The organism is Alkalibaculum sporogenes, from assembly GCF_009362815.1.
In the GTDB taxonomy this organism is placed as follows: Bacteria; Bacillota; Clostridia; order Eubacteriales; family Alkalibacteraceae; genus Alkalibaculum_A; species Alkalibaculum_A sporogenes.
Map to the genome: position 1 here is coordinate 173,015 of NZ_WHNX01000001.1, position 54,937 is coordinate 227,951.

Consider the following 54,937-nt stretch of genomic DNA (forward strand, 5'->3'; position numbering starts at 1 on the left):
TTTTCTACCAGTAGAGAGGTATGAAGTTTTATACAATGGATGAAAACATAATCATTAGTTATGTATTATGAATGAAATGTAACAACGATTCACTTGTTATGTAACATAATCCTTGATATTCTATAAGTAACAAAGGCCTTTGTTATATTAGGATTGGAGATATGTTTATGAAAATAAATAAAGTTATACGAAAGTATAGAAAAGAGCAGAATTTAACACAGGAACAGATTGCCAATTATTTAGGTGTGACAGCACCGGCAGTAAATAAATGGGAAAATGGAATATCATATCCAGATATTACTTTATTAGCACCATTAGCAAGGTTTCTAAAAACTGATACAGATACATTACTTTCATTTCATGATGAGCTTACAGATATGGAAATTAATAATATAGTCAGAGAAATATCAACAGAAATAACAACACATGGATATCAAGCATCATTTGAAAAGGTGTCCAATTTAATTAAGGAGTATCCAAATTGTGATAAGTTAATTCTATTTACTGCGCAGATTTTAAATGCATATTTGACTATGCAAGATATGGAGAATCATGAAAGGTACAAAAAGCAGATTATGGCTTGGTTTGAGACTGTAGCATTCGGTACGGAAATAGAATTAGCAGATATGGCTACTGCATCACTATGTCAAAGTTATATAGCAAATGGTGATTATGAGGAATCCCAGAAGCTCCTTGATAATATTCCACCTATGGGGTTTGATAAAAGGATTATGCAGGCAAATCTATACAGTAGTCAGGAAAAGTATGATGAGGCATATGAAATACATGAGAAAATATTATATCAGAATGTAAATGGTATTATCAGTAGCCTGATGCAAATAATTCAGCTAATGTGTAAGCAGAAAGAATACGATAATGCTATGATATATGCCAAAGCATCAAGAGTAGTTGCTGAAAATTTTGATCTGGGTCAATATATTGCAGGTTCTTCTGAACTTATGATAGCACTAGAGATGAAAAATAAAGATGAAAGTTTACGACTATTAGAAGATATGGTTACTGATATAAATAAAATGTATTGCATAAAGAATTCAAAATTATATCAGCATATGAAATTTAAAGAAGAATGTGGATTTAGCGAAATAAAAAATATGATTAATAAGTCACTTGAAAAAGATAAACAACTTGACTTTATTAGGCAAGAACCTGAATTCTTAAGGATTATGAGTAAATTATCGGTGGAGGAATGATTTATTTATTAAGAGAGCTTGATACAATAGAAAGAAGGTAACTAAGGTAAAAGATAATATCAAACAATATCAGAGAAATGAATACAAAAATTTGCAGAAGTATTTAAGTGAAGGAGAATTGTTAATGAATAAACCATTTAATTTGTTTTAATGAGAAAGATTAAACATGCTTTATAGGAACTACTACTATGTCACAAAGAAGATTTTTTAATTAATAGCATAAAGTCTTTAAAAAAACTACCACCTAAGCAATCAACAGCTCATGTGGTAGTTTTTTGAGTTATAGCAGTTTCAAAAATATTAAAAAAATTAAGTGATACGTCTTATTATTATATTTTACCGTAGCAACAAGATATGAGTGGAGGATTTATGGTATTCAGAAGAGATAGATGTGATAAACCCTAAAACTTCATTATTAAAGACTCCTCCTAGATATAAGGCTACATTCATACCTAAATATGAGAAGGCAATTTTTGCAGCCATATTATATGCGCCCCTAGTAGATGAAAGTTGCGCTGGCTTTATGAAGAATTAGGCTTCAAACCTACAGTAGAGAACACAATTGTCAATGAGTATAAGAAAATAGGGAACTATACTATGCGTCGAGTTTAAGCATGTAACTTAATAAGCACTGATGAGTTAAATAACTGTAAGTTTATATACAATATATATAATTTATAGAATATGATTTTATTTGATACATATATAGTATAAATGGTATGGATGTGATATTTATTAGTGCAATTAATAGATAAACAATAACGATATAATTTACCTATTGCATTAGTATTTTCTGTCAATATAAATAAAGAAAGGGTGAGTATTATGGTAGAAACAAAGAAGTATGGTTGGGGTGTAAAAGCGGCGGTTCTCTCAGTTGCAATATTAATGTATACTACAAGTATGTCTACGCCTGCTTTAGGGGAAATTCAAAAAGCATTTCCAGATGTAAGTGCAGTTACAATTCAACAAATTTCATCAATACCTTCGCTAATGTTAGTTTTATTTTCATTTATAGCGGGACAGTTAGCAAGAGTAATTTCTTCAAAAAAAATATTATATATAGCAATGATATTTTTGATAATTGGAGGCATTGCACCTGCAATAGGTGGAGGTATTACAGCAATTTTATTTAGTAGATACATATTTGGAGCAGGTTATGGTTTAGTATTTCCCATGTCATCTGCTGTAGTTCAAGAGTTTTTTAGTGGGTTAGAAAGAGATTCATTAATGGGATATAAGAGCGCGGTTGGTGCTCTATCTGGTGTTTTTTTTCAAATGTTTGGTGGATTTGTAGCAGTTATGAACTGGAGATGGTCATTTTTAGGAATTTTAGTAGTCATTCCAATTTTCATACTTATATTACTTAAATTACCAAATTCAGAAATTAAAAAAGCAGATAAGGATGCTTCAAAAGGTAAATTAACTCCTACAACATATGGAATATGCATTTTTAATGTGTTTTTTAATATACTACAATTTTCATTTATGATAAATATTGCAATGGTATTAACAAATTCAGGTGGGAATGCAGGTCAAGCTGGGACTATTCTTACTACTTTTACTGTCGCTGCAACTATTGCAGGATTATTGTATGGTAGAGTAATCAAAATATTAAGAAGATATACATTATCATTGGCAATAGGTCTTCTTTCAATTGCTTTTTTTGTATTGATTAATGCAGTTAGCTTTACAACATTTATTGTTGGAGGATTTATATTTGGTTTAGGATTTGGATTTTACAATCCAACTATGACAATTAATGTTATGAATAGCGCTCCAGGGGCTTCAACACTTGCGGTATCAACTTATGTCTCGGTACAAGGTATAGGTCAGTACTTCTCTCCAATGATATTGGCAGCTATAACTGGTGCATTGGGATTGACCCTTGGAGTAGGTGCTTGGACTATTGCAGCTTGGGTATTCTCGGTAATCTGTATTGGGTCAGTTGTATTCTTTACTCTTTACAAATCAAAGAATTCTTCGGAGTCAGCATAATAATAGTAATTTTTAAATTAACAAAATCTATAACCTCTTTCAAGCATGAAATAACCCTCTATAGTTAGACATGGTTATTTCATTAGTCAACTTTGTCAAAATGAGTTCGGTATTGAACTGGACTCATTTTCAATTTTGCATTTATACGTTTGGTAGTATTGTTTAATAAAGAATAAAAGGTAGGAAAATCCTTGCCTTGCTCTTTGTGAGAAAATAGTTAAGGTGGATTAGCTGCTCCCACATGAATAAGAATTCAATAAGAGATATTGGCAAAGAATAAATAAAAGCTTAGAACCCAGTCCCCTTCATATACTGTTTTCTAAGCTTTTATTCATCAAGAAGGCTTCCTACTACATCCATCGCACCGACCATAGCATCAAGAATATCTTTAGGTACATTACCTTCGTCTAATGCTTCTTGTACAAGTCCTGGAACAAAAATTCTCGACGAGAGAAATTTTTATACCAGAAATGCTTATCGCTGCAAAGTCAAGGTTAAAGGTGTAGAAGTAATTAAGCCTCATTTAGCAGGTGATGCAGTATCTTCATTAGGTACATGCATTATCAGAAAATTAGCAGGAGATTTACATGATATCGGTAAAATTCTTGTTGCAAAAATGTAACTTCATTGAAAGATAAACCGATATTTCTTTGTTAAAAGTCTTGGTAAGATAGTAAATGTAGAAATAAAACCGTACTTATTACTACATTTACATCAAAGGATACGTATTAATAGGTCTTGTAAATATAGTTTGGGGTAAAAACAACAAATTAATCTCTACTTATATTTATAAAACAACAATGATTTACTATTTATTATTAATAAGTGGTATACTTATAGCATAAGATTTTAAAATAGACTTGATATTACAATAAAAATTGAGAATTCAACTTAGAGCGTAACATTGCATATTTTATCAATTTTCTTTTTCACGGTTATAAAATAAGGATACCTTACATAAGATTTCTGAAAGATACAATTATAGGTATGCCTTGTTTAAAATATAATAATGAGGTGAAAAAATGGAAGAAGTTATGAGTGCTCAAAAAATGAAGGAATATCGTACAAAACTATTTTCAGATGTGTATGCAGGTATTATACCAGACAGGATTCCTATATGGGATGGCCTGACACCAGAATATCTTATCCAATATGCTGGAAAAGATTTAATGACGACACAATATCAATACAACGTGGATTTATTAGTAGAAATATATGAAAAGGGTATGGAAGTATGCAGAGGTGATATGCCGGCTGGTGGATTTGCTAGGAATCCAATTGCAATGATGTTTCAACAGTCGTTGAGTATGGTTATGAGCGAAAATGGATTTATTCAACACCCTGAACGTTCGTTCATGGAAGCAAACGAATATGATGAATTTATTAAAAATCCATATGATTTTTTGCAAGAGAAACTAGAACCTCGTTTAAACAAAGGATTCCAAGGAGAAGTTTTTCGCGCCCGTAACTATGCAAAAACTATTCTTTCCCATATGGATGTAGGTCGAGAGTTTGGTATCGCGGAGGCAACAATAATTGAACGCTACGGTTTATTTAAAAGACCTTTTGGCACTGTTGGTATGCAACTTGTACCTTTTGATTTTATCACAGACTTTTATAGAGGTTTCTCTAAAATACCATTGGATATGAGAAGGCAACCGGAAAAACTATTGGACGCATTAGAGGCTTTAATGCCATATTCAATTTGGATGGGTAAGCCTCAAGTAGTTAGTCCTTTGGGATGTAATATGATTATGACTCATATGGCAGCTTTTCTGAATCAAAAAGATTTTGATAAATTCTACTGGCCTACATTTAATAAGTTATGCCATATTGCTGCGGAGCAAGGTCAAGCAATGCAAATATTCTTAGAAGGTGATTGGACTCGTTTCATAGATAATCTTCAAGAATTACCGCAAGGAACGCAACTTTGGGCTGAATACGGAGACCCACAACAATTCAAAGATAAATTAGGTAAAAAGATGGTCCTTGGTGGATTCTATCCGTTGACATTATTGCGCACAGGAACCAAAGAACAATGTATTGACAAAGCTAAAGAGCTTATGGATATCCTTGCACCAAGTGGAAACTACATCTTTATTTTCGATAAGTCTGCACTAGCGCCAAGCGATATCAACCCAGAAAATTATACTGCTGTATTGGAATACGTCTTAGAGAATGGAAAATATGAAAATGCAGGGGACGTTGTTACCACAGAAAACAAAGAGGATTCCATAAAGAAGTACTCTCATTTATATCCTGAATTTAAGTCAAAATATGTACTTACTTTTGATGAATTTAAGAAGGTATATCCGCCATCAGATCAACGAGTAGAACCACTCATGCGCGCTGCGTATGATAAATACTTCAACATGATAGATAAAGGATTTTTCTTATAATTGAAAGATAGGTAGCCAGCACATTTATGTGCTGGCTATAATACTACTTAAAGGTTGTTTTTACATGGTTTCATAAAATTCATAATATGTATGGTAATTATTACAGGCGATTAAGAAACTGATAGAGTAATATGATAATAGTTACAATTATAGAGGACTTTATGTCGATATTAATGTAATTTAAATGTGTTCAGCTCTGAAGATTTTAAAAGAGAAAAGAATAGCTCATCTAGATTTTTGACGCTTTAGTTAAAACCGGGTGTATAAAAATGAGCAAAATATTTGGCTATGTTTTGATAATCTGAAAATATAAAATGTGTACTAATAAAATATATTGTAATTTAATATTATATATATAATAATGAGCGTATGAATAAGATTTGAGAATACATCCCTAGTTACAGAAAATAGTGTAACAATAAGTGATTAAGTGCGGATGAATTATTACTAGAAGAGGAGGAATTATGAAACCTTTGATTATCTGTTATTCACATTCAGGAAATAACGAGAGGCTAGCATCGAGCATAAAAAACAGTTTAGGCTGTGACATATTAACTATTAATGAAAAAAAGAAAAGGAAAACGATATCCATCCTGATTGATTATATTTTTAGCCGAAGTTCAAAACTGTCATACTATCAAATTGACAAATATAAATCTGAAATATTTATTTTGATTACACCTGTCTGGGGTGGTAGGATTGCTTCTCCTATGAGAGCGTTTGTCGAGAGAGAAAAAAATAACATAAAAAAATACTTAGTAATAACTTTATGCAATGGATTACCAGGGCAAAAAGAGAAAATTAATGAGGAGATGTCGTCCATTATTCAACGGGAGCCCATCAGCGTGATTGAATTATGGATAAACCGTTTATTACCCGAAGAGAAGCGGAACAAAGTAAAACATACCTTTAATTATAAGGTGAGTGAAAATGATTTGAAACAATTTGAAGAAGAGATTAAAGAGTTTATTGGCATTATAAACAACACTTGTGTGTAAATCCTTCAAAATAAGACAAAGAAAATAATATATAAAAGGTTGTAAAAAAATTTGCAGCCTTTTATTATTACGACATTATATATTAATATTATTATCTACGTTCCTATGATCTCGAAAAATGTTATAATAAGGGAGTAAACTATATATTGATAAAAAATTATCTATTTGACGAGGTGTTAAAATGAAGAAATTTATTTATACTACATTACTATTCGTACTTTCATTTGCAGTCATGGGATGTCCAAGCGTAAAAGCTGAGGAAGCTTTAACTATTTCTAGTTGGAACGTGGATGCAAGTATTTTAGAGACTGGAGACTTAACAATCGTTGAAGATATCACTTTTGAATTTAATGACCAATATAATGGGGTTTTCAGAGAAATTATTTTAGAAAAAACTTCAGGAATAGCTGATTTACATGTAAAAGAAATACTACAAAACGAAGATCTTGAGTATTCTGAAGCCAATGATGCGGATAATGGGGATCAAGGCGTGTTCGTTGTTGAAGAGAGTTCAGATGATGTTCTTATTAAGATTTTTTCTCCATCAGAAAATGAAGAAAAAACTTTTCGAATAAGCTACATTGTTAAAAATGTAGCTATTAGATATAATGATATTGGAGAACTATACTACAAATTCTTAGGTAGCGAAAATGAGACCCCAATAGATAATTTTACAGTAAATATTCAACTTCCAAAGAGTATATCAGAAGATAGCAAAATTTTTGCACACGGACCACTGAATGGTGAAATGGGAAAGAAAGCGGTAGATACCTTCTTTTTACGTGTCAATAATGTTAATAGCAATACATTTGTGGAAGCTAGAGTGCTTTTTCCAAGTGAGTATATCTCACTATCCACTAATAGAGCAGATATAAATAATTATGAAAATATACTCGAAGAAGAAGCTGATTTTCAAAAGAAGATAGAAGAAGATTTACAAAAGAAAGAGACCATTGGCAAATTATTAGAACAGACGTCTATTATTGCAGTGATCCTTGGATTTGGGTTATTTGTCATCTTAATCTTCTCATTTAGAAGGCGAAATAAATCAAATGAAACAGAGGAATATAGTAGAATTCCAGAGGACTGCACTCCTGCAATAGCTGCTTCTTTGACAAGCATACCAATTGATTCTAACACAATCATTGCGACCATACTTGACCTTTTTCGAAAAGGATATCTGAGGGTAGATTACGAAAGGGAGTCAAACAGTAAAAAATCTGACGAGAAAGCTGTTATAATTTCCAAAGTTAAAGAAGATATCAATTCTTTATCAAACCACGAAAAGCACTTTATAAAATGGTTGATAGATGATATGGGAAATGAAAAATCTGTGTCGACTCAGGATATGGAAGACTATAGTAAAGAAAATAGTACAGAATTTCTTGAATCATTTAATGAATGGAAGAAAAAAATCAAAGAAGATACCAACGCAAAAGGTTATTATGACAAAACAAAAGGTAAGTACGCAACTGGATTGGTATTATCGTCTACACTGTTTCTAATCCTAGGAATTTTTACCTTGGTATATGGTAGCATCATAGGGGTAGCAGTTATCTTAGTTTCCGTTCTTCTATTTATATATGCAATGACATTGTATTATAGGCGCTCTGACTACGGCTATGAGCAATATGTAAAATGGATTGGATTTAAGAAATACATAAAAGAATTTAGAAACCACTCTTCCATAGATGATTTTAGTAAATATCCTCATGATAATTCAATAATATATGCTTTAGGGTTAGGTGTTGACATGAAAATAGCAAATAAATTTGAATTTAATAGAGATAATGGTACAGATCAAATTCATACAAATAATAGTTGGATTTATTGGTATTTTATCTTAAATAGTGGAAGTGACAATGCGTTTAATAGAAGCATAAATAATTCCTTCGGAGATACAGGTGGAGCCTCAACAGGAGGATTCTCTGGTGGAGGTGGCGGCGGTGCCGGTGGAGGAGGAGCAGGTGGCTTCTAGGAAGTAGCAACCGGAACTAGCAAATACTCATAGGAGGTAATAGTATTGAATAAAATCTGTGAACAATTTGAGACTTTATTTAAAAAAGGAGTTTATTTAGATCATGCAGCAACCTCTTTTCCTAAACCCGATTGTGTTGTTCAGTCTATCAATAATTATATTGTAAATAATGGCGCTAGCTCCTCTAGAGGAGGTTATGGTAGAGCTATAAAAGCAGACTATATGGTTTATGAAACTAGAAAGTGGATAGGAGAACTGTTTAACCATAAAAAGCCGTCGGATATTATTTTCACTTCTGGCGTGACTGAGTCACTTAATGGAATTATGAGGGGAATTTTAAAAGACGGAGATCATGTTATTACGAGCAGCATAGAACATAATGCAGTATGGAGATGTCTGAAAACCTTAGAACGTGATAGAAATATCTCTATTACCACAGTAAAAACGACAAAAGAAGGGATCACAAATCATAAGGATATAGAAGATAACATTCAGAGAAATACAAAATTAATCGTATTTAATCACGCATCTAATGTCATTGGAACCATTCAACCTATACGTGAAATTGGAAAGATCGCAAGAAAATATAGTATTCTTTTTTTATTAGATACTGCCCAAACTGCAGGTATACTACCTATCGATATGGAAGCAGATAATATTGACATTTTAGCATTTACCGGGCACAAAGGGTTACTTGGGCCTAGCGGTACTGGTGGTTTAATCATAAATTGGGATGGAGACATAGAAGAGTGGAAGTCAGGTGGTACTGGTGGAAATTCAGCTGATCCTTTTATGCCTGAAATACTACCCAATAAATTTGAAGCTGGAACCATGAATATGGTGGGTATAGCAGGACTTCATGCCAGCATACGTTATCTACTGGATACTGGGGTAGATAAAATTTGCGCAGTAGAAAAAGAAGTGATTGGCTATACATTAGAGCAGTTGGGAGCCATAAATGGAATTCAAATATTTGGAACTAATAATGTCGATCTAATGGTTGGTGCGATTTCCTTTACTATTGATGGCATAGATTCTGGAAAAGCTGGTTCGTGGCTTGATAAGAGATATCATATTATGGTACGAACAGGGATTCACTGTGCACCAATATTACATAAAATCATGGGAACCGATAAAACCGGTACCATACGCATTGGAATTGGTTATTCAACAACTAAAGAAGAAATTGATTATTTCATATATGCTCTAAAAGAGTTATTAAAAGAACAATTAAACTGACACATTGATCGTTATTTAAGAAATAGTGGAAGGAGAAAAAAGAAAATGTATTTAAATTATATTTCATTACAAGAAATACAGCCTTGTTCAACAGTAGATGCAAAGTTTGGTATCATTGCTGGATTATCAGACGGGATCAAAGATATTATGCCGTATATCAATGGGATTAATCCGACAGCTGTTTACAATCAAAAACAAGGTTGGATATCTTTTCGTATACGCCAAAGAATTATCACACTTTATGATCAAGAATTAAAAGGTGTGTATCTCCTCAGTGAAACAGATGCCTATGAAATACTTGACTATGTCAGAGACATGATTAATGATTTAGATTCTAAAAGAGATGAAATCGTACCTGATTACACGGTGGCAAAAATGCCTTCCTATGTTGATATTTATAAATTATTACCAAAAACCAACTGTAGAAAGTGTGGAGAAGTGACTTGTCTTGCATTTTCTGGTAAATTATTGACTGGAATGACCAAAATGGAAAAATGCACTCCTATTTTTGAAGAATCCTATCAGATAGAACGTTTTGAAATCGACCAGGTAATGGCATTATATGGATACAAAGATTAATAATTTTGAGGTAAAACTATCTTTTGTTTTTTTAAATTCATAATAAATATCTCCTTCTCTGATTTCTATATTATATCAGATACTGAATTTACTATGTTTAAGTTCTCCTATTTTTATTCTAGCATCATAGTCATAGGTTGCCTTAAGTGTTTATGATAATGTAAAATTACACTAGTATAATAATTAAAAAATCCCCTAGAGGAGGGATCGTAAAAACAAATTGTCTGTGCTTACAATGAATAAGCTTTGAAGAAATAGAATAAGAGCTATAATTAGCACCAGAGGAGTTGTAAAAACGGCTCTTGCAAGTGAAAGCAACCCGCTTTAATTACCACAATAATCGCAGTAATAAAGAGCATAACCCATAGATGGATCACCACAGCTAATTATTTATTAACGTTTTTTAACAAAGCAGGAAGTATGGGATAGCCTTCGAGAAGAAAAGCATCCCAATAATCCGCAGAAATATCTTTTATCTTAAAATCCCCGTGTGACAAATTATATTTGTTCAAATTTGGTGTAGAAAGAGAACAAAGAAATACTTATACTATTCGTTCCTGTTTTTTTCAAATACTAAGCTTAGAACTGAAATCCATCCTGTTCCTTGACTTTTTACTGGTATTGCTGTTACAAAACGCCAACCTTCCAATGACTGTGCCTCAATAAGATCTTCAAATCCTTCAAAATAGAAGGAAAGTCCAGTATTTGACTTTAATTACAAAAATTTGTATTGATACATATTAAAACCTCCCAAAAGATAAAATATATTCTAAAACAAACTATGTTTAATATATTATAAGAAAACAGAATTGCCCAGCAAATAGTCAGATTTTTCAGGTATAACATGAAAAACATGAAAAACATGAAAAACATGAAAAAGATGGAATAGAATTTGTATCGTATATATGGGGAAAGCAAGAGTATATTTAATGTTAACGTGTCCATTGTTGTTATTATGTTAAACTTAAAGTATACTTTATATATGTAAAATGTTTACTTATAATTTTCAGCTTTCTTTAAAAACTAAAGGGTAGGAGAATCATAATGTACAATATTTCAATATGTGAAGATGATTTAGTATTTCTAAAAGCTTTGAAAATAACAGTTGAAACTTATCTGAAAAAGTTAAATTCAATATTTATTGTTGATTGCTTTATGGATGGAGAGGCACTTCTTTCAGAAGTAAGTCAAAATAACATGAGGTATGACGTAATATTTTTTGATATCGACTTGCCTGCAGCAAGCGGTATTGAAATTGCAAGAAAAATACGTCAGTTTGATGATTGTTCACTATTTATTTTTATTACTTCCATGAATGATAAGGTTTATCAAATATTTGAGTTAGATACCTTCAATTTTATTCGAAAAGAATATTTCGAAGATGAAATTAAAGAAGTTCTTGATTTATTAATTAAAAAGTTAAACGAAAATAATGAAACTTATGAATTTAAAACAAAAGATGGCGCAATAAGACTCAAGCTACATGACATACTATATTTTGAACGCAACAATAGAAATATTGAAATTCATACAAAGGATAGTGTATATATCACTAATAATATAAATTTAACAGATTTAATTAAACAACTTAAAGATAAAGGTTTTTACGAAATATATAGAGGAATTTTAATTAATCTAAATTATGTAAAATATATTGAAAACAATACTGTTATTTTAACAACAAGTGATAAGCTACCAATATCTAGAAGAAAGTTCATAGAATTTAAAAGAATATTCTTTGAAAATTTGTAAAGGATGGTTGGTGAATGAGTCTATTAAACTATATTATAGAATATGCAATCTGTTTCTCAGAAGTTTTTGTATTTTATTTATTTTTTAAGTATTTATTGAATACTAGACCCAAGTATTCGAAGTTGGCAATAGGTATTTTTCTTGTATTTATACCATTATTGCTATTTATCATTACCTTGTTCCAGCTACCACTGTATCTAAAGATGCCTCTTACCTTCATATTATATTTTGCATTATCCACTGTTTATAGTTATCCAAAGATCAATAAATTATTTTTGATATTACTATTTTATTTAATTATTATTTTAACAGAGGTTTTTTTTATCAGCGTACTTTTCATATTAAATATCCAGCCAAGTGAGGCTATGCATTTAGATGGAAACGCAAGATATATTTCTGTTTTGATTACAAAATCTATAGAATTTTTAGTTTTATTCATAGTTGCTAAAATCTTAAAACCTAATAAGATAATATTACCTCGCAAATATACGATATTAATTTGGGGCATATTTACAATCACAATATCGACAATGATATTTCTTTTGAAACAAGCTTTATATTTTCATAGAAATTCTTATAGTACCAGTTTTTTGTTTATAGTTTGTTTGGTATTCATTATTATTAATATTGTCATTTTTTATTATTACCTAAGTTCAAATCAGTTTTATCTACAAAATAAGGAACAAGAGATTATAAATATCTATTTAAAAGCCAATCAAAAGTATGTGAATGAGGTTGAAAATCAAAGTGAATATCTTCATAAAATCTGGCATGATTTAAATAATCATGTAAAGAATTTGGAATTATTAGTAGATAATCACTCAAGTAGCGATGCATTAAATTACCTGCAATCTATCAAAAATAATATAGATAAAATTCCTAATAAGATTACAACTGGAAATAAAATAGTGGATGTTGTACTGAATAGAAAAAATGCAGATATTATCATAAATGATATTAAATTTAATGTTAAGGCAGCGATTGCACCTCAATTAAATATAGAAGAAACAGATCTAAGTGCTATCTTATTTAACTCTATTGATAATGCAATAGAAGCAAGCTTACACCTAAAAAATAAAGAAGATCGCCTCATAGAGATTGAGTTGTATCACAAAAAACAGTATGTGTATTATCAAATACGAAATAATGTAAATGCTTTATCTTCTAAGAATCAAAGAGGGTTCTATAATAAGAAAAAATATATCCCTACCGGTTATGGTTTAGTCATACTTCAAGATATTACAGATAAATACAATGGAAATTTGGAATATGGTGTTCAAGATGGTCAATTTGTATTAACGATTTATTTATTAATTTGAAAAAGGGAAATCATCCATTGTGATGAAACATCTTTTTAGGTACTTAAATTAGGATAAAAAGAAAGCACAGTTGGAAGCCTAAATATTGTTGTATCAATGGGTAAAAGCGCTAAGAATCCAATTGTCTTGTATGATTAAAACCTCTTGAGTTGATGTTGTAAAACAGTGCCTAAAAGGTTATAGGCTACCTACATTGTGAGGGTACTCTGGATATAAAACTAGAGGATGTCACAAAATATGGTTACTGGGCTTATCTGAGAGGTAAGTTTGTACAAGCAACTCCAGATAAGAAAGCAAATGAGGCTTCTCTAACCAATGCAGAAATTGGTAGAGACTATTGTAACAAGCTTTTAGAAATCGAAGAGGATATTGGATAAACTTTCTCTTGAAAAAAATATAATAAGAGTTTTGAGCTAGAAAGATCGTTCTTCTGGATGCCTTTTGGTGCTGGCTTGATTCTTAGACAGTGCTTAAGGTTCCTGTCTTGGAAAAGCAAGATGGAGCATCTTCCATCTAATAGGTTAATACAGCAAAAGCAAACAGATTGCATGCCAGTGCATATACCTCAATAATCCGAAAACAATGGTCAATGCAATGGTCAGAGATTGTAAAGATGAATGTGAAAGCAACATTTTAGACTAGCTTATAATGAACCGTTCACTGTCAAGTGGACAGATGACTAAATAAAAAATATATATCTCTAACCACAATTATGTGATTGGAGTATTTTAATGCTACTTTATTTTTGTAGAAAATCTCTATATTCTAGTGGGGTCATACATGTTTTATAACCTTGTTATTCAACTCTATGTGAGGATAAGATTGCTTTGATTGCCATTGTTGTATTAACACCAATACCTTCGCACCAGGAAATGAATCTTTATGAATTCCAAGCAGTATATTACTTCTGATCTTCGGGCATATGTTCAACTATGGTGCTATATTGACTAATACGACCATGCATGCGTACGTGGATGCAACACAATGATTATTAAAGAATACTTCTACTACATTACTAGTTATTCACACATCACCCATGTTTTATGTACTCATAAGGAACAGAGTAATGTATTTTCTTTATATTCATTACCGCTTAGACTTAAATTGACACCTTTTAGACAAGAACAATATTTCTCTATTAAATTTAGTTATAATCATAATAAGTTCAATAGATAAAGTGACATATTGTAGGAATATATCAATCATATAAATCCCTAATTTTAATAAATAAACTCACATTGAGGGTATAATGGAACGAATACATTCTGGACCAACAAGTGCATCAATTGATATTACATATAATTGTACTTTACAATGCTTGCACTGTTATAACACAAGTGGAGAACATAAAACCAATAAAAAAGAATTAAGTTATGATGAATGGATAAATGTAATCAAAGATATTACTGATTTACAACCAGTTTATATTTGTTTCTGTGGTGGTGAGCCATTATTAAAAAAAGAGTTAATTTTTGAAGCAACCAATCTATTAAAAAGAATATCTGGGATTACAGTAAATATGGTAACAAATGGTGACTTAATGGATATAGAAACTGCATATAGACTGAAAGATGTAGGGGTAAGTTGAATTGTTTTTAGAAAATATACAGCTTAAATAATTAATTAGGTGAAATAGTTATGTCAATTAAGTTATTAGATGAAAAGCATTTAAAAACTTTACAAAAACAATTGAATAATGAGCTTATCTGTACAACAATTTAAAAACTATGGAGGTCAAAACAAATGACAGAAAGAATTATATTAATTATTATTTTCATTGTATTAGGAATCCTATTGTTCAGCGGCAAGGGTTCCATGCTCATTGCAGGATATAATACCATGCCCGTTGAGAAAAGGAGGAATTATGACGAAAAAAACTAGGTAAAAGCATTGGATATTTAATGTTTGTGAGCTCAGGTTGTATGATAATAAATCTGGTAGGAGAATACTTAGAATTAGAGTGGATAAAAACTGCTAGTTATATCGTAAGTGGTGTAATCATAGTAATTACTTTAATTTATGTAAATGTGAAGAAGACTCCTATTAAGAAATTATAAGATAGTCGATTTTTGAGATCAAGGTAGCAAGTAATATAATTTAGAAAGGAAAGATTGACGTGGAAATTAAGTTTTTATGGGTATATTTATGGCCAATACTACTATTTTTAACGGGAGTTATTTTATCTAAATCATCACCCACTAAAATTAATAGTATATTTGGTTATAGAACTAAAAGAGCGAGCTTATCAAATGAGACATGGAGTTATGCTAATTTGAGACTAGGAAAATTATCACTAATTTTTGGTGGAATTCTTTTATATGTTTCAATTTTTTCTGAGATAATTAGATATTTTAACCTACAAGAGAATGACTATATAAATATTCATGCATATTCAGGATTACTTGTCTGGCCAATATGTATATTTATTATTCAAAGAGAGTTGCGACAAAAATTTGATGATAATGGAAAGGAAAAAGATTAAATAAATATATGTTTAGTTCTATACTAATGAATAATGTTTCAAATGTAGAGCGATTGAATATTATTCTACAAAGGATTTATATGGTCTAAAATATTGTGAAAAAGTAGAATAATTTGGAGGTGATATGATGGAAGATGTACTAAATATAAAAAATCTCACCAAAAGATATAATGAATTCTGTCTTAATAGTATTAGTTTTACACTTAGAGCAGGAAGGATATTAGGGTTGTTAGGATCAAATGGTTCTGGCAAATCGACGATCATCAAAAGTATTATTGGACTGATACAACCTGATTCTGGAGAAATAGAGATTTTTGGAAAGTCATTATACAGTGATGAATTATGGATCAAAAATAAAATTGGTTATGTTGGAGATGATTTTTTTTACCCGGAAGACTTAACCTCTGCCTCATTAAATATATTAATGGGGTCAGTATATGACGAGTGGGAATCAAGCAAATTCAAGACTTATTTAGAAAGATACAATGTACCAAAAAAGAAACAAATTGCTACGTTCTCAAAAGGGATGAAAATGAAACTTTCTTTATCGGTTGCCTTATCTCACAACCCTGATTTAATAATTCTAGATGAACCCACTGAAGGTATAGATACAAAAGATAGACATGAAATACTTAGAGACTTAGAAGAATTATCAAAGAATCAATATAAAAGTATCCTTATTACTACACATCATATTTCTGAAATGGAACATATTATTGATGATTTAGTGATTATAGAACAAGGTAATATGATTGTTACTATTGGGAAGAAAGAGCTATTGGAATCTAGACCGGATTGTACCTTGGAGACAATCTACATGGACTTATTAAAATAATAAGGAGAGGTTCACATGATTAAAATATTGTTAAATGATCTAAATAGGCAAAAAAAAATTTTATTCTTATATGTAATCGGTATTTGTGTCATATCGCCTTTTTTTGAACCACTATATTCATTTTTTATTTTTAGTATAGTGAGCATTAGAATTACTAATTATTCATGTAAATACGATGATGATTTTAATATGCATAGGTTTTATTCAATTGTACCAAATAAAAGAAAATTGGTAGTTATAGAAAAACATATATTTTTTAGCATGCTTATCATTACTGCACTGATCATTATTCAAATTGCAAAGCATTATTTCAATCTCATATCCAATAATTATGAATATATAATTCTATTATTTATTGCTTTATTCGAGTACTTTTATTTAATTCTCTATTTTAAAAAAGGTTCAATCTACGCTATGAATATGACAAGACCAGTTTATTTTTCTATATTTATTGGAATTATGTTATTTGGTCAATTCTTAAAAGGGGACAGTACTCTAAAGGACAATATACAAAGGGGAATATATATATTAACGGATAGTATAAGTTATAGTATTGTAATATTTATAATATTAACATTTTTATCAATTTTATTGTCTGTATATTTTTATAGAAAGAGAGAATTGTAATGAGTACATTATTATTACGTGAAATACGAATAACAAAATACAATATTCTTATGTTCTTATTTTTACTATTAATGCCACTCAACAATGAGCCTCTTACATATGTTCTTTGCTTTTTTATGGTTGTTAATGCTATAAATATTTCATTTTATTCTGATAAAAAGAATCGTCTACATATATTTTATGAGGTATTACCCATAAAACAGAGATTTTATGTGTATTTAAAATTTGTATTCACGTTTTTATTATTATTTATTGGAAACATAATCATATTCTCAAGTAACTTATTATTTACACAGAAAATGAATTTCAAAATGATTGCTTTTGAGTGGACAATTATTCTTATATCCATTTATTTACCAGCTTGCTTTATATTGAGTACACGACAGAGAGATTATATTGTCATTGCAATGATTATAATGGTAGGGTTTGGTTATAAAATGATTTCCACAAACTTTATACTTTTACTTGTAAATAAAGTATTGCTTATACCAGGATATTTATTGACATTGTTAACGGTCTTTATTGTCATTGTATCTTATATTATATCAATCAAATTACATAGAATTTGGAATTATAAGATAATGATAAATTCAGCTAAATAATATAATATTATAAATACTTAGAAGGAACACATATTCTAATTGTCTATCTTTTTATTCTCAAATATTTGGTGTCCAATATACACAGTTAAGCTGATTATCGGTCCTGTAATAACATAATGTAACCACTTATTTAAATCAAGGCTGGTCACAACGATAAGTATAGTTGTTATCAATACAAAAAATGAAATAGTTTCATTGTATATCCTCCTATGTTCTTATACTAGAATAAACGAACCACGACCACCATCTGATGTTTGGTATGTTGCTTAATCAACAAAGTATTATCGATAGCATTCACAAATGAGACATTGCGCTAGAGACTAGGAACTATTTTTTTTCTTTTCATATTATATTTCCTTTAGTATACTAAAGGTAAAGTGGATTTGTGCCATTTGACGTAAGTGGTTGTTATTTGGGTTTAAGCGGTCGTTAAATTATTTTTACTCAAGATGTATATTCAAATAATATTTCTATTATTTCAGTCTACTTTTATTTTTATTTTTCTTATTATCCCTATGAATTCCTTAGGATTTTTGCTAAAATATTGACCATAGAGGGATTTAGTTTTGGGAGGATTACTAAAGCTAGTGAGTTCTAACAGCTCCTGAGGTCATGTGGGATTACTATAGTTCATTTCTCATTTTTAATAATATAATAAAAAAACGAGGTATTTGAATGAATAAAAAATTTAAACAAATCCGACAAACGGTTATGGTAATATTATTAGGATTTGGTATTGGAATACTGATACTAACTCAAGTAGTCGAAAGAAACAATTTAATAGGATGGAAAGAACCAATTACACTTTTAGTTTGGATTTACATAACTTTAGTATTTATTTACATCATATTTCTTAATGCAATTCCATTAATATTGAATTATTTCAGAAATAGATAAATTACAAACTAATCAATTAATAATACTAATACTAATACTACACCACAGATCTAGTAATTTTATCTGTGGTGTAATATACTCATTTGTTTATACGATGGTTTACGCTTTATAAGTGAAAGCTATGATAGAGAAACTACAAATTCAAGGAAATGGAAGGGGTAAGTATATGACAAAGAAGATAAAAGGTAGATTACTATTTGTTTGGAGTATAATTGTATTTACCTTAACTTTTAAGCTTGAAAATCAATTCGAATTAGGTTTTTGGAAGTATATGATAATATCAGTACCTTTATTTACAATTGGGAACATTATTATTGACAAATTTGTAAAGGTTGATGAATGAAAAGGATTAATCAATGAATGAAAATAACTTTAGCAAATAGTGCGAATTATCATTGCTCACTGTATCAACTACTGTAGCTGCATCTTCATAAAATTAGTAGAAAAGTAGAGGTAAATATGATTAGGAAATTTGAAATGGATGATTTAACAGATGTTATGAATATTTGGCTGGAATCAAATATTAAGGCCCATGATTTTATTGAAAAAAATTATTGGCAAGGAAATTATGAATTAGTAAAAGAGATGTTGCCAAATGCAACGATATTTACCTATGTAGATAATAAAATAATTAGAGGATTTGTAGGTCTGATAGGGAATCATATTGCAGGCATTTTTGTTGATATAGAGAGTCAATCTAAAGGTATAGGTAAAACTTTACTTCATCATGTGAAAGAAATTTATTCGTCAATATCATTGCAAGTTTATAAAAATAACGACAATGCAGTTCAATTCTATCTAAAAGAAGATTTTGTTATCACAAAAGAGCAAATTGATGAAAACACTAAGGAAATTGAGTATGTGATGTATTGGGAAAAATGAACTGAAAAAGGATGGGGGAGTTATAGCTCCTCTAAATAATGATATGGGTGTAACTGATGTTAAGAGCTCGAATTAAAATCTAATACTATTTAAGTAATTAAAACAACCTGAATACCATACAAAAAATGGTTTCAGGTTATTTTGCTTTCACAAACTAGAAAGTTTATTTTAGCTCCTGTACACTTACCTTGCCTTAAGATAAAAGATTTATGGAATAATTTAATGCCTTATATTTGTCAAAATCAAAAAGAAGTTTATGAAATTGGTCACAATATTGTTCTAAGTAGTAATTCATATTAATCCCCCAATTCTTTAAATTGATAATACGATTTTTTTATATATTAGTAATTGAATAAGCTATTATATATCCCAAAACACTAGATTTAAAACAATATATGTAAGCGTGGGCTGGTCTTGACTTTACTATACAAAAAAATTGTCAAATTGTATAGAGATACTATTTAGCAAATAGAGTGGATAAATTTTGCTTTTAAATTGAAAATTCGTGCTTTTTAGGAAAATTGTAAGAATTTTTTCATAAAGAAGTAAAATTATCTTGGTAAGCTTATTAAACTGAAGCAATTAAAATCTTTTCAACATAGTTGAAAGGTCAGTGCTATACAGAAAGTGAAAAAAGGAGAATAAGAAATGGACAAGAAAAAACTTGCAGTTATATTTGGAGGACATTCTACGGAATATAATGTATCTCTACAATCGGCTTACTCTGTACTGATTAACTTGAACAAAGATAAATACGACATAATCCCACTTGGGATTAGTAAAAGCGGTGATTGGTTTCGATATTTTGGTGCTTATGAGAATATACAAAATGATACATGGTTTGAAGATGGGAAAAATCTAACCTCAGTTGTAGTTTCGCAAAATCGAAGTAACAGAGGACTTATTGAACTCAATTTAAATGGAAATAAATTTATAAAACTTGATGCTGCTTTTCCAGTATTACACGGCAAAAACGGTGAAGATGGTACAGTTCAGGGTTTGTTTGAGTTAGCAGGTATACCTCTAATTGGATGCAATACACTTAGCTCTGCTCTCTGTATGGACAAAGACCGAGCACACACCATTGTGAATAATGTAGGAATTTCTGTTCCACAGGCGATAGTTATTCAACAACCTATAGATAAAGATATGCTGTTAAACATAACCCAGAAATTGAAATATCCATTGTTCGTAAAACCTCTTCGGGCAGGATCCTCATTTGGAATATCAAAAATTTATAATCAAGATGATTTGCCTAAGGCATGTGCAGTTGCTTTTAAACACGATAGTGAGGTAATTATTGAAGAGAACATTGATGGTTTTGAGGTTGGCTGTGCTGTATTGGGAAACAAAGATTTAGTAGTAGGTAGAATTGATGAGATTGAACTGACAGATGGTTTCTTTGATTATACAGAAAAATACTCATTAATTAGTTCCAAAATTCATATGCCTGCAAGAATAGACGTAAATACCGAAAAAAAGTTACAAGAAACCGCTTGCACAATTTACAAGGTTCTCGGTTGTTCCGGTTTTGCAAGGGTCGATATGTTCTTAACACCAAGTAAAGACATTGTTTTTAACGAGGTAAATACAATCCCTGGATTTACCTCTCACAGCCGTTACCCAAATATGATGAAAGGTATAGATTTGTCTTTTGTAGATATTATAGACAGGCTTATCGAACTGTGTGAAGTATAATGACAACCCTAACACTAAATAGAAATGATGTTTATACTGGAAATTTAGTTCTTGTAAATGAAAGATACCCACTTGTATCCCAGCGTAAAGTAAAACTTATTCCAGCCAATGTAAATCACTCAAGTATATTTATGGAACCAGATGCAGTAACTGCTTTGTCCAATATTTTGAGTAATATTAATTGCACAGATGAAATAGTGCCTGTAAGTGGATACCGTTCAAAAGAAGAACAGGAACAAATATACGTTGATTCTCTCAAAGAGAATGGACAAGAATATACAGAAAAGTATGTTGCGCTTCCACAATGCAGTGAACATCAAACAGGCTATGCAGTTGATTTGAGTTTTAAAAAGGGTGTAATTGATTTTATCTGTCCTGATTTTCCTTATGATGGCATCTGCGAGATGTTTCGCAAAACAGCCCCCAAATACGGTTTTGTAGAACGCTATCAAAGTGGTAAAGAAGATATTACAGGCATTGCTCACGAGCCATGGCATTTTCGTTTTGTAGGTTATCCTCATTCGGAAATTATAATCAATAGAGGTCTTTCACTTGAAGAATATATTGATTTCATTAGACAATATCCCTATGGTGGGAAGCCTTTAGAAATAATTGGAGGAAAAGCGACAATACATGTATTTTATGCGCCAATACAATTGTGTGACCAAATATTACTCAATATGCCAGAACATTGCTTTTATCAAGTTTCGGGTAATAATGTTGACGGCTTTATTATAACCATATGGAGGAATGAATAATGAATAATGAAGAATATTCAGGAATAGATTATTTTAGAATAATCGCGGCAGTATTAATCATAGCAATTCATACATCACCATTGGCAAATTACACCTATACTGCTGATTTTATTCTTACACGTATTATTGCTCGTATTGCAGTTCCTTTTTTCTTTATGACATCAGGCTTTTTCTTATTTTCGGGGTACAATTATAATAATGATAAACTTAAGAATTTTATTAAACGAATAGCCCTTATTTATGGTGTTTCTGTCGCACTCTATATTCCTGTAAATATATATAATGGATATTTCGCTGTAGACAATCTACTGCCAAATATTTTCAGAGATATGGTGTTTGACGGAACTTTCTATCATTTGTGGTATTTTTCTGCTGCTATTATTGGTGCATCTATTACGTGGTTGCTGGTTAAAAATATAGGCATAAAGTGGACATTTATAGTTGCTGCTTTCTTGTATTTTATTGGATTATTAGGTGATAGCTATTTTGGCTTTTCCGAACAAATTCCGTTCTTGAACAGCCTATATACCAATCTGTTTGAGCTTTTTGATTATACACGAAACGGTATTTTTTTCGCGCCTATATTTTTTGTACTTGGCGGTATTATCTCAAGTAAGAAATGGCATCTTTCTTTGAAAAACAATATAATTGGATTAACGGTTACATTTTCCCTTATGCTGATAGAGGGTTTGATTTTACAAAATTGGGGCCTCCAGAGGCACGACAGTATGTATATTATGCTTATCCCATTAATGTTTTTCATATTTACCGCTCTTACGAACATACGTGGATGCAGAAAACCAAAGTTGAGGGTGTCAGCTTTGATAACTTTTATTATTCACCCTATGATGATAATTGTTGTTCGTGGTTTATCAAAAGTAGTGGGTCTGCAAGCCTTATTGATTGATAATAGTTTTGTGCATTTTCTTGTTGTTGGAGTATCTTCTGTTATTGTATCGTTTATTCTCGTTGCATTGATAGCACGTATAAGAGTAAAATCGAAACAAAGTGGAGTATTTGATACTGATAGGTCGTGGATTGAGGTGAATTTAGATAATTTGAAGCATAACGCAAGTGTATTGCAAACGGCTATGCCTACGGATTGTGAGATGATGGCGGTTGTAAAGGCGGAAGGCTATGGTCACGGTGGGCTATCAGTATCAAAATATTTAAATAGAATAGGGGTAAATGCATTTGCGGTTGCAACAATTGATGAGGGTTTAGAACTAAGGCAAGGTGGTATTAAAGGAGAAATATTGATTATGGGATATACAAGTCCAATAAGGGCAAAAGATCTTCATAAGTACGACCTCATACAAACATTGATTGATTATGATTATGCTGTTATTTTAAACGAACAGGGTTACAGTATTAAAGTACATATAAAAATTGATACGGGGATGCATCGCCTTGGATTTAATCAATACGACACTGTAAAATTTGAGAAAGTTTTTAAGGCTAAATATCTGCAAATTTGCGGAATATACACTCATTTATGCGTTTCACAGAGTCTTGATATAGCGGATGTTGAGTTTACAAATGCACAGGTCTCTGGATTTTTTGATTTGCTTGACACTCTTTCAAAACAAGGAATTAAGCTGCCCAAAATACATATCCAAAGCAGCTACGGCCTTTTGAATTATCCTGAGCTTAAATGTAATTTCGTAAGAATGGGCATTGCATTATATGGAGTATTGAGCTCCGGTAAAGATAAAACAAAATTGCAGATTGGTTTACGCCCTGTATTATCATTAAAATCAAAGATAGTACTTATCAGAGATATTTCAGAGGGTGAAAGCGTTGGATATGATAGAAAATTTATTGCAAATAGAGATAGCCTGATAGCCGTATTACCTATAGGTTACGCAGATGGACTACCTAGAAACCTTTCATGTGGTAAGGGTAGTGTTCTTATCCACGGCTACCGCGCACCTATTGTAGGGCGAATTTGTATGGATCAGCTTACCGTAGATGTAACAGATATCCCTAATATTCATATAGACGATATTGCTACTATTATCGGAAAAGACGGACAAGATGAAATATTTGCCACAGAGCTTGCTGAAAGTTCTGAAAGTATCACAAATGAATTACTATCCAGAATGGGACGTAGATTGAAACTTGTTAATTATTAATCGTGAAGAGGTTTTGAAAGTCACATTCAGAATTTAAGGTTCTTATTTTTGTATTGTCATAATTTATGTCAGATAAGATGAAAGTATCTAGATTACCAAGCATTGAACCGTTTTTAGTCCGAAGATTCTTATACTTATTAATTTTTTTTCTTTCTTAAATTGAATAACTTTCTTAAGATCAGTAATTATGTTTTAGTTTGATAAACTTACCCCATTTCCTCCTACGGTGATAAACTTCCGAATTAGAAAATGTTGGGTAGTTGGGAATTATGTTTGTGGCATACTGTCAAAAAGAGCTGTCTGATTATTAGACAACTCTTTTTGATTTGAAAAATATCATTTATATAACATTATGAAGAAAAGAATGAAAGAGAGTAGAACAGTATTGCTTAAAACTATTGTAATTCTATTCTCATGCAATTTAAATTATAATATATTTATGATAAAGTATAATTAAGTCAATTATGACTCTATCATGAACGAATATACTGATAGATAAACTAGGATGGTGAAGATATGGATAATACTAAAGTTTTAATTGTGGGAACAGGTGCTATTGGAAGCTTTTATGGTGGGAAGTTAGATTGTGCAGGTGCTCAAGTATCTACTTTATGTAGATCTGACTATAATCATATAAAAAAATCAGGAATATCTGTAAAAAGTGTTATGGGAGATTTTCACTTTATGCCTTATGAAGTAATTAATAAAATTGAAGATTATTCTTCAATACCTGATTATATACTTGTGACAACTAAGGTTTTGCCTGGTATTGATATACAAAAAATAATAGAACCAAAAGTAGGAAAGAATACAGCAATAGTATTAATTCAAAATGGCATTGATATTGAAAAACCAGTGCGTGAGGCTTTTCCCAACAATGAAATAATAAGTGGTTTAGCATTTATTTGTGTTTCAAGAACTTCCCTAGGTGAAATATATCACCAAGATTATGGACGGTTAATAATAGGTAATTATCCAAATGGTTTATCTCCAAAGGTCAAGTATCTACAAAGTTTGTTTATTAAAAGTGAGGTTGATTGTACAGTAGATGATAATATCGTCAATTCAAGATGGAAAAAAATGATCTGGAATGCACCTTTTAATCCTATATCGGTAATAGGCGGAGGAGTTGATACAAAGACGATTTTAGAGAATAGTGAAGCAAAAAATTTAGTCATTAATGTAATGAAAGAAGTGTTGGAAATAGCAAATAAATCAGGTTACAATTTACCAGAAACACTTATTCAAAAAAATATTGAAGATACACTTAATATGAAACCTTATAAAACAAGTATGCTTTTAGACTATGAAAATAATAGACCTTTAGAGGTGGAAGTTATTTTGGGAAATGCTGTAAAAATAGCACGTGATTTAGATTTGTCTGTCCCTAACTTAAAAGCATTATATTCTTTGTTGTTGTTACTAGATAAGAATAACATTTAACCGAACACTTGATGCCCTGTTAATCTTGGAAGCTAGGCGCCCAAACTAGGCAAAGCTATTTACGCTTATTTGGTTATTCATTTGCATTAAATTACTTTGGTGGTATCCTAGATTTACCAGAATGGTTTTCAAAAACAGCTATTCAAAGTTGGATTCCTAGAATGCCAATTGACAAATTCAATGGACAAATATTTATTGCGATTACTGTGATTAGTATCGCTTTGATGATATTAGGCTACATAGGTTATAAAAAGCGTGATATGGTTGAGGGAGCTTAAATAGTTTTAAGAAGATATCATAAATGCAGCTCTAGAGCCTTATTAAATAAAGGATTAGAGCTGCTTTTTATTACTCAAAATATTATGTTTGTATAATTAAGAAATCTCTATATATGTCAATATAGGATAAGTCCATGGGTTTGATATACTGAGTTATAAATTCGTTCTTCATTTTTATTGTCAACTTATTTTCTGGATAAAAAATATTTAGGTATGTAGAAAAAACAAAAGTAATGGCATCATCAAACTTAATTTTATCTTTAATAAGAAAGTCAACTACGCTAATATCATTGTTTGCTATTGTTAGAGCACTTAGTTGCCATATAGCATGATTAGTTTTTTTCAAGGGACTCTCAGTTAATTCCCATATGGGAATGCTCCTGTTTATTAAAGCATTAATAAAGTCTTCTTTTGCACTTGAAAATAAGTCACAGTAAAACTGTGCAAATTTCTTATCATTGCTGAGTAGTTTAAAGTGTATCGAAAAATAAAGCAAGGTAAAATATTCAGATTTTATTTTAAGTGGTACTTTTTCATTAAAATAAGTTTGTGCCAATTTATATACATTTTCTAAATAGTTATCAAGTAGTACAATTCCTAAATGATTTTTGCTTTTGAAGTGTTTAAATATTGCACCATGGGTAATTGATGAGTATTTTGCAATTTTACGTATTGTAGTATTATTAAACCCTTCGTTATAGAAAAGGTATATGCTGTTATTCATTATTTTTTCTTTTGTAGAGAGAACACTAGTAGGCATAAGGATTGTCCTTTCAATATTATATAAAATCGTTTCTGATATATTATATCATATAAGTAGCAGTACTTATTGACTACTTTATCCAGCGCAGATTATCCTCAACCCCTTTGGGGTCTCGGTCGTTGGCACTTGCTCCCTTGAGAAGTGAGAAGTAAGAAGTGAGAAGTGAGACAAAAACCCCAATCCTGCATCCAGCTTCTCGTTTCTCGCTTCCTTATTGCGAGCCAATCTGCTGCAGATTTCACCTCAACTGCTCTGCAGTCTCAGTCGTTGGCACTTGTTCATAGAAGTCATCTGTTTTTCTCGTGCAAGCACGAAAAATCATATGACTTCTGCGAACCAATCTGCTGGTGCGGATATTATATCATATATTGGGTGGTCGTACGTAGAATCTACTTTGTCCTCCGTAGATTGCTTCGACCGCTTTGCGGTCTCAGTCGTTGGCACTTGCTCATAGAATTCCTTTCTTTTTCTTGTGCAAGTACAGAAAAATAAATTAATTCTGCGAGCCAATCTGCTGGTGCGGACAATAAAGAGTAATTTTATACAACTTTATAAATTTGTATTGACAAAACAATATACAAGTTATAGTATAACATTAAGTGACCACGGTTACTGGACAAAGATGATAACTAATTATAAAAGGATGGTGATGTTATGTCAAAAGAGCAATTGTATCAAGAAAGAGTAAAACGTATTGTAACTACCGTTAATCATGAGCAACCGGATCGTGTGCCAATTTTGTCAACCTATGGGACATGGGCTATTTCTTATGCAAATAGCACTGTGCAAGAAATAGCTGATAATCCTGAGAAGGAGATTGAAGTATTTAGCAAACCTCACGAAGATATTTATTCCGATGCAACGTATACAAATGGAATGGCTTTTGATGCAAGAAGTGCTGAGATCATAGGTAGTAAAAGTCATTTTATTTCAGAAGATGGACAGACTGTACAACATAAAGAAATTACACCTATGGAAGTGTCTGATTATCCTGAGTTAATTAGCAATCCAATGGAATTTATATTTAATAAGATGTTACCACGAAAGGCTGCAAATTTAAATAAGACTCCAGACGAAAATTATAAAGCAATTAAAGAATTGCTAGAACACTGGAAAGTGAAGAGCGGAGTTCAAGGAAGATTACTAAATGAATTGAAAGTGAAGCATGGTTTACCTGTTATTACAGGTAGTTTTGCTTATCCAGCTATGGATATGGTTTTTGATTATTTAAGAGGTTTTAAAGGAATATCCATGGATTTAAGAAGAAATCCTGAACAATTATTAGCAGGAATTAGCGCTCTTGAAGAATATTCATTTGATCTAATGGGTTTGCCAGAGAATACAAAAGTAGAGCCATTCCCATTCTATGCGACTATGTTTCATTTGCCCACTTTTATTAGTGCAAAGCAGTTTGAGAAGTTCTTTTTACCCACCTACGATAAAATGCTTAAAAGAATTTATCAAAGTGGCGGTAAGATTATTATGTTTTTGGAAGGAAGATGGGAAGATAAGTATGATTGGTTAAATAGCCTCCCTAAAAACTTTGCACTTGGAATAATTGAAGGTGATGACGTTTTCGAAGCAAAGAAAAAAGTTGGTGACAATATAACAATTGTTGGTGGTATGCCTATGGAACTTCTAAAATTAGGAAGTAAGGATCGATGTGTAGATTATGCAAAAAAAGTAGTGGATGAATGTGCTCCTGGTGGAGGCTATATCTTTGCGTCAAGCAGGGAATTCTTATCAAAAGGTGATGTGAATGTTGAAAATTTAATAGCAGTGAACGAGTATGTTCATAATTATGCCGTATATAAATAGGGGGATTAGATTATGGAAGATAATAGAACAATATTAGATTTACTCGAAAAACTTCAAGCTGAAGAGTTTGATTTCTTACCACCTGATGAGAATGTTAGAAATGGTTTTATGACATTTATTAAATTTATTATACTTGCTTCGTAATCGTGGTATATATTATATAAAAAGAAAGCACATAAAATGACGTGTTAATTATACACGTCTTTTCATGTGCTTATTTCACTCTTAGCCTGTTACTATGCAAAAATTCTGAACAAAATTACTTTATATTTGGGCAAGTTTAAGAATGTCAGGAACCTTAGATTCCCAGCCTAATGCCATAATATGTACACCTTGACAGTACTCCTTACATTCTCTAATTATACGTGCAGATATCTCAACGCCAGTAATACCAGCCTTGGTTTTTTCTTTGTCTTTTTTCAATTCGTCAATCATATCTTGTGGAACAGTTATGCCGGCAACATTGTCGTTCATAAACCTTGCCATACCTGCGTTTTTTGGAATTACGATTCCAAGCATTACTGGCACTCCAAACTGTTTGGCTTTTTCCATAAACCTCATAAATTTTTCAGGTTCATAAACTGCCTGAGTTTGAAAATATTCTGCTCCCGCTTTTACTTTTGCTTCCATTTTTGCTAACTGGACATCGACTGAATCACTGCAGGCTGATACAACAGCTCCCTTGGCAAATTTAGGAGGTTCTCCATCGAGGGGATTTCCAGCTAAATCAAATCCTTGTTCAAGTGTTTTAACCATATGGATTAACGATACGGAATCCAAATCGAAAACAGGTTTTGATTGTGGATTGTCGCCAAGTGTGGTGTGGTCACCAGTTAAAAGTAACAAATTTTCAATGCCGAAAAGTGCAGCACTCAAAATATCTGACTGTAAGGCAATACGGTTTCGATCCCTGCAAGTTAATTGAAATATGGGGGTTAAACCTTCATCTTTAAAAGCTTTGCATGTTGCCAAGGAACCGAGGCGCATGACAGATGACTGGTTATCTGTCACATTAACGGCGGTAACATTATCTTTTAAGTAGGTGTTCACTTCATCCATTAAATGCTCAATATGAAACCCTTTTGGGGGACCTACTTCTGCAGTGATTGGAAACTCACCACGTTGAAATAACTCGGTAATTTTCATTTTTAATCGCTCCTTCTTATAAAAAAGTTTTATCTAATACATAGAAATATAGTCGCCATTACTAAGTTATAACGGCTATTCTACATAAGGATTTCCATAATTGCGAATTTTCGTGGGATATTTTAATGTATCCAGCTTTTTCAGCTTCTCAAGTTTTATGTATATTCGTTCCCATCCGCAATCCATATCTTTGTCGACTTCACATTTACCATTTTTTGAGCCACCGCATTGTCCATTAATTAAGCTTTTTGAGCATGCGGTAATTGGACAGACTCCACCTGTGTAATTTAAGTAACATTCTCCGCACTGACCGCAATCGAATTCTAGCGGAGTGACTCCCTGAAATCCTGGTAAAGGATAAGTATCACAAGCAGAATACACTTCTATATCTTCTAAATATTTTGCGACGGTTTGTACTCCAACACCGCAAGAAAATACCAGTACCGTGTCAGCTTCCTTGATCTTATCCAAGTATTTTTTAAGTTGCAAGCTCAGATTATCTGGATTGCATATGTAATCTCTTGTAATTACTGCGGACACGTTCCCGTTGGACGACAGTTCATTTTGCATTTCAATAGCTTCATGTTCAGGGAAATAAACTTCTTTGCATCCATGACAGTTTATGATAATGGTTTTCCCTTTTACAAGGGGAGCAATCGCATCTTTTGATTTTAGTTGGGTAATCAACATATCATTTACCCTCCCTTATGGCTTTTTTTCCGACTTTTATATAATCTATAATCGGAATTTTTGATGAACAAATGCTTACGCAGCATCTACATTCCATACAATCCATTATATTTTTCACTTTCATGCCTTCCCAATCCTCTGCTTCTGCGTATTTTGGATAATACAACGGTTGAAGTTCCATTGGACAAACGTCGGTACAACGACCGCACTTGATGCATGATGCCGGTTCTGTTTCAATCGTCTCCACAGCAATGATTCCATTGGTGCCTTTTATTACCGGCACATATAGGTTTCCAAGTTCGAAGCCCATCATAGGCCCACCCATTTTAATAGTGACATCATCACCACTCACACCACCGCAATAGTCGATAATTTCTTTAACAGGGGTTCCAATTTTCACGATGTAATTACCAGGCTTGTTCATTCTTTCACCAGTTATTGTTACAACACGCTCAATTAGTGGCATACCTGTTTTGATCGCATCGGACACGGCTTTGACGGTACTGATATTACTTACTACTGCACCTACGTCAAGTGGCAAACCTCCTCGCGGTACTTCTCGTCCCAAAACCCGTCTTATCAGCATCTTTTCCGCACCTTGCGGGTACTTTGTTTTTGCAACCACCACATCGATATTGGCTAAATCTGATGTCTTTGATTGTAATAATTCTATGGCATCAGGTTTATTGTCTTCAATGGCAATAATACCTTTTTCTGCCCCTGATGCTTTGAGTAGTGCTTTCAAGCCAAAGATTACATCATCCGCATATTCTACCATGACTCGATGGTCCGCTGTAAGTAGTGGCTCACATTCACAGCCGTTGAGCAGAATAGTTTCGATTGGTTTTGGTGCTTTGAGTTTAACAGAGGTTGGAAATCCAGCGCCTCCCATTCCAACGATTCCTTTTTCACGGACAATGTCGATAATTTCTTCCGGGGTAAGGCTTTCTAAGTCTCCGGCTGGTTGGACGGATTCGTGCACAGTGTTTTTTCCGTCAGATTGAATGACGATAGATAAGACATCAGTGCCAGAAACAGGATGTAAGCGTGGTTCAACTGCTACTACTGTACCGCTGATACTGGCATGTATTGGACTACTGATAAAGCCTTTTGCTTCACCGATTTTTTGACCGACCTTTACTTGTTGACCAACTTCCACAATTGGGTCTGCTGGCGCACCTGCGTGCTGAGATAGTGAAATCACGACAGTAAGAGGATCTGGGAAATGCACTAGAGACAGATGTTCGCTGAACTCTTTATGCTCTGAGGGATGAATTCCTCCATAGTAGCCATCAAATCGCTCCTCACGGACTGATTTGACATATTCGTTAATGAACTTGAAGTTTACTTTTGAATAATCGCGAATTTGCATAGATAGGTCTAAAAGATTTTCTATCCGCCCTTGCTTTTCCATTCTTTGATAGATTTGTTGCCATCCGCAATCCATATCTTTGTCTACTTCACATTTACCGTTTTTTGCGCCACCACACTGTCCATTGACCAAACTTTTCGAACAGTCAATAATCGGACAGATACCACCTGTAAGGTTTAAATAACATTGACCGCATGCATCACAACGAGTCGTTGTTAATGCCATTCCGTGATGCCCCCTATAGGCAATCGAATCGCTGGCAGCGTAAACTGGATTATCCATTAAATCTGCAACTGTTTGAATACCTAAGCCGCAGGAAATGACAAACACATCTTTCGCTTCTGCTGGCAATAAAGACTGAAGCATTTTCGATGTTGTTGTTGTGTTACACAAAAAATCGATTTTTGCTCTACCAACGAGAGTTTTACCCTGTTCACTGGCGATTTCCTCAAAATGGCTGCATTCAGGTTCGTCACCAATTTCAAATTCCTTGAAACATTTGTTACAAGCAACAACAAACAGGTTGTCCTTATCCTCAAGAAATGGGGCCAACTCTTCCTTTCTTTTTAACTTAAATTTGGTATAATCAACCAATTCCAATTCCCCCCTTTAACTTAGTGCAACAAAAATCTAAATATTTATTTTTGGAACCTATGTAATCGAGTACACAAAAAAACATATTGAAACTTATGATTGCAATAAACCTCATTAAATTTTATCATAATACTCTGTTAATTTCCATAAAGTTTGTTTTTATTTTATCATTAAGATAAAGAATACTTAGAAATGGGGAATCTTTCTGCTTTATTTGAGAGGGAGAAAAACAAAAAAATGGTAGATAATCTATGTTATAAGTCAAAAGACTTTTTTAGTTGTAAAATAATCATTTCATCATTTATAATTAAGGAGATAATATTTGATTATATTATAATACTGAACATGGGGGAGCAATTTAATGGAGATATATAATTTTTCAAAGGAAGCAATTACATCAGTAGAGGAACTTAGAGAAATTGTAGGGGTTCCTCATGAGTTAATAATAAAAAAGAGCATTTCTTTTATAGATGATCACTGCAAAAGATTTATATCTATGTCGCCTCTTTTGTTTCTATCTACATCTAATTCAGAAGGGAAATGTATTGTTTCACCACGTGGCGATTCACAAAATTTAGTTAAGATTCTAAATAAACAACAGCTAGTTATTCCTGATCGTTCTGGTAACAGGCGATTAGATTCTATGATAAATATCTTATCTAATCAATATGTTGGTCTAATATTTATTATCCCAGGTTTAGAAGGAGTACTGCGTATTAATGGACGGGGAACGATTATTAAAGATAAAGAAATATTAAATGACATGAGTTTGAAAGGCAAATCTCCATTTCTCGGCATAGGTGTGGATGTGGAAGAATGCTTTGTCCACTGTCCAAGGGCATTAAAAGAGTCGAAAATCTGGAGCTCAGAGACTTGGCAAAACCCAGAGAATCTACCATCCATAATGGACATGTTTCATAGTCATTTGAAGATCAACGGTGTGGAATTGGATGAATAATACAAAATAGAAAAAAAGTATACGATTAGATATACTTTTTTAATAGAAACTCAAATTAGTATGTTAGAAGAATTAAATACAATATAATTTTGTATCCACTAAGACACATTTCGTAGATTGCTAAGGTGAAATTCAAGTAATTGATATTACTTGTTCCTATTGTATAGAGCATAGATTTTTGTATACATTTACAAATACAAAGTAATTACTCTATTAACCTCAATTTATCTTTTGCAATAATATGAGTACCAATAAGAACAATAACTGATAGAGCGAATAGTCCGATAATTGCTATAAGGAATTTTATAATTTCGCCACCATTTCCAAACTGATTAGCTAAGGAATTGATTATCAATGGGGAAACAAACATTCCAAAACTAGAAGATGCACCTGCCATAGCTATAGCTGTGGCACTCATAGATGGAGCAACAGAGGAAGAAACTATAAACATAATACTCGGAAACATAAGAGATAGTCCGAACCCAGCGCATGCAGTTGCAAAGAATACTGAGGGTAGATTCCCAATAATGAAAAGCGGTAACATTCCTAGGGCTCCTACAATAAAAGCGCTTGGAATAACAAAGTTTTTAAGAACTCTTTTTAAATAACCATATCCAAAACCTGTTAGAGCACCGACACCAGACATAAGAGAGTTTGCTAAACCACTTGAAGTAGCATCTCCTAGCCCGTTATTACTTATAAAAAGAGATATATTTGTTGGTAGTACGTATATTAATGTGCTAAAGCAGAAAAAAATGAAACACATAAAATAAACACTTAAGTTGAGTTTACCCTTAGGAATATGATTATCCTCTATAGGATGAATTGGAGGATCATTGGATAGGTTTTTAACGACAATAAATATAACGGGTATATACAACAAATAAACAGCATAAGAGAAGTTCCAATTTATACCTGCTAGTATACCTGCTAGTAATAATATAACCATACTTCCACCATTTACAAAGGCAGATTGTAAACCCATTAACGAACTACACTCATCATCTTTGAAATAATCTGCAATCAACGCCATGGACATTGTCGCGTTAATCCCTTGACCGATACCTATTAAAACACTTGAAAAAAGAAGTATATAGATACTGATAGTACCCATAAAAAATGCTATAGAACCTCCTATGAAAGAGCAGTAAAGTGCACTAAGAACCAAAGTTTTTTTTGATATCTTAGTAGATAAAGGACCTGATACTAGTGCAAAAATCATTCCTAAAAGCGCAGGAATTGTTAAAACCATTTGTATAATCGATTTATCAACCTCTGGAAAATGCACTGAGATATCTGCTAGAATTGCAGAAGCTGTCATAGATGCCATTAATACAGAAGAAAATGCAAAAATAGCTATTTTAATTTTTTTCTTATCCATCAAATCACTCCAAAATCTAATATAATGACTATTGTTAATTAAAACATATATGAACACAGGTGTCCAAATATAGGTGCACATAAGAAAAATCTAAACTACTAGTTAAGGCAGACTATTTTAAACAAATATAAATCTACTTATAATAATACAAGATAGTTCTAATATAGTACAGTACTAAACTTATATAGTACGTGTATAAATGATTATTCTCTTTATATTGATTATAAAACCTACCTCATATTGTTAACTATTAGCAATAGGAGGTAGGTTAATGTTAATGATTTAATAAAGAAATGTTTAATTGTACAATGAATACATTATGTATAGAATATTGTATAATAATATAAAAAAATTTTATATATGGAAAGGAGATGTAGTGTGATAAATACTTCAAAGCTTAACAAAGAGTTAACACAACTTCCTATTAATGAATATGTTTTCTTTAAGTCTAAGGATGTAATATTTTCTGATGAAGTACGGATGATTTGTGAGAAAAATGGATGCGGGATGTATGGTACTTCATGGGCTTGTCCTCCTGCAGTAGATAGTATTCAAAGATGTAAGGAACAATGTTTGCATTACGAGCACGCTTTTATGTTTACTACTGCAACGGTAGTAAAAAACAGTTATGATATTCAAGGATGGATAGATGCTCGAAGAGAGCATGAAAAATTAACAGATGATGTTGCCAAGATTTTTCGATCCTATTATAACAACTGCTTAATATTATCTACCGAAGGATGTTCAGTATGTAAAGTTTGTACATATCCAAATAACCCATGTAGATTCCCTAATAGTATGTATCCAGCAACTGAAAGCTATGGAATCTTAGTAATGCAGCAAGCACAAGTTTGCAATATTAAGTATAATAATGGACCTAACACAGTAACATATTTTAGTATGATATTTTTTTGATATTAGTGGAATACTTACATATTTTGTTAGAATTCACTATTTCATATTCGATTAGAGCTGTGTAGTGTATTCAACTAATGTAAGAACAAACGCTGTTTCCCTTTTGAAACCGAGTTTGTTCTTAATAAATAGTATAAGGATCTTTAATGACCTTCACCTTTGTTCCTTACTATCTTTTATTTGTCTAGCAATTGAATCCCTAAATTATATACATTCTCTAGATCAACTGGAAATACTTCTTGATGACGTTTCATTCGTTGTTCAACTTTAAACATATCTGAAACATATTTTGAATAGTCACTAAATTGTAGTGTTTCTGTACTTAAGTAAGATTGGCTGTTTCCACCAAATATCATATTACATAATCTTTCATTTGAAGATAATGATTCATCGAATTTTGTTATTTTTACGGCTTCTTCTGGCATATTCATAGTATAGACAAAAAGAGTGTTTAGTTTTTTTGAAAAAAGAGTACGATTATCTTCTTTAGTGTATACTAAATAAGGAAACCATAATCTTTCTAATAGGCATCTAAGCATACCTGTTACATCTCCAAAGTATATAGGTGAACCAATAACAACTGCATCAGCATTAGTAAAACTTTCTAGTAATGGAGTGAGGTCGTCTGTCATGGCACATTTTCCATAACTTTTTCCATCTTTTAATTTACACGCAAAACAACTAGTACATCCCTTATATTTTAAATCATATAAATGGATGAGTTCAGTATCTGCACCTATTGAGGCAGCACCTCTTAAGGCACTTTGTAAAAGATTTGCAGTATTCCAATCTTTTCTTGGACTTGCATTGTAAGCAACAACTTTCATAAAATCACTCCTACTTTTTTTATGGTTTAAATAAGTATATCAAAATCTATTGTAAATTAATATATATATATTAATTTATCCCACATTAACAGGCACTAAGACTCCCGTCATAGGTTGTGGGCTTCTAGTTCCTTTCAGTCGCTTCAAATATCGCCAAGTTTCACTTATCTCTAGATTAAATCAAATCACTAAAAAACAAGGCTAATTGAAGTTAGTTAGCCTTATTTTTAGATAGGAAAAGTATAAAAAAATTTAAATGCTATTTATGTATATTTATGTAAATGATCATTATATATATGCTACATAAAAATTACATTTGCTTTTTTTTAAATAGTATAATAGCTGATGTAATAAATGCTATTATTCCAACTCCACAAATAACAATAGCCCCAGTAAAATCAGAGATAGGAACATCCCCAGTAAGCAGAGCCATATTGTTAGATGCCAATGAAATAGGATTGTAATTTTGAAGATTTGGAACAATATTTACAAGCATTAGTACAACAACTAATCCACTGGTAAGAAGTAAACCTCCATAGCTATTTTTAAACAGAACACCTCCTAGCATGATAATCGCAAGGAGCAAGATCCCAAAGAGCCATAGGCAAAATACTGAGAATCCGATATTATTAATGCTTTCACTGCTCCAAAAATATGCTGTATAAAAGTAAGTGACAGCAAAGCATAGTATATAGCATAGTGTCCATACTGCGCTGGACATTGTAAATTTAGAAAGAATTACAGTGCTACGAGACAATCCTTTTGTAAGTAAATTGATTAGTGTGCCACGGCTAAACTCACTAGTCATTACTCCGCTGAATACGATAACGAGGACAATAAGTCCTATTTGTGGCACATTACTGAAAAATTGCATCCATGAATCTAGTGCTGTTGGTTCAGCTATGGCAATAACCATCCCCTCAGGCATAAAGGAGTCAAGTAGTTGAGGTGTTATCTTTGCAGTAATTGGGTTCATCATGCCTAGCAATAAAAAGACTGTAATCAAAATAAAAAATTTGTAGGTACTCCAAATTTCATGAAATTCTTTTTTCGTAAAAGCAATATAGGATCTCATTTTACCACCTCCATAAAAAGGCTTTCAAGTGTAGGCTCGAGTACTTCCAACCGGATAGGAAGGATCTTAGTCTCTGTAAAGGCTGATATTACTGCCATCTCTGTCTTTTCAATATCGTGAGTATGGAAAATAATGCTTGTGTTAGTTACCTCAACATTGGTCATAAGAGAAGCAAGTGAGTGTGAAGTCATAAATTGTTGTTTATCTACTTGAGAAGCAAATTCCACTAATAACCCATCTTGCTTATGTTGGGATTTGACTTCAGATAGTGTGCCACAAAGTGCTAGTTTTCCACCATGTAATACGGCGATATTATCACAAATCCGCTCTACATCAGATAGAATGTGGGTAGAAAATAACACTGTAGTTTTTCCTTTGACTTTATGAAGTATATCGAGTATTTCCTTTCGCCCCACTGGGTCAAGTGCGGAGGTTGGTTCATCACAGATTAGTAGTCGGGGTTCATTTAGTAATGCTTGAGCAATACCAAGCCTTTGTTTCATACCACGAGAAAATCCACCTATTCTTTTGTTGAATTTATTCAATCCTACTAGTACTAAAAGTTCTTCACTTCTGCTTTTAATTTTATTTTCTGATAGCCCAGTGATTTCACCACAAAGTTTTAAATATTCAAATGGTTTCATATAACCATAAAATTCAGGAACATCTGGTAAATAACCAATATATTTATTTGTTTTATTTTGGCCATAAGTAACCTGTTCTCCACAAACATTGATTTTCCCACTTGTAGCCTTCAACAATCCCAACACCATCTTCATAGTAGTTGTTTTGCCAGCACCGTTTTGACCAATAAAGCCAAAAATAGAATTCTCCGGTACAGAAAAAGACAGATCGTCAATCACATTATTTGTTCCAAAACTTTTAGATAGATGTTCAATATTAAGGATATCCACTATTCTTCACCTCTTCCAAATACGAAATAAATAATTGGACCGACAATTTGAATAAGTACCACAACAAAAATCCAAATAACTCTATTGCCAAAGCGATAATTAGGATGCCTTAACACGTGAATCAAAGCAGTAATTAAAAGTATTAATTGAATAATTAATAGTGGCATTAAAAAGGGTAAGTATTCTATAATATCTTGCATATTAGTTACCTCCAAGTTTTAGTTTCATTGTTTCAATGATTATTTTATATTTGGGATCTTCCATCAACGCCGAAAAAACAGGGTTGGATATAATCGCATCTATCATGCTGTCTTTTATGACTTTTTCATCACGAGGAGCTTTAGCTCCTAGGTCAAAATCATCAAACCACTCTTCGATGCAATCGAAAAATTCATCTCCATGAAGTTTTAAAGGGAAAAAATTTGTCGTACAAATATCAGCATATTTACTCAGCATTTTTAGTGATTTTTCTTTATTGTCTTGCATTGCGTAGCCTTGAGCTGCTGCAAAGTACAACTGTGCTGATGCGTTAGGATGTAATGTGTCTATTTCAAACACTTGGGACACAGAAAGAATACGATGTAAGATCTCTTCGAATTTTTCTGTGTCGCTTACATGTAATAACAAATAGTTGGGACAAACACCTAAAATAATGAGTAAATGTTGATAGATACTTATCTGTAAAACTGATTTTGCCTTTTGTAAATTTCCTGTCATCTGGTATGCGGCCGAAAGAATTGCTTCATCACCTAATAATGGCTTCATTGTTCCATCAAGTAATTCTAAAACTTCAATTGGCTGCTGTAAAACCATTTGGCACGTTGCTTCAAGAGAATTAGCTTGTTTTGAAAGCCATACATCATCGCTTTCCACCTTAATACGAACACATAAAGCTATAATTTCATGAATTAGTTTTTCTTGGGATTCTTGATCTTTGGCAAGCATATAATGATTTAGGAGCAGAATAACCATTTGTAATAATAGGGGAAAACAAGAATAGTATTTTTTGATAATCCCACGGCACTCAGCTAGAGTTTCGTCAAAAGGCCTGCTACTAAAATTTGAAGATAATCGATGATACAATTTCTTGATATCTTCCTTAGTCATCTGGGGTGAGTAGCCAATCAATTCGTCTATGCTGATGTTAAAATAAGCTGCTAATTGAGGAAGAAAAGTTATGTCGGGATAGCTTTGGCAAGTTTCCCATTTTGAAACGGAAGCCTTTGAAACCCCAATATATACCGCAAGATCCTCCTGGGTAATGCCCTTTTCTTTTCTCTTTGTAATAATTATTTTTCCAATATTTAATTCTTTCATAAAACCACCTCACTTATAATTATACAAGTTACTCATGATAAAACAATGGATTGAAAGGCAATATTGGTTGAAAAAATCAACCTGTAGGAAACTTTAGCGTGTAAAATAAGAAATTTTCTTATTAAAGTACTATAAAAATATTCTTGAAGTAAGTTTAAAATAGGAGAAAGTACATGTAGGGCTCAAGAAGAGTTTAATTATGAATATAATCAAAACATATTCAAATATTTTAAGGTAATATATTGTGATTTATGAAATTATATATAATAATAAGCTATAGACAAAATCTATATGAGAAGCCCCTAGAAGCTATAAGAAGATAATGAAGAAGAAGATAAGAAATTTAGATAGCTTAAACAGTACGAAGAGTTTGGAAAAATTATGATATAGAATACTAATTAGTATATAGTAAGTATTCTTCTAAAATAATTAAAATAAATTCGTACTAATTAAGTGAATTGTTCACAAGAATTTATGAAAGAAGGAATACAATGACTAGTAATGAAACAAATAAAAAAGTAACCATTTGGACAAAAGGATTCACACTAGTACTAATTGCAAATATTTGTACTAGTTTAGCACAATTCGGTGTCAATACGTATGTTTCTACATATATGGGGTACCTTGGAACAGGGCCAGTTCTAACCGGGGTGATTGCTGGTTTGTATTTTGGTGTAGCATTCTTGATGAGGCCTATTTCTGGTCCAGCCATTACAGTACTAAATAAAAAGATGCTAATGATTATTGTATACTCAAGTGGTATTGTAATCAATCTGGGATACGCCTTTTTTCCAACTACTGAAATTTTTGTAATAATGAGAGTACTACATGGTGTACAGCTTGCTTTTTACGGTTCATTAGCACTTACGGTTGCTGCAGATTCATTGCCAGAGAGTAAAATGGCTTCAGGGCTTGGGGTGTATGGTCTCAGCTATATTGCTGCACAGGCTTTTGGTCCGACTGTTGCTGTTTTTTCAAGAAGCATAGGTGAAAGATTTATGGGAGAAAGAGGAGGTTTTATGGGAATCTTTCTCATGGCTGCTCTCCTTGCAGCCATATCGGTTATCCCTTGCATCATGCTTCCAAATAATAAAGTTTCAAAAGCTGATATTGCTTCCTTAGGGGCGTGGTATAAAAATATTGTCGCAAAAGAGGCAATCGTTCCGTCTACTGTAGCGATGCTAATGGCAATCGGTATGGTGTTGTTCGGTACATACTTGATTCCTTATGGTGAGTGGAAAAACATCAATAATATCAGCCTTTATTTTACAGTAAGTGCATTTATCACCCTAATTGTTAGACCTATTGCAGGAAAATTGACTGATAAATACGGGTCTGCTAAAATCTTTTATCCTTCCGTAACGCTTTATATGTGCGCGTTTATTGCAGTCTCTTACGCTACTGATTTAAAGTTAATCATAGTTGGTGCAGTTTGTGCTGCTATAGGAATGAGTGCAGCCGGACCGGCAGTTCAGGTTATGGTTATGCAGTCAGTACCACCAATTAGACGAGGAGTAGCTAGCAATACTAACTTTTTAGGTATGGATCTTGGTAGCTTTTTTGGTCCTACCATTGCAGGTGTTATTCTTGCTCGTTATGATTATACAGTAATGTTTAGACTTGCCGCTATACCGATAGTGATAGCAATGATTGTATTCGCATTAGGATGGAAGGCACATCTCAGGCAGCGTGAATATTTGCAACTGAAAGCTGTGGAACAAGAGGAAGAGCTTGTGGAATGAATTGTGGGATAAATAATCTCTATTTCTATTGAGAGTTAAATGGGTTTGGTCAAGTTTATTAGTACTACAAAAGATATATTATAATAAATATATCTTTAATATTTTCGTAATAATCATTTCATATATATCTTTAAAAGCAAGATAAAAGGATTGAATCTTATAGTATGTAGGACTCAATCCTTTTAAAATTGCTTAATTTTAGTTAGTAGGGAAGCTACCCAGTAATTCCATAAAAGATTAAGATCTAATCAAACCTAAGACATAAATAACAAAAGCGATTCAAATGGACTAATTAGGTCTTTACAGGTCCATTTTAATCATTGTTAAGATTGTTGTAAAAAAATATAATTATATTAAATTACGATATAAATTATAAAATGATAGAAGGGAGGTACAAGTGAAGTATATTAATGACGGAAGTAAAATAATAGTTATGTAATCTTTAATTTAAAGGAGAAATAATATGAAAACAATGAAACAAGTATGGTTTACGGATGATGATACGGTAGAGGTTCGACAAGTGAAAATTCCAGATGTAGGTGTTAAACAAATAAAAGTAAAAATTGCATATGCTGCTCTTTGCGCAACAGACGTTCATATGGTAACTATGGGAGTCTTAGGAGCAAAACCACCAATGCATCTTGGGCATGAAGCATCTGGTGTTATAGAAGAATTAGGTCAAGATGCAGAGAAATATGGATTTAAAGTGGGAGACAAGGTTTCTCTTTTTCCTGTAACAAGTTGTGGAAATTGTCCGCCTTGTAAGAGAGGACAGACACAGTATTGTGAGAATTCCCAAGATACAGGTGCTTTTGCAGAATATGTTGTCACTGACGTTAGTGCAGTGTATAAAATTCCAGATGATGCTGACTTGAAATGGTATAGTTTGGTAGAGCCAGCAAACTGTACAATTAGAGCTCTAGATTTAGCACAAATAAAGCATGGCTCTACAGTTGCAATCTCGGGGGTAGGTGGGATTGGGTCTATATTATTGAATATGATATTACTCGCAGGTAGTGCAAAAGTAACCGCTATTGACCCAGTAGCATCTAAACGCCAATTGGCACTTGATATGGGAGCAGAATATGTAATTGACCCATTCAGTGAAAACATAGAGGAACGCTCTATAGAAATTACAGAAGGCATTGGTTTTGACTACGTTTTTGAGGCATCTGGTTCACCTAGTGCTTCTGAACCTGCACTTAAAATTATGGGTAAAGGGGGTACCATGGTTTACTTTGCAGTATTTCCACCAAACTATGAAATGCCACTAAACTTATATGACCTATATATGAAAGAAGGCAAAATTCAAACAGTTTTTACTACAACTACCATTATGCCTCGTACAATTAACCTCATGCCGAGATTACAACTGGATAAGGTAATCGGTAAGATAATGCCATTGAGCGATGCTGTTGAAGGATTTAAACTGTTTGAAAAATCTATATATCCCAAAATACTTTTTGATTGCTCTAAATAATATATAACTTAAAGATAATATTTAGATTTAGTAGTATGAGGCTATAAATATACTAAAAAAAAAATAAATAATTTGAAATAACATTAATGAACTACGAGGTAAGATTTAATGTATAAGTAATATTGAAATTTTAAGTATATGTACAAAAGTATAGACAATGATAAAATTATAATGTATAATTTTATCAACGGAAACAGGTTAGGGCTTACACAATAATAGTACAGTAGTAGGCTAAGAAAGAAATGGATAAATTGCTTTTAATAAGTAAAAAGGTCAAAATTTTTAGGAGGAAATATGTTAACTAAAAGACAAAATCTTATGGAAACGATTAAAGGAGGAAGTCCTGATCGATTAGTAAATCAGTATGAAGCATTTGTATGTACTGATGCAATTTACGGTATGATTATGGGAGATCCTATTACTGGACAAGGGAAGAGTCCAATGCCTGGCGGAGAACCACAAAAGAACGCTTGGGGAATTACTTTTGCTTGGCCAGCTGGAGCACCGGGAGCTTTCCCAATGCATGATGAAGAACACAAGGTACTTAAAGACATTACTAAATGGAGAGAGGTTGTAAAAGCACCTAAGACTGATCTTCCTCCTGAAGCATGGGAACCATTCCTACCACCGATCCAAGCAATTGACCGAAACGAAGTTTTTGCTACGGCGTTTGTAGCTCCTGGAATATTTGAACAGTGCCATCATTTAATGGGTATGGATGATTGCCTTCTAAACTTCTATGAAGAACCTGAAGAAATGCATGCATTAATTGAATACATCACAGAATATGAATTGAAGTATGCTGCTGAATTGGTGAAATATTATAAGCCTGATTGCATTTTTCATCATGACGATTGGGGTAGCTCAATAAATTCGTTTATGGCACCTGATATGTTTGAAGAATTTATTGTTCCTGCTTACAAAAAGATTTATGGATTCTATAAAGCAAACGGGGTAGAACTTATAGTCCATCATAGCGATTCCTTTGGTGCGAATTTAGTACCTCTTATGATAGAGATGGGAATCGATATTTGGCAAGGATGTGTTACATCAAATAATGTTCCTGAACTAATAAAAAAATATGGTGGTAAGATTTCTTTTATGGGAGATATTGACAACTCTTTGATTGATAGAGAGGATTGGTCACAAGAGAGTGTTGGAGCCGAAGTGCGAAATGCTGTGGAACGATGTGGAAACAAATACTATATTCCATGTATTACACAAGGAGGACCAGGCAGTGTATACCCTGGTGTATACGAAGCAATTACTGAAGAAATCAATAAATTAAACAAATAAGCTTTTAATTTTTTAGGTGACACTATAAAATAAATATATTGTTAAACATAATCCAATAGTTGGAGCCATGGCTCCGGCTATTGGATTATGTATTTTAACAGTTTTTTAATCATTGCTGTACTTCCTCTAAAGCAACAGAAATTACTGAAACAAGCTGTGGCAATATTGGATAGAATAAAGTAATGTTTTACGTTATTTATATGTCATTATAGACGACGGAAGAGGACTATTTTGATGTATATTTGTCCATTTGAATCATTGCTTAGTTTAAGCATTAAAAATTATAATAATAATAGTGATTATAATTTTGATGCTATAGTGTTAAAGGGTAGAGGTTACCATATTTGCAATAGTTTCTATGATTTTGTAATGTATCATGATACTGACAAAGAATTATGAGGGAGGTATTGCTTTGCTTGAAAAAGAATCTGAAATAATATCTGAAGGTGAATATTCAGTTGCATCAATCAGTGAATATCAAGTCGAAATGTGCAATATATCTAAAAGTTTCGCAGGTGTAAAAGCGTTAGTTGATGTAACTTTAAAAGTTAAAGCCGGAGAAATACACGCCTTAATTGGTGAAAACGGTGCTGGAAAATCAACTTTAATGAAGATTTTAGCAGGTGCACAACCACAAGACAAAGGTACTATTAAGATAGGTGGAAGAGAAGTAAAAATCAAGAATCCTAAAGATGGTTTGGAAAATGGTATTTCAGTAATATATCAGGAAATTTCGCTTATACCAGATGTTTCTGTTATGGAGAATATTTTTCTAGATGAATTTAATGAGAAAAAAAATATTATAAATTGGAAAGATTTGAAAGTACGCGCTAAAAAATATTTAGATGATTTAGGATTTGGAGAAATTGATGTAAGCGAAAAAGTAAAGAATTTAAGTGTAGCATATCAACAGATTGTAGAGATATGCAAGGCTTTAAACAGAAAGTCTACTGTACTAGTTTTAGATGAACCAACAGCTGTTTTAACTATGAAAGAAGTTGAAAAGCTTTTTGAATTGTTAAATCAATTAAGAGATGAAGGAGTGTCAATAATTTATATATCACATCGTTTGGATGAAGTATTTTCGCTTACAGATAGAATAACTGTTTTAAAAGACGGTAATCTAGTAAATACCGTAGAAAGTCAATCTATAAATGAAGATGAACTAGTTAGAATGATGATTGGGCGCAATTTAGATACATTTTTTCCTGAGAGAAAAACCAGCATGGGAAAAGTAGTTCTAAGTGTTAAAAATCTAAAAGCAGGAAACTTGGTTAAAGATATTTCTTTTGAAGTAAGATCCGGCGAAGTTCTTGGATTAAGTGGGCTGGTTGGGGCAGGTAGGACAGAAGCAGTAATGGCTATGCTAGGTATAGATAATTTAGACGGAGGAATTGTTGAATTGGATGGTAAGAAAATCAAGTTTAAATCAGCAAAAGATGCATTTAAACATAAGATAGGATTGCTTCCCGAAGACAGAAAAAGCCACGGTGTTCTACTTAATATGCCCATAAAACATAATATTACACTAACATGCTTAAACAACTTCAGTACAGCCAGTTGTATAAATCTAAAAAAAGAAAGAAGCTTTGTAAATCAATTTTCTAATGAAGTTGGAATCAAAGCAGCATCATTGGATAACAATGTTAGCAGCCTCTCAGGAGGCAACCAGCAAAAGGTTGCATTGGCGAAGCTCTTAGCAGCACACTCGAGAATTTTAATTTTAGATGAACCTACAAGAGGTGTGGATGTAGGTTCAAAAACAGAAATTTTCAAACTTATAAACGATATGGTAGAAAAAAAATGCGCTGTAATAATGATCTCTTCAGAAATGACAGAGATTATTGGTATGTGTGATAGAGTTATTGTAATTAGAGAAGGTGTAAGCGTAGGAGAATTGCAAAAGGAAGAGCTATCAGAGATTAATCTAATTAAATATGCAATGGGGGTTACTAAAGATGAATCAAAGCAAAATTGATAATAATACAAGTGAAGGCTTTTTGGGCCTTGACTTTAAGAGTATAGGTACTAAAATATTGACTACATATTATCCCTTGTTAATTTTGATATTATTACTAATTGTAGCATCAATCATTTCTCCTATATTTTTAACATCCGGTAACCTTGCAAATTTACTAAGGCAACAGGTTACATATATGATTATAGCAATTGGTGTTTTAATGGTTATGTTAACAGGCGGTATAGATTTATCAGTAAGTTCGATGGCAGGAATTAGCAGTATAATGGTTGCTTATTCTCTTCAAACATGGGGATTAGGGACTAGTTCAGCTGGTCTTCTACTTGCTATAATTATTGGTATTGGGTCTGCATTTGGTATTGGTTTATTAAATGGATTTTTAGTGTCTATTGTTAAAGTTCCTGCAATTATAACGACTCTCGCAACTATGATGGCTTTTCAAGGTGTAGGATTTATGATAACGAAGGGATCTACAATTCTACTAGCTACTAAAGATACTGGAAACAGTATTCTAATAAAATTTGGAGAGCATGGAGATCCTTTACTAGGAATTCCTTACCCTATTTATGTAGCAGTATTCGTAGTAGTACTATTTTTGTTAATAATGAAATACACAACGTTTGGTAGGCTACTTATATCTACAGGGAGTAATGAAGCAGCCGTAAGACTTTCGGGAATAAATACTAAAAAATATATTTTTTGGTCATATGGTATTAGTGGAATTCTAAGTGGTGTTGCTGGAGTTATTATAACTGCAAGAACAGCAACAGCAACAGCACTCACCGCATCAGTAGACTATAATATGACAACGATTGCAGCTGTTATAATAGGTGGAACAAGTTTACTAGGAGGTGAAGGATCTGTAGGATTTACTGTAGTAGGTGTTTTCATCATTGCAGTGATCGGTAATATTATGAATCTAATTAATTTGCCTACTTATCCCCAGATGGTAGTAAAAGCGGCAATTATTATAATTGCAGTCTTGTTGAAAGGGTTAACCTCTAAGAAATCACATTAATGATAGTTTAAATTGGTTATATAATCTGGGACTTTACCCAGAAAATATAAAAAAGTTAAAAGGGGGAAAGAACATGAAGAGAAGTAAATTTAAGGTTTTGGCTTTGCTCACGGTTATTGCTATGGTTGGTTCGTTTTTTATGGGATGTGGAAATAGTGAAGAAGGTAAAGACACAGAAAAAGAAGCGAGTGGAGAGGTAATAGGAGCATATCAACAATTAATGGAAAAAGAGGACAGACTTCCATTATCAGGATTGCAGCCTCTAAAATTGGAAGATAGGACTGATGTTGATAAAGCATTGCCTGTTGAAAAAAAAGAGAAAGTTGTAATTGGCTGGGCAGGAGCTTTCTTAGGTAGTTCTTTTTTCGAGGAAATGATAAACTCAGCAAATTTGGCAGCAGATAAGTATGGTTACACACTTAATTTTCAAAATGCTAATTTTGATCTGCAAAGTCAGCTTACACAAGTAGAAACTTTTGTATCTCAAGGTGTTGACATAATTGTATTAAATGCAGTTGAAATAGATTCTTCAGTTGCAGCTATAAGGAGAGCGGTTTCAGAAGGAATACCTGTAATTGTTACTGGACCGAGACAAGCTTCAGACGATTATCCTGTTGTCACTACTGTGCTTTCAGGCAGTTTCAATTCAGGATTTGCAGTAGGGGAACAAGCGGCTAAAGAACTTTTTGAAAAAGACGGAGAGCCTCTTAAAGTAGGATTGGCCTTAAGCATGATGGATAGTGCAGATGCTCAAAGTAGACCTACAGGTTTCATTGCAGGATATTTGTATGAAAGTGCAAATAAAGGGGGGACTCCATATAAAGATAAGTGGGAAGCGACTCTAGCGGCTTATGATATATGGATTACAATTCGAGATCAAGGTAAATTCTTAGATACAGGAATGGGCCTAGAATTTGTTGGGTACGGTACTGGGGAAGCAACAGATGCAGCAGCAGGACAAATTGCATCCTCTGATTTGCTTACTGCTAATCCTGACATGGATATTCTATTTGTTGAGACTGACTCTATGCTTCCAGGTGTTTTTACAGAAGTTAGACAGCATAATCTTGTGCCAGGAGATGACGTTCTGCTAATATGTGCTGCTGACGGAACTAGAGAGGCATTAAAGTATATTAAAGAAGGAGTATTGTACTCGACAGCAACAAATATTCCATCATATAATGGTGAAAAAATTGTTGATTTAATCAACAGAATGTTTGCAGAAGGTTTTGATGCCAACAATTTACCTGCTAACTCATTTACACCTACAATGTCAATTCATGCGGGAAATGTTGACGAATACTATGATGAAAATTCACCATTTGCGAAGGCAGGTCCATGGGATATTCAGACGACTGAGGAATACAATGAATTTAATGCTCAGTATTTAGATTAATGCTGACTAAGGATTATGAGTGACAATTAAATAATAAGTACGAAGATAATGTTCTAGGATTTACTTCTTAGAGCATTATCTTTATTTTATCATAGGAAAGTTAGACTAGCTTGCTGAGGTTTAAAATTTGGTATAATACTTGAATAACATGTGGAAGACGCTTTTATTGTATAGGCTATACTTAATGGGTGGTTGATATCATATAGTATATTACAATTGAGATTAAATTGACTTGTGTTGAAAATACTAATATAATTACTTTAAAATGTTTAGAATTATACCGATATATTATATATCAACAATAAAGAAGACATATACAATAGTATCGTTAATAGTCTATGGAGGGTAAAAAATGAATAATGATTTACAAATGAAAGCTTTTGAGAAATTAGTAGGTGTTATGAGTGAATTACTACAAGAGGAATTAGATATTGCAGTATATTTAACAGATACTGAAAAATGTATAACCTACTATCCAAGTGAGTCAATCGATGCAGGGGTAAGAAAAGGTGATATAATTCGAGAAGAGGAACCTATCTATGATGTTATACATAATAAGAGTATTATAAATAATATCGTACCAAAAGAAGTCTTTGGATTTGCTTTTCAAGGAATAGGAAAACCAATATTAGATGATGAAGGAAATGTAATAGGAGCTTTAGCCTTAGCAAGAAGTATAGAAAAAGATATACAAATTGCGGAAGCCTCAGAAGATTTATTTTCCGTGTTAGAAGAAATTAGCGCCAGTATACAGGAAATTTCATCTAAGGCACTTAATCTTACTAATTATCTGTCAAATATTGTGCAACTTTCTGAAGAAACGAACAATACAATTGGTAAAGCTGGATCTATAATAGAGGGTATTACAGCAATATCATCACAGTCAAATCTTCTTGCATTAAATGCGGCCATTGAAGGGGCGCGAGCTGGAGAAGAAGGTAAAGGTTTTTCAGTAGTAGCTGCTGAAATGAGGAAACTGTCAAATTTAAGTAATGAGTCAGCACAGGAAGTATCTAAAATGCTTAATGGAATGAAAAAGTCTATTGAAAATATATCCAAAGAGATATCAACAATTTCGGAGGATTCCAAAACTCAAGTGGAAACCACATCACAGATTTCTATTGCAATTGAAGAAGTAACAAAATCATCTGAAAAGCTTGTGAATCTAACAAAATAGTAAATAGCATGAGTTAAAAGGTAGTAGTATATCACGATTGTAGATACTACTAATAAACTATTTTCTTAAAGGCTTTTTAAACTTAAAGGAAGCAGCTCTTTGAGTAGCTTCCTTTAAACTTATATATTTTTTACGATAAAGGTGCTGGTTACAATACCAACACCATGTATTATATAATTATTAAATTGTGATATCTAATATTGATTATGCTTTTCTTTCTTCTAAGTCACTCATTATTTGAGGCATATCTTTTTGTAGTTTAGAAAGGTTGAATAAACATATAACTGCAAGTAAGGAAGCTATTGCAGATAACCAAGTAAAAGTGAATGTTATAGCACTTATTGCTGATGCAGTTTGTGTGGCTGCACCGCCAACATATCCACCTACTCCCAACATTATGGACACTAATGCACCACCAAGGCCTAATCCTATTTTTTGACCCATACTTGTTCCACTAAATATCAAACCTTCTGTACGAACACCTGTTTTCCATTCGCCATATTCTACTACATCACTTGTAAAAGCAAGACGTGTACCTAGCATTGCAGCTGGTCCTGCACCTCTGAAACCAGATGCTACCATTAAAAGGGGTACGGATATTGGATTGATTAAAGGAAGTAGTCCCCCTATAATTTGAAGAACCATACCTAATGTTGCTGTCATGCCTTTTCCAATTTTTTGTGAGAGTGGAGCTAAGATTAAGACTGCAATAAACATTGCAAAGAAAAGTAGTGACATAAACGGGCCCATTAAGTCTGGATCATTTACCACCCATATCATATAATAGATATTGACTGCCATAAGCGCTGGGAAAAGCCAAGAAGAAACTTGAAGTAAAGTAACCCAAACCCAGTATTTATTTGAAAAAAGTACTTTGAAACCTTCTCCGAGTGTGAGTTTTTTGTCAGATTTACTGGTAGTCGGTACTACTCTTTCTCTTGTACCTCTAAATGTAATAAGCATAGTAAATCCTGCTATAATTGATAGTAATCCGAAAAATTTAAAGTATCCTGGACCACCATCGCCAAATGCGGCAATACCTTTTACTGCATATAAATTACCGATAACTGCTATAGCACTGGCAAAAGCTTGTCCAACCATGTTTAATCTCAAACGTTCTTTAGAACTAGAAGTCATTAAAGAGGTAAGTGTTTGTAAGGGAATTGCACAAGCAGTAGAAAAGAATAATGCTACAGCATTATATATAATAAATGCATATATTATTTTTCCGGTCATACTAATATTAGGTACATAGAAAAGTGCTACCATTGATAAGATGGAAGGCACAGCCATCCACAAAAGCCAAGGTCTTGCTTTACCATGTTTACTTTTTGTCTTATCTATTAAAAAACCTATAATAATATCAGTTACACCATCAAAAATACGAGAAACTAAAAAAATCATAGCTACAGCGCCAAGGGGGATTAACGCAATATCTGTCCAAAAATATGAAATATAATTTGCTGAAATTGCTCCAAGTTGTAAACCTAAGTAACCGATACTAAAAGCCAACAACTCTTTGGTGCTAACTTTACCTGATGACATTAATTTCGAATTTTCCATTTATTTCTCCCTTCAAAATTAGTTAAATCGATAAAATATCTAACTATAATAATAAACCTGTTTATAATTGAGTAATAATCACCACCTCTTTTTAATACTTTTATTTCTTCTGTCTTTACTCTACTACGCGATTATGCTAGTACATTTTATAGTAGTAAAATAGCAAATTCTTTACAGTAACTAGTTTATATAAAAAATTAATAAGTCATTTGATAATCGCACATAATATTATAAAAACAAGTTAATGTATAATATATATTATATATTCTCATACTTTATTACACTATGTCAAACATTATTTGTAATAAAAGCGTAAATTATTAATTGAGCACCTAACGAGCATTAGTTTCAATTAGTAATGGTTTGCAAAACTGTTTGACGGATAAAGCATGGTTACTCATTAATAGAAACAAACTATGACAATTAATGCTATGAATAGGGCTTCAGGAGCTTCAACACTAGCGTATCAATATATGTGTCAGTGAAAGGTATAGGTCAGTATTTTTCTCCTGCTATAACTGGTGCGTTAGGTTTGACACTTGGAGTAGGTGCTTGGAATTAGAAGCTGCTGACACGAGGGGAAATTTATGGAGAGAAAACGAGCTAAGGGGATGAATAACATACGACTTAAAGCCAAGAGAAAAAGGTGAAGCATATTTCCCTTGGCTTTGTAGAGGATTACATGTTTGAAATAACATCAATCTCATTGTTTTTATTCTTGGAAAGACACTTCTTGACTCAAAATAGTTCTTGATTGCTTATATAGTTCCTCTCTGTAAGGAAGTGTTAATACACTAGCTCCATATAAACTCAAGAATGAAGATTTACCTGGTATACAGACTTGCTCTGCAAATTCTTTAGCATAAGCTCTTTGTTCTTCTTCACTAGTTGTTGCTGGGTCGTATTGTTTAGGAATGACTCCAAGGCAAATTTTGTCGCCATAATCTTCAAAAAGCTTCATTGTATCATTCATATCTTGAGGAGTCCAAGAATCCCATCCTGCGTCGATAAAACATTGTATCCTTGATTCTATGTGACCACAACTATGTAAGTCTGCATAAAGTCCTTTCGAATGAATATGGTCGGTTAGTTTCTTCATATAAGGTACTATCATTTCTTGACCTGTAGCTTGTGAGAAGAAAGGAGACCGTTGTGAACCCCAGTCGTCATGGACCGTTATTCCATCAATATTATTATAATATTCTACGAATTTATCAACAATTCTACAAGCTAGGTCAGTTGTTGCTTCAAAAAGTTCTTTTACTGCATCCTTTTGATCATCGTCAATGAGAGCTTCAGCAGCTCCTTCAAAGCCCATAAAGGATATTAGACGTTCAAACCACCATCCATTGATTTGCCATGCGTTGTTAAATTTATCATTATTTAGAAATGTGTCATTATTTGCTTTTGCACTGCCTGCCCAATCCCAACTATCAATATCAGGGAATTTTATAACTTCTTTCCAATCATTAGCATCTATAAGAAGGTGGTTGCCTGGTCTCACCATAGACCCAGTTGTGGAAGGCACATATTCCCAAGGAATACCAAACATATCAATACCATCTTGAGGAGGCATCATGTTTGCTTCAATAACAAAAGCTCGTGCTATGTTATCGGGGATAACACTTGGGCAGAAAAGGAAAGTTTCTATTCCTGCACACTCCCATACTGGCTCTTTTTCCAATGTGCGTTTAAAGTTTTCTCGCAAGCTAATGGGGAAGTCATAGATAGGATTTGTGTTACCAAAAAAATTAGGTTCTTCACGTACTACTTTTAGTTCTTTTGGATCAAAAGGTGTTTTTTTCATTTCTTTCTCACTCCTAAACAATATTTTTTTATACTTTGCTACTGGAGAGCTATTGTAATTGACGTCATCTATCACTTAATTAGTAAAAAAAGTTCTCCATGATACAATAATGACTTTTTAGCATATAATTGTATCGTAGTTATATTTTATAATATTGTTAACAATATTACAATTACAAATTAGTGTATAATTAATATTTATATTAATTTATTTTATAATGGGTAGTTGGACTAGCTTGAGGAGGTTCAAGTTTTGATATCATACTTGAATAACGAGTCACAGACGCTATTCTTATTCAAAATTGTTTAATAGTGATATATAGGTAGTAGATTTAGCAGATAATTAAAGTAGAAAAAAAACATAAAGGGAATTAAATAATTGCTTTTTTATGAGGTTTATAATCGAGTTTTTAATAGGGTAGGTAACTCTCTGTCATTTAAAAAACCTTTTAGATTAATTAATCATTAATCTAAAAGGCATTGTCATGTTTAGAACATTTCTTTACTCATTCTATCAATACATGCAGTTGTTTCTGCATATACTCCAGGGAATGAATCCATAGGTAAACCTGAAGTCAAACACGGAATAAAATATTTTTTCCCATTGGTTTTGCATGCTTCTTCAACATGCTTCGCACAATTTTCAGGAGTCCAGGCAGGAAAATCAATCAAACCACTATGAAGTCCTCCCATAAAGGTGATTTTTCCACCATATTCTTTTATAAGTTCAGGAATATTGTTTGTGTTCATTACACCTTGCCAGATATCAACTCCCATTTCAATCATAAAAGGAACCAAGTTAGCGGCATAAGAATCACTGTGGTGAACAACTAATTCAACACCATTGGCTTTATAGAAATCGTATATCTTCTTATAAGCTGGTAAAAAGAACTCCTCAAACATGTCAGGTGATACGAAAGAGCTTATTTGGCTACCCCAATCATCATGATGGAAAATTGCATCGGGATGGATTTTTTCAATCACAATTTTTGCAAATTCTAGTTCGCGTTGAGTAAGAGCTTCAATTAACTCATGCATAGATTCAGGTTCTTCATATAAAGCCATTAATGCATTTTCTACTCCCATGAGGTGATGAGTCATTTCAAAGATACCAGGGGCATAGAATGGTGCGACATATTCTTCGTTACGATCAACAGAATTGGCATGTTCAATAGCTGCAGCCCATGCTTCATCTGAAGTTGGAATAGGGGGTGTTGTCACATATTTTTTCCAATTTGTGATATCCTTCAAAACAGTGTGTTCCTCGTCATGTACTGGAAACTGGCCTAGCTGGCCTTCTGGCCATTGCCATGTGATACCCCATTGATCTTTCCATGTTTCTCCATATCTAAATTCAACGCCTAAAGGTATTTCCATGATAATATTTAAAAACTCATATTGATTGACGAACCGGTCTGGATTTCCACCTTTCATTACTTCAGCTAAATTCTGTCTCTTAGTTAACATATATCAATGCCTCCTTATATTTAGGTATGTTCTATGCTGTTACTAATTCTTTAGATTTTACAGCAGCACTACCTGCATCAGGAGCATAACCATCTGCGCCAATTTCAGCTGCATATTCAGGAGTTACAGGTGCA

The 54,937-nt window shown here is 32.6% G+C and carries 48 protein-coding genes and 2 pseudogenes; 36 read left to right on the forward strand and 14 right to left on the reverse strand.

Features of this window, described 5'->3' with window-relative positions; all coding sequences use genetic code 11:
* Nucleotides 1-167: 167 nt before the first annotated feature.
* From GC105_RS00820 to GC105_RS00925, 24 genes and pseudogenes are all read left to right on the forward strand, one after another.
* Nucleotides 168-1,211: a helix-turn-helix domain-containing protein gene (locus GC105_RS00820; RefSeq protein ID WP_193708217.1), complete on the forward strand. Its 1,044-nt coding sequence runs from the start codon at nucleotides 168-170 to the stop codon at nucleotides 1,209-1,211.
* A 358-nt stretch (nucleotides 1,212-1,569) separates the two neighbouring features.
* Complete coding sequence (locus tag GC105_RS16710) at nucleotides 1,570-1,746, forward strand: hypothetical protein (RefSeq protein WP_193708218.1); 177 nt, start codon at nucleotides 1,570-1,572, stop codon at nucleotides 1,744-1,746.
* A gap of 290 nt (nucleotides 1,747-2,036) precedes the next feature.
* A complete protein-coding gene (locus GC105_RS00825; protein ID WP_152800718.1) occupies nucleotides 2,037-3,209 on the forward strand; it encodes an MFS transporter in 1,173 nt (390 codons plus the stop codon).
* 425 nt (nucleotides 3,210-3,634) lie between these two features.
* Nucleotides 3,635-3,828 (forward strand): annotated as a pseudogene (locus GC105_RS17140) (cobalamin-binding protein); the annotation flags it as partial.
* A 403-nt stretch (nucleotides 3,829-4,231) separates the two neighbouring features.
* Nucleotides 4,232-5,608, forward strand: a complete 1,377-nt coding sequence (locus GC105_RS00835) for a uroporphyrinogen decarboxylase family protein (protein WP_207706917.1) — start codon at nucleotides 4,232-4,234, stop codon at nucleotides 5,606-5,608.
* Between the two features lie 464 nt (nucleotides 5,609-6,072).
* Entirely contained in the window at nucleotides 6,073-6,606 is a 534-nt protein-coding gene (locus GC105_RS00840; RefSeq protein ID WP_152800720.1) for a flavodoxin family protein, read from the forward strand.
* Nucleotides 6,607-6,787: 181 nt separating this feature from the next.
* A complete protein-coding gene (locus GC105_RS00845; RefSeq protein ID WP_152800722.1) occupies nucleotides 6,788-8,584 on the forward strand; it encodes a DUF2207 domain-containing protein in 1,797 nt (598 codons plus the stop codon).
* A gap of 45 nt (nucleotides 8,585-8,629) precedes the next feature.
* Nucleotides 8,630-9,823, forward strand: coding sequence for an aminotransferase class V-fold PLP-dependent enzyme (locus GC105_RS00850; protein ID WP_152800724.1), 1,194 nt, complete (start codon nucleotides 8,630-8,632; stop codon nucleotides 9,821-9,823).
* Between the two features lie 45 nt (nucleotides 9,824-9,868).
* Nucleotides 9,869-10,402 carry a (Fe-S)-binding protein gene (locus GC105_RS00855; RefSeq protein WP_152800726.1) on the forward strand — a complete coding sequence of 178 codons (534 nt, stop codon included), beginning with the start codon at nucleotides 9,869-9,871 and terminating at the stop codon, nucleotides 10,400-10,402.
* 1,044 nt (nucleotides 10,403-11,446) lie between these two features.
* Entirely contained in the window at nucleotides 11,447-12,154 is a 708-nt protein-coding gene (locus GC105_RS00860; RefSeq protein WP_152800728.1) for a LytR/AlgR family response regulator transcription factor, read from the forward strand.
* Between the two features lie 542 nt (nucleotides 12,155-12,696).
* Nucleotides 12,697-13,473, forward strand: coding sequence for a sensor histidine kinase (locus GC105_RS16715; protein ID WP_207706918.1), 777 nt, complete (start codon nucleotides 12,697-12,699; stop codon nucleotides 13,471-13,473).
* 1,249 nt (nucleotides 13,474-14,722) lie between these two features.
* Entirely contained in the window at nucleotides 14,723-15,061 is a 339-nt protein-coding gene (locus GC105_RS00870) for a radical SAM protein (RefSeq protein WP_152800731.1), read from the forward strand.
* A gap of 155 nt (nucleotides 15,062-15,216) precedes the next feature.
* Nucleotides 15,217-15,354 (forward strand): DUF3784 domain-containing protein, encoded by a 138-nt coding sequence (locus GC105_RS00875; RefSeq protein WP_152800733.1) that lies wholly within the window; start codon nucleotides 15,217-15,219, stop codon nucleotides 15,352-15,354.
* 20 nt (nucleotides 15,355-15,374) lie between these two features.
* Complete coding sequence (locus GC105_RS17010) at nucleotides 15,375-15,530, forward strand: hypothetical protein (protein WP_207706919.1); 156 nt, start codon at nucleotides 15,375-15,377, stop codon at nucleotides 15,528-15,530.
* Nucleotides 15,531-15,589: 59 nt separating this feature from the next.
* Nucleotides 15,590-15,955 carry an SdpI family protein gene (locus GC105_RS17145; protein ID WP_152800734.1) on the forward strand — a complete coding sequence of 122 codons (366 nt, stop codon included), beginning with the start codon at nucleotides 15,590-15,592 and terminating at the stop codon, nucleotides 15,953-15,955.
* Between the two features lie 127 nt (nucleotides 15,956-16,082).
* Nucleotides 16,083-16,790 (forward strand): ABC transporter ATP-binding protein, encoded by a 708-nt coding sequence (locus GC105_RS00885; protein ID WP_193708220.1) that lies wholly within the window; start codon nucleotides 16,083-16,085, stop codon nucleotides 16,788-16,790.
* 15 nt (nucleotides 16,791-16,805) lie between these two features.
* Nucleotides 16,806-17,417 (forward strand): ABC-2 transporter permease, encoded by a 612-nt coding sequence (locus GC105_RS00890; protein WP_152800738.1) that lies wholly within the window; start codon nucleotides 16,806-16,808, stop codon nucleotides 17,415-17,417.
* The gene (locus GC105_RS00895) at nucleotides 17,417-18,019 is read left to right on the forward strand and encodes an ABC-2 transporter permease (protein WP_152800740.1); all 603 of its coding nucleotides are present in this window, start codon (nucleotides 17,417-17,419) and stop codon (nucleotides 18,017-18,019) included. Before GC105_RS00890 ends, GC105_RS00895 begins: the two co-directional genes overlap by 1 nt.
* Before the next feature lie 1,063 nt (nucleotides 18,020-19,082).
* Entirely contained in the window at nucleotides 19,083-19,259 is a 177-nt protein-coding gene (locus tag GC105_RS00900) for a hypothetical protein (protein ID WP_193708221.1), read from the forward strand.
* Nucleotides 19,260-19,375: 116 nt separating this feature from the next.
* Nucleotides 19,376-19,798: an N-acetyltransferase gene (locus tag GC105_RS00905; RefSeq protein ID WP_152800744.1), complete on the forward strand. Its 423-nt coding sequence runs from the start codon at nucleotides 19,376-19,378 to the stop codon at nucleotides 19,796-19,798.
* A gap of 648 nt (nucleotides 19,799-20,446) precedes the next feature.
* Entirely contained in the window at nucleotides 20,447-21,496 is a 1,050-nt protein-coding gene (vanG, locus tag GC105_RS00910; protein WP_152800746.1) for a D-alanine--D-serine ligase VanG, read from the forward strand.
* On the forward strand, nucleotides 21,496-22,254 hold the full coding sequence (locus GC105_RS00915) for a M15 family metallopeptidase (protein ID WP_152800748.1): 759 nt from the start codon (nucleotides 21,496-21,498) through the stop codon (nucleotides 22,252-22,254). The genes vanG and GC105_RS00915 overlap by 1 nt, the downstream gene beginning before the upstream one ends.
* A complete protein-coding gene (vanT, locus tag GC105_RS00920; RefSeq protein WP_343029917.1) occupies nucleotides 22,251-24,389 on the forward strand; it encodes a serine racemase VanT catalytic subunit in 2,139 nt (712 codons plus the stop codon). Before GC105_RS00915 ends, vanT begins: the two co-directional genes overlap by 4 nt.
* 516 nt (nucleotides 24,390-24,905) lie before the next feature.
* Nucleotides 24,906-25,832, forward strand: a complete 927-nt coding sequence (locus GC105_RS00925; protein WP_152800752.1) for a ketopantoate reductase family protein — start codon at nucleotides 24,906-24,908, stop codon at nucleotides 25,830-25,832.
* Nucleotides 25,833-26,192: 360 nt separating this feature from the next.
* Here the strand turns inward: GC105_RS00925 and GC105_RS00935 are convergent, their stop codons facing one another.
* Nucleotides 26,193-26,870 carry a TetR/AcrR family transcriptional regulator gene (locus tag GC105_RS00935; protein WP_152800754.1) on the reverse strand — a complete coding sequence of 226 codons (678 nt, stop codon included), beginning with the start codon at nucleotides 26,868-26,870 and terminating at the stop codon, nucleotides 26,193-26,195.
* A 657-nt stretch (nucleotides 26,871-27,527) separates the two neighbouring features.
* Between GC105_RS00935 and GC105_RS00940 the strand changes: the two genes are divergently transcribed.
* Both GC105_RS00940 and GC105_RS17400 read left to right on the forward strand, forming a co-directional pair.
* Complete coding sequence (locus tag GC105_RS00940) at nucleotides 27,528-28,691, forward strand: uroporphyrinogen decarboxylase family protein (protein WP_152800756.1); 1,164 nt, start codon at nucleotides 27,528-27,530, stop codon at nucleotides 28,689-28,691.
* 12 nt (nucleotides 28,692-28,703) lie between these two features.
* Nucleotides 28,704-28,835 carry a hypothetical protein gene (locus GC105_RS17400; RefSeq protein ID WP_281350048.1) on the forward strand — a complete coding sequence of 44 codons (132 nt, stop codon included), beginning with the start codon at nucleotides 28,704-28,706 and terminating at the stop codon, nucleotides 28,833-28,835.
* Nucleotides 28,836-28,955: 120 nt separating this feature from the next.
* Here GC105_RS17400 and GC105_RS00945 read toward each other — a convergent pair whose 3' ends face one another.
* The 3 genes from GC105_RS00945 to rsxC all read right to left on the reverse strand — a co-directional run bounded on the left by GC105_RS00945 (nucleotide 28,956) and on the right by rsxC (nucleotide 32,493).
* A complete protein-coding gene (locus tag GC105_RS00945; protein ID WP_152800758.1) occupies nucleotides 28,956-29,837 on the reverse strand; it encodes a methylenetetrahydrofolate reductase in 882 nt (293 codons plus the stop codon).
* Nucleotides 29,838-29,912: 75 nt separating this feature from the next.
* Entirely contained in the window at nucleotides 29,913-30,527 is a 615-nt protein-coding gene (locus GC105_RS00950; protein ID WP_152800760.1) for a methylenetetrahydrofolate reductase C-terminal domain-containing protein, read from the reverse strand.
* A gap of 1 nt (nucleotide 30,528) precedes the next feature.
* The gene (gene rsxC / locus GC105_RS00955; RefSeq protein ID WP_152800762.1) at nucleotides 30,529-32,493 is read right to left on the reverse strand and encodes an electron transport complex subunit RsxC; all 1,965 of its coding nucleotides are present in this window, start codon (nucleotides 32,491-32,493) and stop codon (nucleotides 30,529-30,531) included.
* 361 nt (nucleotides 32,494-32,854) lie between these two features.
* Between rsxC and GC105_RS00960 the strand changes: the two genes are divergently transcribed.
* Entirely contained in the window at nucleotides 32,855-33,451 is a 597-nt protein-coding gene (locus GC105_RS00960) for an MSMEG_1061 family FMN-dependent PPOX-type flavoprotein (protein ID WP_152800764.1), read from the forward strand.
* Nucleotides 33,452-33,656: 205 nt separating this feature from the next.
* Here the strand turns inward: GC105_RS00960 and GC105_RS00965 are convergent, their stop codons facing one another.
* On the reverse strand, nucleotides 33,657-34,832 hold the full coding sequence (locus GC105_RS00965) for an MFS transporter (protein ID WP_193708222.1): 1,176 nt from the start codon (nucleotides 34,830-34,832) through the stop codon (nucleotides 33,657-33,659).
* Between the two features lie 378 nt (nucleotides 34,833-35,210).
* Here GC105_RS00965 and GC105_RS00970 point away from each other — a divergent pair, with 378 nt between their 5' ends.
* Nucleotides 35,211-35,747, forward strand: coding sequence for a DUF2284 domain-containing protein (locus tag GC105_RS00970; protein ID WP_343029912.1), 537 nt, complete (start codon nucleotides 35,211-35,213; stop codon nucleotides 35,745-35,747).
* Nucleotides 35,748-35,923: 176 nt separating this feature from the next.
* Here the strand turns inward: GC105_RS00970 and GC105_RS00975 are convergent, their stop codons facing one another.
* The 5 genes from GC105_RS00975 to GC105_RS00995 form a co-directional block, all read right to left on the reverse strand.
* Complete coding sequence (locus GC105_RS00975) at nucleotides 35,924-36,574, reverse strand: flavodoxin family protein (protein ID WP_152800770.1); 651 nt, start codon at nucleotides 36,572-36,574, stop codon at nucleotides 35,924-35,926.
* A gap of 310 nt (nucleotides 36,575-36,884) precedes the next feature.
* Nucleotides 36,885-37,649, reverse strand: coding sequence for an ABC transporter permease (locus GC105_RS00980; protein WP_152800772.1), 765 nt, complete (start codon nucleotides 37,647-37,649; stop codon nucleotides 36,885-36,887).
* A complete protein-coding gene (locus GC105_RS00985) occupies nucleotides 37,646-38,563 on the reverse strand; it encodes an ABC transporter ATP-binding protein (protein WP_343029913.1) in 918 nt (305 codons plus the stop codon). Before GC105_RS00985 ends, GC105_RS00980 begins: the two co-directional genes overlap by 4 nt.
* The gene (locus tag GC105_RS00990; protein WP_152800774.1) at nucleotides 38,563-38,763 is read right to left on the reverse strand and encodes a PLD nuclease N-terminal domain-containing protein; all 201 of its coding nucleotides are present in this window, start codon (nucleotides 38,761-38,763) and stop codon (nucleotides 38,563-38,565) included. Before GC105_RS00990 ends, GC105_RS00985 begins: the two co-directional genes overlap by 1 nt.
* A gap of 1 nt (nucleotide 38,764) precedes the next feature.
* Nucleotides 38,765-39,880, reverse strand: a complete 1,116-nt coding sequence (locus tag GC105_RS00995) for a helix-turn-helix domain-containing protein (RefSeq protein ID WP_152800776.1) — start codon at nucleotides 39,878-39,880, stop codon at nucleotides 38,765-38,767.
* Nucleotides 39,881-40,371: 491 nt separating this feature from the next.
* On the opposite strand from GC105_RS00995, the gene GC105_RS01000 reads away from it, so the two are divergent.
* From GC105_RS01000 to GC105_RS01030, 8 genes are all read left to right on the forward strand, one after another.
* Nucleotides 40,372-41,622 (forward strand): MFS transporter, encoded by a 1,251-nt coding sequence (locus GC105_RS01000; protein WP_152800778.1) that lies wholly within the window; start codon nucleotides 40,372-40,374, stop codon nucleotides 41,620-41,622.
* Nucleotides 41,623-42,085: 463 nt separating this feature from the next.
* Entirely contained in the window at nucleotides 42,086-43,102 is a 1,017-nt protein-coding gene (locus GC105_RS01005) for a zinc-dependent alcohol dehydrogenase (RefSeq protein WP_152800780.1), read from the forward strand.
* Between the two features lie 294 nt (nucleotides 43,103-43,396).
* The gene (locus tag GC105_RS01010; protein ID WP_152800782.1) at nucleotides 43,397-44,398 is read left to right on the forward strand and encodes a uroporphyrinogen decarboxylase family protein; all 1,002 of its coding nucleotides are present in this window, start codon (nucleotides 43,397-43,399) and stop codon (nucleotides 44,396-44,398) included.
* A gap of 231 nt (nucleotides 44,399-44,629) precedes the next feature.
* A complete protein-coding gene (locus tag GC105_RS16720) occupies nucleotides 44,630-44,797 on the forward strand; it encodes a hypothetical protein (RefSeq protein ID WP_193708223.1) in 168 nt (55 codons plus the stop codon).
* 13 nt (nucleotides 44,798-44,810) lie between these two features.
* Nucleotides 44,811-46,376, forward strand: a complete 1,566-nt coding sequence (locus GC105_RS01015) for a sugar ABC transporter ATP-binding protein (protein ID WP_246169635.1) — start codon at nucleotides 44,811-44,813, stop codon at nucleotides 46,374-46,376.
* Nucleotides 46,357-47,394, forward strand: a complete 1,038-nt coding sequence (locus GC105_RS01020; RefSeq protein WP_193708224.1) for an ABC transporter permease — start codon at nucleotides 46,357-46,359, stop codon at nucleotides 47,392-47,394. The genes GC105_RS01015 and GC105_RS01020 overlap by 20 nt, the downstream gene beginning before the upstream one ends.
* A gap of 73 nt (nucleotides 47,395-47,467) precedes the next feature.
* A complete protein-coding gene (locus tag GC105_RS01025) occupies nucleotides 47,468-48,790 on the forward strand; it encodes a sugar ABC transporter substrate-binding protein (RefSeq protein ID WP_152800788.1) in 1,323 nt (440 codons plus the stop codon).
* A 352-nt stretch (nucleotides 48,791-49,142) separates the two neighbouring features.
* Complete coding sequence (locus GC105_RS01030; protein WP_152800790.1) at nucleotides 49,143-49,967, forward strand: methyl-accepting chemotaxis protein; 825 nt, start codon at nucleotides 49,143-49,145, stop codon at nucleotides 49,965-49,967.
* 204 nt (nucleotides 49,968-50,171) lie between these two features.
* Here GC105_RS01030 and GC105_RS01035 read toward each other — a convergent pair whose 3' ends face one another.
* The 4 genes and pseudogenes from GC105_RS01035 to GC105_RS17150 form a co-directional block, all read right to left on the reverse strand.
* Nucleotides 50,172-51,530, reverse strand: a complete 1,359-nt coding sequence (locus GC105_RS01035; protein WP_152800792.1) for an MFS transporter — start codon at nucleotides 51,528-51,530, stop codon at nucleotides 50,172-50,174.
* Nucleotides 51,531-52,242: 712 nt separating this feature from the next.
* Nucleotides 52,243-53,337 carry a uroporphyrinogen decarboxylase/cobalamine-independent methonine synthase family protein gene (locus GC105_RS01040; RefSeq protein WP_152800795.1) on the reverse strand — a complete coding sequence of 365 codons (1,095 nt, stop codon included), beginning with the start codon at nucleotides 53,335-53,337 and terminating at the stop codon, nucleotides 52,243-52,245.
* Between the two features lie 488 nt (nucleotides 53,338-53,825).
* Entirely contained in the window at nucleotides 53,826-54,803 is a 978-nt protein-coding gene (locus GC105_RS01045; RefSeq protein WP_152800797.1) for a uroporphyrinogen decarboxylase family protein, read from the reverse strand.
* A 31-nt stretch (nucleotides 54,804-54,834) separates the two neighbouring features.
* Nucleotides 54,835-54,937, reverse strand: a pseudogene (locus tag GC105_RS17150) (cobalamin-binding protein); the annotation flags it as partial.

Coding starts and splice junctions, on each gene's coding strand:
- GC105_RS00975 (WP_152800770.1), bottom strand. CDS start 36,574: ATGAAAGTTGTTGCTTACAATGCAAGTCCAAGAAAAGATTGGAATACT.
- GC105_RS00925 (WP_152800752.1), top strand. CDS start 24,906: ATGGATAATACTAAAGTTTTAATTGTGGGAACAGGTGCTATTGGAAGC.
- GC105_RS00980 (WP_152800772.1), bottom strand. CDS start 37,649: ATGAGATCCTATATTGCTTTTACGAAAAAAGAATTTCATGAAATTTGG.
- GC105_RS00960 (WP_152800764.1), top strand. CDS start 32,855: ATGGAGATATATAATTTTTCAAAGGAAGCAATTACATCAGTAGAGGAA.
- GC105_RS01035 (WP_152800792.1), bottom strand. CDS start 51,530: ATGGAAAATTCGAAATTAATGTCATCAGGTAAAGTTAGCACCAAAGAG.
- GC105_RS17400 (WP_281350048.1), top strand. CDS start 28,704: ATGGAAGATAATAGAACAATATTAGATTTACTCGAAAAACTTCAAGCT.
- GC105_RS00885 (WP_193708220.1), top strand. CDS start 16,083: ATGGAAGATGTACTAAATATAAAAAATCTCACCAAAAGATATAATGAA.
- GC105_RS01000 (WP_152800778.1), top strand. CDS start 40,372: ATGACTAGTAATGAAACAAATAAAAAAGTAACCATTTGGACAAAAGGA.
- GC105_RS00915 (WP_152800748.1), top strand. CDS start 21,496: ATGACAACCCTAACACTAAATAGAAATGATGTTTATACTGGAAATTTA.
- GC105_RS01040 (WP_152800795.1), bottom strand. CDS start 53,337: ATGAAAAAAACACCTTTTGATCCAAAAGAACTAAAAGTAGTACGTGAA.
- GC105_RS00845 (WP_152800722.1), top strand. CDS start 6,788: ATGAAGAAATTTATTTATACTACATTACTATTCGTACTTTCATTTGCA.
- GC105_RS01010 (WP_152800782.1), top strand. CDS start 43,397: ATGTTAACTAAAAGACAAAATCTTATGGAAACGATTAAAGGAGGAAGT.
- GC105_RS01005 (WP_152800780.1), top strand. CDS start 42,086: ATGAAAACAATGAAACAAGTATGGTTTACGGATGATGATACGGTAGAG.
- GC105_RS00890 (WP_152800738.1), top strand. CDS start 16,806: ATGATTAAAATATTGTTAAATGATCTAAATAGGCAAAAAAAAATTTTA.
- GC105_RS00835 (WP_207706917.1), top strand. CDS start 4,232: ATGGAAGAAGTTATGAGTGCTCAAAAAATGAAGGAATATCGTACAAAA.
- GC105_RS00990 (WP_152800774.1), bottom strand. CDS start 38,763: ATGCAAGATATTATAGAATACTTACCCTTTTTAATGCCACTATTAATT.
- GC105_RS01025 (WP_152800788.1), top strand. CDS start 47,468: ATGAAGAGAAGTAAATTTAAGGTTTTGGCTTTGCTCACGGTTATTGCT.
- GC105_RS00935 (WP_152800754.1), bottom strand. CDS start 26,870: ATGCCTACTAGTGTTCTCTCTACAAAAGAAAAAATAATGAATAACAGC.
- vanG (WP_152800746.1), top strand. CDS start 20,447: ATGGACAAGAAAAAACTTGCAGTTATATTTGGAGGACATTCTACGGAA.
- GC105_RS00945 (WP_152800758.1), bottom strand. CDS start 29,837: ATGAAAATTACCGAGTTATTTCAACGTGGTGAGTTTCCAATCACTGCA.
- GC105_RS00875 (WP_152800733.1), top strand. CDS start 15,217: ATGACAGAAAGAATTATATTAATTATTATTTTCATTGTATTAGGAATC.
- GC105_RS00995 (WP_152800776.1), bottom strand. CDS start 39,880: ATGAAAGAATTAAATATTGGAAAAATAATTATTACAAAGAGAAAAGAA.
- GC105_RS00950 (WP_152800760.1), bottom strand. CDS start 30,527: ATGTTGATTACCCAACTAAAATCAAAAGATGCGATTGCTCCCCTTGTA.
- GC105_RS00840 (WP_152800720.1), top strand. CDS start 6,073: ATGAAACCTTTGATTATCTGTTATTCACATTCAGGAAATAACGAGAGG.
- GC105_RS00870 (WP_152800731.1), top strand. CDS start 14,723: ATGGAACGAATACATTCTGGACCAACAAGTGCATCAATTGATATTACA.
- GC105_RS00825 (WP_152800718.1), top strand. CDS start 2,037: ATGGTAGAAACAAAGAAGTATGGTTGGGGTGTAAAAGCGGCGGTTCTC.
- GC105_RS00895 (WP_152800740.1), top strand. CDS start 17,417: ATGAGTACATTATTATTACGTGAAATACGAATAACAAAATACAATATT.
- GC105_RS00820 (WP_193708217.1), top strand. CDS start 168: ATGAAAATAAATAAAGTTATACGAAAGTATAGAAAAGAGCAGAATTTA.
- GC105_RS00855 (WP_152800726.1), top strand. CDS start 9,869: ATGTATTTAAATTATATTTCATTACAAGAAATACAGCCTTGTTCAACA.
- GC105_RS00905 (WP_152800744.1), top strand. CDS start 19,376: ATGATTAGGAAATTTGAAATGGATGATTTAACAGATGTTATGAATATT.
- GC105_RS01020 (WP_193708224.1), top strand. CDS start 46,357: ATGAATCAAAGCAAAATTGATAATAATACAAGTGAAGGCTTTTTGGGC.
- GC105_RS17010 (WP_207706919.1), top strand. CDS start 15,375: ATGTTTGTGAGCTCAGGTTGTATGATAATAAATCTGGTAGGAGAATAC.
- GC105_RS01045 (WP_152800797.1), bottom strand. CDS start 54,803: ATGTTAACTAAGAGACAGAATTTAGCTGAAGTAATGAAAGGTGGAAAT.
- GC105_RS00940 (WP_152800756.1), top strand. CDS start 27,528: ATGTCAAAAGAGCAATTGTATCAAGAAAGAGTAAAACGTATTGTAACT.
- GC105_RS00900 (WP_193708221.1), top strand. CDS start 19,083: ATGACAAAGAAGATAAAAGGTAGATTACTATTTGTTTGGAGTATAATT.
- GC105_RS00965 (WP_193708222.1), bottom strand. CDS start 34,832: ATGGATAAGAAAAAAATTAAAATAGCTATTTTTGCATTTTCTTCTGTA.
- GC105_RS01030 (WP_152800790.1), top strand. CDS start 49,143: ATGAATAATGATTTACAAATGAAAGCTTTTGAGAAATTAGTAGGTGTT.
- GC105_RS00860 (WP_152800728.1), top strand. CDS start 11,447: ATGTACAATATTTCAATATGTGAAGATGATTTAGTATTTCTAAAAGCT.